Source organism: Salmonella sp. 32010601201800023SM, from assembly GCF_017572235.1.
GTDB lineage: Bacteria > Pseudomonadota > Gammaproteobacteria > Enterobacterales > Enterobacteriaceae > Salmonella > Salmonella enterica.
This window is the reverse complement of sequence record NZ_JAGEQS010000004.1, coordinates 172,633-226,316: the sequence shown is the minus strand read 5'-3', so window position 1 is coordinate 226,316 and position 53,684 is coordinate 172,633. Positions and strand designations below refer to the sequence as shown.

70 protein-coding genes and 8 tRNA genes (2 of these 78 only partly in view) are annotated in these 53,684 nt (G+C 50.0%); 44 read left to right on the top strand and 34 right to left on the bottom strand.

Going from position 1 to position 53,684, the window contains the following annotated elements:
- The 3 genes from zipA to J4617_RS14410 all read left to right on the top strand — a co-directional run.
- On the top strand, positions 1–522 hold the 3' portion of the coding sequence (zipA, locus tag J4617_RS14420; protein WP_000983131.1) for a cell division protein ZipA. Its footprint begins 465 nt before the window's first position; the window shows 522 of its 987 coding nt (coding positions 466–987); the start codon falls outside the window, past its left edge; the stop codon is at positions 520–522.
- A gap of 71 nt (positions 523–593) precedes the next feature.
- Positions 594–2,609 carry an NAD-dependent DNA ligase LigA gene (gene ligA, locus J4617_RS14415; protein WP_017465500.1) on the top strand — a complete coding sequence of 672 codons (2,016 nt, stop codon included), beginning with the start codon at positions 594–596 and terminating at the stop codon, positions 2,607–2,609.
- Between the two features lies 1 nt (position 2,610).
- Positions 2,611–2,829, top strand: coding sequence for a DUF3820 family protein (locus J4617_RS14410; RefSeq protein WP_001519708.1), 219 nt, complete (start codon positions 2,611–2,613; stop codon positions 2,827–2,829).
- Here J4617_RS14410 and J4617_RS14405 read toward each other — a convergent pair.
- Complete coding sequence (locus J4617_RS14405; protein ID WP_000765569.1) at positions 2,826–3,824, bottom strand: bile acid:sodium symporter family protein; 999 nt, start codon at positions 3,822–3,824, stop codon at positions 2,826–2,828. The two genes, J4617_RS14410 and J4617_RS14405, sit on opposite strands and share 4 nt — an antisense overlap.
- A gap of 89 nt (positions 3,825–3,913) precedes the next feature.
- On the opposite strand from J4617_RS14405, the gene J4617_RS14400 reads away from it, so the two are divergent.
- Entirely contained in the window at positions 3,914–4,840 is a 927-nt protein-coding gene (locus J4617_RS14400; protein WP_001109831.1) for a LysR family transcriptional regulator, read from the top strand.
- A 61-nt stretch (positions 4,841–4,901) separates the two neighbouring features.
- On the opposite strand, the gene J4617_RS14395 is transcribed toward J4617_RS14400, so the two are convergent.
- Complete coding sequence (locus J4617_RS14395; protein WP_000722926.1) at positions 4,902–5,663, bottom strand: outer membrane protein; 762 nt, start codon at positions 5,661–5,663, stop codon at positions 4,902–4,904.
- A 255-nt stretch (positions 5,664–5,918) separates the two neighbouring features.
- Here J4617_RS14395 and xapA point away from each other — a divergent pair, with 255 nt between their 5' ends.
- Genes xapA through J4617_RS14375 form a run of 4 tightly spaced genes read left to right on the top strand, consistent with a single transcriptional unit; the run spans position 5,919 to position 9,216 of the window.
- On the top strand, positions 5,919–6,752 hold the full coding sequence (gene xapA / locus J4617_RS14390) for a xanthosine phosphorylase (protein ID WP_017465501.1): 834 nt from the start codon (positions 5,919–5,921) through the stop codon (positions 6,750–6,752).
- Between the two features lie 54 nt (positions 6,753–6,806).
- A complete protein-coding gene (locus tag J4617_RS14385; RefSeq protein ID WP_065680795.1) occupies positions 6,807–8,063 on the top strand; it encodes a nucleoside permease in 1,257 nt (418 codons plus the stop codon).
- A gap of 58 nt (positions 8,064–8,121) precedes the next feature.
- The gene (locus tag J4617_RS14380) at positions 8,122–8,280 is read left to right on the top strand and encodes a DUF1427 family protein (RefSeq protein ID WP_000658727.1); all 159 of its coding nucleotides are present in this window, start codon (positions 8,122–8,124) and stop codon (positions 8,278–8,280) included.
- A 51-nt stretch (positions 8,281–8,331) separates the two neighbouring features.
- Positions 8,332–9,216 (top strand): LysR family transcriptional regulator, encoded by an 885-nt coding sequence (locus J4617_RS14375; protein ID WP_000438886.1) that lies wholly within the window; start codon positions 8,332–8,334, stop codon positions 9,214–9,216.
- A gap of 162 nt (positions 9,217–9,378) precedes the next feature.
- Here J4617_RS14375 and J4617_RS14370 read toward each other — a convergent pair.
- The 4 genes from J4617_RS14370 to J4617_RS14355 form a co-directional block, all read right to left on the bottom strand.
- Positions 9,379–9,454, bottom strand: a tRNA-Lys gene (locus tag J4617_RS14370).
- A gap of 4 nt (positions 9,455–9,458) precedes the next feature.
- A tRNA-Val gene (locus tag J4617_RS14365) sits at positions 9,459–9,534 on the bottom strand.
- Positions 9,535–9,575: 41 nt separating this feature from the next.
- Positions 9,576–9,651: transfer RNA gene (locus J4617_RS14360), tRNA-Val, on the bottom strand.
- 45 nt (positions 9,652–9,696) lie between these two features.
- Positions 9,697–9,772, bottom strand: a tRNA-Val gene (locus J4617_RS14355).
- Between the two features lie 258 nt (positions 9,773–10,030).
- Between J4617_RS14355 and gltX the strand changes: the two genes are divergently transcribed.
- The gene (gltX, locus tag J4617_RS14350; protein WP_000695623.1) at positions 10,031–11,446 is read left to right on the top strand and encodes a glutamate--tRNA ligase; all 1,416 of its coding nucleotides are present in this window, start codon (positions 10,031–10,033) and stop codon (positions 11,444–11,446) included.
- A 53-nt stretch (positions 11,447–11,499) separates the two neighbouring features.
- Here the strand turns inward: gltX and J4617_RS14345 are convergent, their stop codons facing one another.
- Both J4617_RS14345 and J4617_RS14340 read right to left on the bottom strand, forming a co-directional pair.
- The gene (locus J4617_RS14345) at positions 11,500–11,892 is read right to left on the bottom strand and encodes a YfeC-like transcriptional regulator (protein WP_000826514.1); all 393 of its coding nucleotides are present in this window, start codon (positions 11,890–11,892) and stop codon (positions 11,500–11,502) included.
- A 1-nt stretch (position 11,893) separates the two neighbouring features.
- On the bottom strand, positions 11,894–12,256 hold the full coding sequence (locus J4617_RS14340; RefSeq protein ID WP_000472034.1) for a YfeC-like transcriptional regulator: 363 nt from the start codon (positions 12,254–12,256) through the stop codon (positions 11,894–11,896).
- A gap of 221 nt (positions 12,257–12,477) precedes the next feature.
- Between J4617_RS14340 and J4617_RS14335 the strand changes: the two genes are divergently transcribed.
- From J4617_RS14335 to J4617_RS14325, 3 genes are all read left to right on the top strand, one after another.
- Positions 12,478–12,553, top strand: a tRNA-Ala gene (locus J4617_RS14335).
- 42 nt (positions 12,554–12,595) lie between these two features.
- Positions 12,596–12,671: transfer RNA gene (locus J4617_RS14330), tRNA-Ala, on the top strand.
- A gap of 190 nt (positions 12,672–12,861) precedes the next feature.
- On the top strand, positions 12,862–15,051 hold the full coding sequence (locus J4617_RS14325; RefSeq protein WP_208290702.1) for a sensor domain-containing phosphodiesterase: 2,190 nt from the start codon (positions 12,862–12,864) through the stop codon (positions 15,049–15,051).
- Positions 15,052–15,103: 52 nt separating this feature from the next.
- Here J4617_RS14325 and nupC read toward each other — a convergent pair whose 3' ends face one another.
- Positions 15,104–16,306, bottom strand: coding sequence for a nucleoside permease NupC (gene nupC / locus J4617_RS14320; RefSeq protein ID WP_000376347.1), 1,203 nt, complete (start codon positions 16,304–16,306; stop codon positions 15,104–15,106).
- A gap of 342 nt (positions 16,307–16,648) precedes the next feature.
- Here nupC and J4617_RS14315 point away from each other — a divergent pair, with 342 nt between their 5' ends.
- Complete coding sequence (locus J4617_RS14315) at positions 16,649–17,890, top strand: Nramp family divalent metal transporter (protein WP_000131734.1); 1,242 nt, start codon at positions 16,649–16,651, stop codon at positions 17,888–17,890.
- A 60-nt stretch (positions 17,891–17,950) separates the two neighbouring features.
- Here J4617_RS14315 and ypeC read toward each other — a convergent pair whose 3' ends face one another.
- On the bottom strand, positions 17,951–18,277 hold the full coding sequence (ypeC, locus tag J4617_RS14310; protein ID WP_000490091.1) for a DUF2502 domain-containing protein YpeC: 327 nt from the start codon (positions 18,275–18,277) through the stop codon (positions 17,951–17,953).
- A gap of 113 nt (positions 18,278–18,390) precedes the next feature.
- On the bottom strand, positions 18,391–19,389 hold the full coding sequence (mgrA, locus tag J4617_RS14305) for an L-glyceraldehyde 3-phosphate reductase (protein WP_001581436.1): 999 nt from the start codon (positions 19,387–19,389) through the stop codon (positions 18,391–18,393).
- Between the two features lie 179 nt (positions 19,390–19,568).
- On the opposite strand from mgrA, the gene J4617_RS14300 reads away from it, so the two are divergent.
- Positions 19,569–21,221, top strand: coding sequence for an alpha-keto acid decarboxylase family protein (locus tag J4617_RS14300; protein ID WP_017465503.1), 1,653 nt, complete (start codon positions 19,569–19,571; stop codon positions 21,219–21,221).
- 19 nt (positions 21,222–21,240) lie between these two features.
- Here J4617_RS14300 and J4617_RS14295 read toward each other — a convergent pair whose 3' ends face one another.
- Entirely contained in the window at positions 21,241–22,476 is a 1,236-nt protein-coding gene (locus J4617_RS14295) for an ion channel protein (RefSeq protein ID WP_017465504.1), read from the bottom strand.
- Positions 22,477–22,679: 203 nt separating this feature from the next.
- Here J4617_RS14295 and glk point away from each other — a divergent pair, with 203 nt between their 5' ends.
- Together glk and alaC are read left to right on the top strand one after the other, a co-directional pair.
- On the top strand, positions 22,680–23,645 hold the full coding sequence (gene glk, locus J4617_RS14290; protein WP_000170380.1) for a glucokinase: 966 nt from the start codon (positions 22,680–22,682) through the stop codon (positions 23,643–23,645).
- A 719-nt stretch (positions 23,646–24,364) separates the two neighbouring features.
- Positions 24,365–25,603: an alanine transaminase gene (gene alaC / locus J4617_RS14285; RefSeq protein ID WP_000763118.1), complete on the top strand. Its 1,239-nt coding sequence runs from the start codon at positions 24,365–24,367 to the stop codon at positions 25,601–25,603.
- Between the two features lie 49 nt (positions 25,604–25,652).
- Here alaC and ypdK read toward each other — a convergent pair whose 3' ends face one another.
- Both ypdK and lpxP read right to left on the bottom strand, forming a co-directional pair.
- The gene (gene ypdK / locus J4617_RS14280; RefSeq protein WP_010723117.1) at positions 25,653–25,724 is read right to left on the bottom strand and encodes a membrane protein YpdK; all 72 of its coding nucleotides are present in this window, start codon (positions 25,722–25,724) and stop codon (positions 25,653–25,655) included.
- Between the two features lie 402 nt (positions 25,725–26,126).
- On the bottom strand, positions 26,127–27,047 hold the full coding sequence (gene lpxP, locus J4617_RS14275) for a kdo(2)-lipid IV(A) palmitoleoyltransferase (protein ID WP_000484428.1): 921 nt from the start codon (positions 27,045–27,047) through the stop codon (positions 26,127–26,129).
- A gap of 521 nt (positions 27,048–27,568) precedes the next feature.
- Here lpxP and J4617_RS14270 point away from each other — a divergent pair.
- Positions 27,569–27,811 (top strand): YfdY family protein, encoded by a 243-nt coding sequence (locus J4617_RS14270; RefSeq protein WP_000639889.1) that lies wholly within the window; start codon positions 27,569–27,571, stop codon positions 27,809–27,811.
- Between the two features lie 274 nt (positions 27,812–28,085).
- Here the strand turns inward: J4617_RS14270 and pgtP are convergent, their stop codons facing one another.
- Positions 28,086–29,477 (bottom strand): phosphoglycerate transporter PgtP, encoded by a 1,392-nt coding sequence (gene pgtP / locus J4617_RS14265; RefSeq protein ID WP_017465505.1) that lies wholly within the window; start codon positions 29,475–29,477, stop codon positions 28,086–28,088.
- Positions 29,478–29,912: 435 nt separating this feature from the next.
- On the opposite strand from pgtP, the gene pgtC reads away from it, so the two are divergent.
- From pgtC to pgtE, 4 genes are all read left to right on the top strand, one after another.
- Positions 29,913–31,106, top strand: coding sequence for a phosphoglycerate transport regulator PgtC (gene pgtC / locus J4617_RS14260; protein WP_000467983.1), 1,194 nt, complete (start codon positions 29,913–29,915; stop codon positions 31,104–31,106).
- Positions 31,103–33,109, top strand: coding sequence for a two-component system sensor histidine kinase PgtB (gene pgtB / locus J4617_RS14255; RefSeq protein ID WP_000678495.1), 2,007 nt, complete (start codon positions 31,103–31,105; stop codon positions 33,107–33,109). Before pgtC ends, pgtB begins: the two co-directional genes overlap by 4 nt.
- The gene (pgtA, locus tag J4617_RS14250; protein WP_000930843.1) at positions 33,099–34,346 is read left to right on the top strand and encodes a two-component system response regulator PgtA; all 1,248 of its coding nucleotides are present in this window, start codon (positions 33,099–33,101) and stop codon (positions 34,344–34,346) included. Before pgtB ends, pgtA begins: the two co-directional genes overlap by 11 nt.
- Positions 34,347–34,613: 267 nt before the next feature.
- Positions 34,614–35,552, top strand: a complete 939-nt coding sequence (pgtE, locus tag J4617_RS14245; RefSeq protein WP_000716009.1) for an omptin family outer membrane protease PgtE — start codon at positions 34,614–34,616, stop codon at positions 35,550–35,552.
- A gap of 262 nt (positions 35,553–35,814) precedes the next feature.
- Here pgtE and J4617_RS14240 read toward each other — a convergent pair whose 3' ends face one another.
- The 17 genes from J4617_RS14240 to J4617_RS14150 form a co-directional block, all read right to left on the bottom strand.
- Positions 35,815–36,018 carry a histidine kinase gene (locus J4617_RS14240; protein ID WP_053253392.1) on the bottom strand — a complete coding sequence of 68 codons (204 nt, stop codon included), beginning with the start codon at positions 36,016–36,018 and terminating at the stop codon, positions 35,815–35,817.
- A 96-nt stretch (positions 36,019–36,114) separates the two neighbouring features.
- Positions 36,115–36,255 carry a hypothetical protein gene (locus tag J4617_RS14235; protein ID WP_155675089.1) on the bottom strand — a complete coding sequence of 47 codons (141 nt, stop codon included), beginning with the start codon at positions 36,253–36,255 and terminating at the stop codon, positions 36,115–36,117.
- Between the two features lie 68 nt (positions 36,256–36,323).
- The gene (locus J4617_RS14230; RefSeq protein ID WP_001749536.1) at positions 36,324–36,608 is read right to left on the bottom strand and encodes an ASCH domain-containing protein; all 285 of its coding nucleotides are present in this window, start codon (positions 36,606–36,608) and stop codon (positions 36,324–36,326) included.
- Positions 36,601–37,479, bottom strand: a complete 879-nt coding sequence (locus tag J4617_RS23040; RefSeq protein WP_001749537.1) for a DUF551 domain-containing protein — start codon at positions 37,477–37,479, stop codon at positions 36,601–36,603. Before J4617_RS23040 ends, J4617_RS14230 begins: the two co-directional genes overlap by 8 nt.
- Before the next feature lies 1 nt (position 37,480).
- Complete coding sequence (locus J4617_RS14215; RefSeq protein WP_001749538.1) at positions 37,481–37,702, bottom strand: hypothetical protein; 222 nt, start codon at positions 37,700–37,702, stop codon at positions 37,481–37,483.
- 1 nt (position 37,703) lies between these two features.
- Positions 37,704–37,850, bottom strand: coding sequence for a hypothetical protein (locus tag J4617_RS23035; RefSeq protein WP_233005581.1), 147 nt, complete (start codon positions 37,848–37,850; stop codon positions 37,704–37,706).
- Positions 37,851–38,077: 227 nt separating this feature from the next.
- A complete protein-coding gene (locus tag J4617_RS14205; protein WP_001749540.1) occupies positions 38,078–38,308 on the bottom strand; it encodes a hypothetical protein in 231 nt (76 codons plus the stop codon).
- A gap of 2 nt (positions 38,309–38,310) precedes the next feature.
- Positions 38,311–38,841: an ead/Ea22-like family protein gene (locus tag J4617_RS14200; protein ID WP_065680799.1), complete on the bottom strand. Its 531-nt coding sequence runs from the start codon at positions 38,839–38,841 to the stop codon at positions 38,311–38,313.
- A 216-nt stretch (positions 38,842–39,057) separates the two neighbouring features.
- Positions 39,058–39,483, bottom strand: a complete 426-nt coding sequence (locus J4617_RS14190; RefSeq protein ID WP_065680793.1) for a hypothetical protein — start codon at positions 39,481–39,483, stop codon at positions 39,058–39,060.
- Positions 39,480–39,650, bottom strand: coding sequence for a DUF2737 family protein (locus tag J4617_RS14185; protein WP_001214770.1), 171 nt, complete (start codon positions 39,648–39,650; stop codon positions 39,480–39,482). The genes J4617_RS14190 and J4617_RS14185 overlap by 4 nt, the downstream gene beginning before the upstream one ends.
- Before the next feature lie 16 nt (positions 39,651–39,666).
- Positions 39,667–39,981 (bottom strand): hypothetical protein, encoded by a 315-nt coding sequence (locus J4617_RS14180; RefSeq protein WP_058216810.1) that lies wholly within the window; start codon positions 39,979–39,981, stop codon positions 39,667–39,669.
- Positions 39,981–40,550: a hypothetical protein gene (locus J4617_RS14175; RefSeq protein ID WP_065680792.1), complete on the bottom strand. Its 570-nt coding sequence runs from the start codon at positions 40,548–40,550 to the stop codon at positions 39,981–39,983. The genes J4617_RS14180 and J4617_RS14175 overlap by 1 nt, the downstream gene beginning before the upstream one ends.
- Positions 40,550–41,371: a PD-(D/E)XK nuclease-like domain-containing protein gene (locus J4617_RS14170; RefSeq protein WP_065680791.1), complete on the bottom strand. Its 822-nt coding sequence runs from the start codon at positions 41,369–41,371 to the stop codon at positions 40,550–40,552. Before J4617_RS14170 ends, J4617_RS14175 begins: the two co-directional genes overlap by 1 nt.
- A complete protein-coding gene (locus J4617_RS14165) occupies positions 41,368–41,676 on the bottom strand; it encodes a hypothetical protein (protein ID WP_065680790.1) in 309 nt (102 codons plus the stop codon). Before J4617_RS14165 ends, J4617_RS14170 begins: the two co-directional genes overlap by 4 nt.
- An 84-nt stretch (positions 41,677–41,760) precedes the next feature.
- A complete protein-coding gene (locus tag J4617_RS14160) occupies positions 41,761–41,931 on the bottom strand; it encodes a hypothetical protein (protein WP_016239859.1) in 171 nt (56 codons plus the stop codon).
- Between the two features lie 219 nt (positions 41,932–42,150).
- Positions 42,151–42,780: a pentapeptide repeat-containing protein gene (locus J4617_RS14155; protein WP_074421695.1), complete on the bottom strand. Its 630-nt coding sequence runs from the start codon at positions 42,778–42,780 to the stop codon at positions 42,151–42,153.
- Positions 42,781–42,857: 77 nt separating this feature from the next.
- Positions 42,858–43,220, bottom strand: coding sequence for an antitermination protein (locus J4617_RS14150; RefSeq protein ID WP_080154741.1), 363 nt, complete (start codon positions 43,218–43,220; stop codon positions 42,858–42,860).
- Positions 43,221–43,587: 367 nt separating this feature from the next.
- Here J4617_RS14150 and fumD point away from each other — a divergent pair, with 367 nt between their 5' ends.
- Entirely contained in the window at positions 43,588–43,797 is a 210-nt protein-coding gene (fumD, locus tag J4617_RS14145) for a fumarate hydratase FumD (protein ID WP_000786966.1), read from the top strand.
- Between the two features lie 38 nt (positions 43,798–43,835).
- On the opposite strand, the gene J4617_RS14140 is transcribed toward fumD, so the two are convergent.
- Together J4617_RS14140 and J4617_RS14135 are read right to left on the bottom strand one after the other, a co-directional pair.
- Positions 43,836–44,879 (bottom strand): P63C domain-containing protein, encoded by a 1,044-nt coding sequence (locus J4617_RS14140; RefSeq protein WP_227490765.1) that lies wholly within the window; start codon positions 44,877–44,879, stop codon positions 43,836–43,838.
- A gap of 197 nt (positions 44,880–45,076) precedes the next feature.
- On the bottom strand, positions 45,077–45,787 hold the full coding sequence (locus J4617_RS14135) for a helix-turn-helix transcriptional regulator (RefSeq protein WP_000250475.1): 711 nt from the start codon (positions 45,785–45,787) through the stop codon (positions 45,077–45,079).
- Positions 45,788–45,864: 77 nt separating this feature from the next.
- Here J4617_RS14135 and J4617_RS14130 point away from each other — a divergent pair, with 77 nt between their 5' ends.
- From J4617_RS14130 to J4617_RS14025, 22 genes are all read left to right on the top strand, one after another.
- Positions 45,865–46,092 carry a helix-turn-helix domain-containing protein gene (locus J4617_RS14130; protein WP_001180316.1) on the top strand — a complete coding sequence of 76 codons (228 nt, stop codon included), beginning with the start codon at positions 45,865–45,867 and terminating at the stop codon, positions 46,090–46,092.
- A gap of 135 nt (positions 46,093–46,227) precedes the next feature.
- A complete protein-coding gene (locus J4617_RS14125) occupies positions 46,228–46,506 on the top strand; it encodes a lambda phage CII family protein (protein ID WP_000424167.1) in 279 nt (92 codons plus the stop codon).
- A 34-nt stretch (positions 46,507–46,540) separates the two neighbouring features.
- Positions 46,541–46,687 (top strand): DUF2740 family protein, encoded by a 147-nt coding sequence (locus J4617_RS14120; protein ID WP_139783633.1) that lies wholly within the window; start codon positions 46,541–46,543, stop codon positions 46,685–46,687.
- Positions 46,680–47,513, top strand: a complete 834-nt coding sequence (locus J4617_RS14115; RefSeq protein WP_000067077.1) for a replication protein — start codon at positions 46,680–46,682, stop codon at positions 47,511–47,513. Before J4617_RS14120 ends, J4617_RS14115 begins: the two co-directional genes overlap by 8 nt.
- Entirely contained in the window at positions 47,510–48,886 is a 1,377-nt protein-coding gene (locus J4617_RS14110; protein ID WP_080069436.1) for a replicative DNA helicase, read from the top strand. Before J4617_RS14115 ends, J4617_RS14110 begins: the two co-directional genes overlap by 4 nt.
- A complete protein-coding gene (locus tag J4617_RS14105; protein WP_080069437.1) occupies positions 48,883–49,152 on the top strand; it encodes a hypothetical protein in 270 nt (89 codons plus the stop codon). Before J4617_RS14110 ends, J4617_RS14105 begins: the two co-directional genes overlap by 4 nt.
- A gap of 72 nt (positions 49,153–49,224) precedes the next feature.
- Positions 49,225–49,431 (top strand): hypothetical protein, encoded by a 207-nt coding sequence (locus tag J4617_RS14100; protein ID WP_023228648.1) that lies wholly within the window; start codon positions 49,225–49,227, stop codon positions 49,429–49,431.
- A gap of 11 nt (positions 49,432–49,442) precedes the next feature.
- A complete protein-coding gene (locus tag J4617_RS14095) occupies positions 49,443–49,598 on the top strand; it encodes a hypothetical protein (protein ID WP_176204250.1) in 156 nt (51 codons plus the stop codon).
- A gap of 11 nt (positions 49,599–49,609) precedes the next feature.
- Entirely contained in the window at positions 49,610–49,873 is a 264-nt protein-coding gene (locus J4617_RS14090; protein WP_080069438.1) for a hypothetical protein, read from the top strand.
- Between the two features lie 2 nt (positions 49,874–49,875).
- Complete coding sequence (locus tag J4617_RS14085; RefSeq protein ID WP_080069439.1) at positions 49,876–50,127, top strand: hypothetical protein; 252 nt, start codon at positions 49,876–49,878, stop codon at positions 50,125–50,127.
- A 1-nt stretch (position 50,128) separates the two neighbouring features.
- Complete coding sequence (locus J4617_RS14080) at positions 50,129–50,575, top strand: recombination protein NinB (protein ID WP_079918899.1); 447 nt, start codon at positions 50,129–50,131, stop codon at positions 50,573–50,575.
- Positions 50,572–50,745: a protein NinD gene (gene ninD / locus J4617_RS14075; RefSeq protein ID WP_000679702.1), complete on the top strand. Its 174-nt coding sequence runs from the start codon at positions 50,572–50,574 to the stop codon at positions 50,743–50,745. Before J4617_RS14080 ends, ninD begins: the two co-directional genes overlap by 4 nt.
- Positions 50,712–50,894 carry a NinE family protein gene (locus J4617_RS14070; protein WP_000113771.1) on the top strand — a complete coding sequence of 61 codons (183 nt, stop codon included), beginning with the start codon at positions 50,712–50,714 and terminating at the stop codon, positions 50,892–50,894. The genes ninD and J4617_RS14070 overlap by 34 nt, the downstream gene beginning before the upstream one ends.
- On the top strand, positions 50,891–51,061 hold the full coding sequence (locus J4617_RS14065) for a protein NinF (RefSeq protein ID WP_000566851.1): 171 nt from the start codon (positions 50,891–50,893) through the stop codon (positions 51,059–51,061). Before J4617_RS14070 ends, J4617_RS14065 begins: the two co-directional genes overlap by 4 nt.
- Positions 51,054–51,290 carry a hypothetical protein gene (locus tag J4617_RS14060; RefSeq protein ID WP_001749499.1) on the top strand — a complete coding sequence of 79 codons (237 nt, stop codon included), beginning with the start codon at positions 51,054–51,056 and terminating at the stop codon, positions 51,288–51,290. The genes J4617_RS14065 and J4617_RS14060 overlap by 8 nt, the downstream gene beginning before the upstream one ends.
- A gap of 438 nt (positions 51,291–51,728) precedes the next feature.
- Entirely contained in the window at positions 51,729–51,911 is a 183-nt protein-coding gene (locus J4617_RS14055) for a hypothetical protein (protein WP_020898880.1), read from the top strand.
- A complete protein-coding gene (locus J4617_RS14050; protein ID WP_000027539.1) occupies positions 51,908–52,396 on the top strand; it encodes an antiterminator Q family protein in 489 nt (162 codons plus the stop codon). Before J4617_RS14055 ends, J4617_RS14050 begins: the two co-directional genes overlap by 4 nt.
- 91 nt (positions 52,397–52,487) lie before the next feature.
- A tRNA-Asn gene (locus J4617_RS14045) sits at positions 52,488–52,562 on the top strand.
- 5 nt (positions 52,563–52,567) lie between these two features.
- Positions 52,568–52,643, top strand: a tRNA-Thr gene (locus tag J4617_RS14040).
- Positions 52,644–52,888: 245 nt separating this feature from the next.
- Positions 52,889–53,092, top strand: a complete 204-nt coding sequence (locus J4617_RS14035) for a phage holin family protein (protein WP_000286100.1) — start codon at positions 52,889–52,891, stop codon at positions 53,090–53,092.
- Positions 53,070–53,570: a lysozyme gene (locus J4617_RS14030; RefSeq protein ID WP_033903588.1), complete on the top strand. Its 501-nt coding sequence runs from the start codon at positions 53,070–53,072 to the stop codon at positions 53,568–53,570. The genes J4617_RS14035 and J4617_RS14030 overlap by 23 nt, the downstream gene beginning before the upstream one ends.
- 88 nt (positions 53,571–53,658) lie before the next feature.
- Positions 53,659–53,684: the 5' end (the start) of a lysis protein gene (locus tag J4617_RS14025; protein WP_023138246.1), read on the top strand. The gene runs 412 nt beyond the window's last position; 26 of the gene's 438 nt are visible here — the first part of the coding sequence; the start codon lies at positions 53,659–53,661; its stop codon lies beyond the right edge, outside the window.

The window sequence follows — 53,684 nt, the reverse complement described above, 5'->3', positions numbered from 1 at the left end:
CAGCCCGCGCCGCCGCCATCAGCGCAAACCTTCCAGCCTGCGGAACCTGTGGTTGAGGCGGAACCGGTAGTGGAAGAAGCGCCGGTTGTGGAAAAACCGCAGCGTAAAGAGGCGGTCATCATTATGAACGTCGCGGCCCATCATGGCAGCGAGCTTAATGGTGAAGTGTTACTGAACAGTATTCAGCAGTCAGGCTTTAAATTTGGCGATATGAATATTTTCCATCGTCATTTGAGCCCGGACGGCAGCGGCCCGGCCTTGTTCAGTCTCGCGAATATGGTCAATCCGGGAACGTTCGATCCTGAAATGACGGACTTCACTACGCCTGGCGTCACTATCTTTATGCAGGTACCGTCTTACGGCGATGCGCTGCAGAACTTCAAGCTGATGCTGCAATCCGCGCAGCATATCGCTGATGAGGTCGGTGGCGTCGTGCTGGATGACCAGCGTCGGATGATGACGCCGCAGAAACTGCGCGAATATCAGGACCGCATCCGCGAGGTGATGGACGCTAACGCCTGAGGTTAACGCAGGTGTGACATTTTTAACGTAACCCCCGCCTGTCGGGGGTTTTTTATCATTGATGGTGTGATATGGAACCAATCGAACAACAACTGACAGAACTGCGAACCACGCTTCGCCATCATGAATATCTGTATCATGTGATGGATGCGCCAGAGATTCCCGACGCCGAATATGACCGCCTGATGCGGGAACTGCGAGAGCTGGAGGCGCAACGTCCGGACCTTATCACGCCGGATTCGCCCACGCAGCGCGTTGGCGCGGCGCCGCTGACGGCATTCAACCAGATTCGCCATGAAGTACCGATGCTGTCGCTCGATAACGTATTTGATGAAGAAAGCTTCCTGGCGTTTAACAAGCGAGTGCAGGATCGTCTAAAAAGCACGGAAAATGTCATCTGGTGCTGCGAGCTAAAGCTGGATGGTCTGGCGGTCAGCATTCTGTATGAAAACGGCGTGCTGGTGAGCGCTGCGACGCGTGGCGACGGCACCACCGGTGAAGATATCACTTCAAACGTGCGCACGATTCGCGCCATTCCGTTAAAGCTGCACGGCGATAACATTCCGGCGCGTCTTGAAGTTCGCGGAGAGGTATTTTTACCGCAGGCCGGGTTCGAAAAGATCAATGAAGACGCGCGCCGCACTGGCGGCAAAGTGTTTGCTAACCCGCGTAACGCGGCGGCGGGCTCGTTGCGTCAGCTCGATCCGCGTATTACGGCGAAGCGACCGCTAACATTTTTCTGCTACGGCGTCGGTATTCTGGAAGGCGGCGAGTTGCCGGATACGCATCTGGGACGTTTGCTGCAATTTAAAGCGTGGGGGTTACCGGTCAGCGATCGCGTGACGCTGTGCGATTCTCCCCAGGCGGTTCTGGATTTTTATCGCAACGTCGAAAAAGATCGCCCCACGCTCGGTTTTGATATCGACGGCGTGGTGATTAAGGTCAACTCGCTGGCTTTGCAGGAACAGCTGGGCTTTGTGGCCCGCGCGCCGCGCTGGGCGGTGGCGTTTAAATTTCCTGCTCAGGAGCAGATGACTTTTGTGCGCGATGTTGAGTTTCAGGTCGGGCGCACCGGGGCGATTACGCCGGTGGCGCGTCTGGAACCGGTTCAGGTGGCTGGTGTGCTGGTCAGCAATGCCACGTTGCATAATGCCGATGAAATTGAGCGACTTGGCTTGCGCATTGGCGATAAGGTGGTTATCCGTCGGGCAGGCGATGTGATCCCTCAGGTGGTCAACGTGGTTCTGTCCGAACGCCCTGAAGAGACGCGTCCGATTGTGTTTCCAACGCACTGTCCGGTGTGCGGATCGGACGTAGAGCGCGTCGAAGGCGAAGCCGTTACCCGTTGTACCGGCGGGCTGATTTGCGGCGCGCAGCGTAAAGAGTCGCTGAAACATTTTGTGTCGCGCCGGGCGATGGATGTAGACGGGATGGGCGATAAGATCATCGACCAACTGGTGGAAAGGGAGTATGTCCATACGCCAGCGGATCTGTTCCGTCTGACGGCGGGTAAACTGACCGGCCTGGACCGAATGGGGCCAAAGTCCGCGCAAAATGTTGTAAACGCGCTGGAAAAAGCCAAAGCGACGACCTTTGCGCGTTTTCTCTATGCGCTGGGCATCCGTGAAGTGGGTGAAGCGACGGCGGCGGGGCTGGCGGCGTATTTCGGCACGCTGGAGGCGCTGCAGGCTGCCACCATTGACGAGTTGCAGAAAGTACCCGACGTGGGGATTGTGGTCGCTACGCACGTCTTTAACTTTTTTGCCGAAGAGAGTAATCGTGACGTGATTGTGCAGCTACTGGCGGAAGGGGTTCACTGGCCCGCGCCGGTAGTCATTAATGTGCAAGAGATCGATAGCCCGTTTGCCGGTAAAACCGTGGTACTAACCGGTAGCCTGAGCCAGATGTCCCGCGATGACGCTAAAGCGCGTTTAGCGGCGCTGGGCGCGAAAGTGGCAGGCAGCGTATCGAAGAAAACCGATCTGGTGATTGCCGGTGAAGCGGCGGGCTCCAAACTGGCCAAAGCGCAGGAACTGGGTATTACCGTGATTGATGAAGCGGAAATGATCCGCTTACTGGGTGCCTGAGATGGAAAAAGAGCAGCTGGTTGAAATCGCCAACACCGTGATGCCCTTTGGCAAATATCAGGGACGTCGATTGATCGACCTTCCGGAAGAGTATTTGCTGTGGTTTGCCCGTAAAGATCAATTTCCGGCGGGTAAACTAGGGGAGTTGATGCAAATCACGCTGCTGATTAAAACCGAGGGGCTGACGCAACTGGTACAGCCCCTGAAACGCCCGCTTTAAGCTTTCGCGGCGCGGCTTTCCTGCTGCGCCTGTAACTTCTCGGTCTGGCGTTTGTAGCGCCGCGCCAGCCCTGCGCAGACCATCAGTTGGATCTGGTGGAAGATCATCAGCGGTAATACCATCATACCCAGCACTGACGTCGGAAACAGAATATTGGCCATCGGGATCCCGTTGGCCAGGCTTTTTTTCGAACCGCAGAAGACAATAGTGATTTCGTCGGCTTTATTGAAGCCGCATTTACGGGCGACAAAGACGTTAATGGCTATGACGATCGCCAGCAGTATGAGGCTGACCACGACGATAAACAGCAGCGATCCCCAGCCGACTTTGTGCCAGATGCCGTTGACCACCGCTTCGCTGAACGCCGAGTAGACCACCAACAGAATAGAGGTCTGATCCGTTTTCGCGATCCACTTTTTGTTGCGCGCGACCCAATTGCCGATCCACGGGCGAGACAGGTGTCCCAGCACAAAAGGCAGCAGCAGTTGCAGCATAATTTTGCCCACCTCTTCCAGACTGCCCTGCGCGCCATGAATATTCATTACCAGACCGACCAGCAGCGGCGACAGGAAAATGCCCAGCAGGCTGGACGCAGACGCTGAGCACACCGCGGCCGCGACGTTACCGCCCGCGAGTGAAGTAAACGCAATCGCAGACTGCACGGTGGCGGGCAAAATACACAGATACAGAAAGCCGCTGTAGAGCATAGGGTCGACATTGACAGGCGCCCACCAGGCAAACAGTACGCCGAGGACAGGAAAGAGCACAAAAGTGCTGCACATGACCCACAGATGCAACCGCCAGTGGCTGCCGCCAGCGATGATCGCTTCACGCGAAAGCTTCGCGCCATGCATAAAAAACAGCAGAGCGATGGCCGCTGTCGTAATGCCTTCAACGACAGGCACAAAGCCGCCTTCCGCCGGGAAAAAAGAGGCCAGTAGTACCACGGTGATAAGTGTCAGCGTGAAAGGGTCAAGGATACGAAAAAGTTTCATAAAAACTCCTGAAAGTCGGTGCAGCTATTTTGCGTTTTTCGCTTTGAGAAATAAAATTGATTTATTGCATCTATATATGAATCTAGTCGATGAACTATTCACTGCGTCAACTGCGTATTTTTATTACCGTCGCCCAGGCCAAAAGTTTCAGTCGGGCAGGGGACAGGATTGGACTGAGCCAGTCTGCGGTCAGTCATAGCGTAAAAGAGCTGGAGCGGCAAACCGGCGTCAGACTGCTGGATCGCACCACGCGTGAGGTGGTGCTGACCGAGGCGGGGCAACAACTGGCGACGCGTCTGGAGCGGGTGCTTGATGAACTGAACAGCATACTGCGCGATGCAGGCAGAGTAGGGACACAATTAACCGGCACCGTGCGCGTTGCCGCGAGCCAAACCATTTCTGCGCATCTTATTCCGCAATGCATTGCCCAAAGTAATTCACTTTATCCCGCTATTGATTTTGTATTGCACGATCGTCCGCAGCAGTGGGTGCTGGAGAGCATCCGCCAGGGTGAAGTGGATTTTGGCATCGTTATCGATCCCGGCGCAGCGGTGGATTTACAGTGTGAAGCCATCTTATCAGAGCCTTTTTTACTGTTGTGTCGCCAGGATCATCCGCTGGCGCATCAGGAATGGGTAAGCTGGCAGGATCTTAAACAGGCCTCGCTGGTCTTACAGGATTATGCTTCCGGCAGTCGACCGCTGATTGATGCGGCGCTGGCCCATTTTGCTATTGAGGCGGATATCGTGCAGGAGATTGGTCACCCGGCCACGCTGTTTCCAATGGTGGAAGCGGGAATCGGCATCAGCGTGCTGCCCGCGCTGGCGTTACCGCTCCCGCAGGGCAGCCACTTACAGGTTAAACGGCTGACGCCCGTAGTTGAAAGGCAGCTCATGCTGGCGCGGCGAAAAAACCGATCGCTCTCCACGGCGGCGCAGGCGTTGTGGGACGTGGTGCGTACTCAGGCCAGCGAATTAACCGCCGCGAGGGCGAAAGATCCGCTGTATCAGCTATAAATATCTATCTGTCCGTGTGTGAGGTGCGGTCTTGCCCTGCCATTTTTGACAGGGCAGTGTGTTAAAACAGGTATTTGATGGAATAAATAATGCCATCCTGCAGGAAGGATTCTCCTAACTTATTATCAGCGTAACGATATTGTACTCCTGCGGTCAGGTGAGGAGTCGCATTCCACCACAGCGCTACTGCGCCATTAATGCCATCTTTCCCGCCATTGCCCGCAGCGTAGGACGCATCGCGGTCAAACTCATACTCATTCCAGTTCGTTACGCTGAATTTCTCACTACCCAACGAGAAGCTATAGCCGGCCACCCAACCTAATACATAACCATTATCGCCTGTGTAGTAGGTCTGATCGGTATAACGTTTGGCAAAGAAGGGTTTAAACCAGTAACCGTTACCTGTGAAGTTATAGCCTAAACCATAGAGAAACATGTCATCATGGAAATTAGCGCGATGAGGTGAACCGTACGTCCCGTAGGCATGGAGATAGAGGTTTAATCCTGTATCGCCCAGATAAATACGGTTGGTATTTTTAAAGGTGTAACGCTGTTCGCTGCCTGGTTTAGCGTGGCGGCCATTGTAAAAATTTTCCCAGTCGAAGAACCCGTACATTTCTCCCCAGCTAAAATTCGCTCCGCCTTCCAGTTCCAGGTACCCAAAATCATCTTTATGGGATTTTTTACTGGTTTTTTCCGTGGTGTCTGATGTCCAGTCGAGGTAATGGAGGCCGATATCGGCGAACCCGCCTTTAAATTCCGCATGGGTGAGTGCGGGAATAATGAGTAAAGAAGAAAGCGTCAGAGTAAGAATTTTTTTCATAGCATATTTCCCTATGCCGATAATTATTAATGGGTTAATTAAAAAGAGGCAATTTATAAATATGAAAGCGGCATATTGTTAATATGAAGTGCAAGCAAAAACCAATACTGTTTTCCCACTGTATTAATACAGAAGCGATCTAAATCTATCGATATTAAATGGCTATTGATGACACGTGAAAAGTGTATTGGTCAGCAAGGGGCGATGGTCGTTATAAAAAGGAGTCAAATTAAATCCGATAGAACAAGGAAACTTATGCCTCACGCTATTTTTTCTCATAATCCTGAGTATTGTGTTGATATTATTCATGCACATAAACCGGCATTTACCCCGCGCGTCGCGTTTATTTTAGGCTCCGGGTTGGGTGCTCTGGCGGATCAAATCGAAGATGCGGTAGCCATTTCTTACGAGAAATTGCCGGGATTTCCCGTCAGTACCGTACACGGCCATGCTGGTGAACTGGTGCTCGGCCATCTGGCGGGTGTTCCGGTGGCCTGTATGAAAGGCCGCGGACATTTTTATGAAGGGCGTGGAATGGCGGTGATGACCGATGCCATTCGCACGTTGAAATTACTGGGCTGTGAAGTGTTGTTCTGCACCAATGCGGCAGGATCTCTGCGTCCGGAAGTGGGGCCGGGTAGCCTGGTTGCGCTTAGCGATCACATTAATACGATGCCCGGTACGCCGATGGTGGGGCCAAACGATGATCGTTATGGCGATCGCTTCTTCTCGCTGGCTAATGCTTATGACGCAGATTATCGCGCCATGCTTCAGTCCGTTGCGGCAGAGGAGGGATTCCCCCTCACTGAAGGCGTATTTGTTTCTTATCCGGGTCCGAACTTCGAAACGGCGGCAGAAATCCGCATGATGCAGATTATTGGCGGCGATGTGGTCGGAATGTCCGTTGTCCCTGAGGTGATTAGCGCACGTCATTGTGGTCTCAAAGTTGTTGCCGTCTCAGCGATCACCAATCTGGCGGAAGGGCTGGGCGATGTAAAACTCTCCCATGCGCAAACGCTGGCGGCGGCTGAACTTTCCCGGCAGAACTTTATCAATCTGATTTGCGGCTTTTTACGTAAGCTGGCCTAAACACAATGACTACGGCCCCGTATTGGGGCTTTATCTCACGGCAAGGAATAAAAAATGGGTATTACGTCCCGCTTAAAAGTCATGTCGTTCTTGCAATATTTTATCTGGGGGAGCTGGCTGGTTACCCTGGGCTCTTACATGATCAACACTCTGGATTTTACCGGCGCGAATGTCGGTATGGTCTACAGCTCAAAAGGACTGGCAGCGATTATCATGCCGGGCATTATGGGGATCATTGCTGATAAATGGCTGCGCGCTGAGCGAGCCTATATGCTTTGCCATCTGGTTTGCGCGGGGGCGTTATTATACGCCACCACCGTTACCGATCCCCAGACGATGTTCTGGGTGATGTTGGTTAATGCGATGGCGTATATGCCAACGATTGCATTATCCAATAGCGTTTCGTACTCCTGTCTGGCGAAAGCAGGTCAGGATCCGGTAACGTCATTTCCGCCTGTGCGCGTTTTCGGCACAATAGGTTTTATTGTTGCGATGTGGGCGGTGAGCCTGATGGGGCTGGAACTGAGCAGTGCGCAATTATACATCGCTTCTGGCGCATCGTTATTGCTGGCCCTGTATGCGCTGACGTTACCGAAAATTCCGGTAGCCGAGAAGAAGGCGAACACCACGCTTGCCAGTAAGCTCGGACTGGATGCTTTTGTTCTGTTTAAAAATCCACGCATGGCAATCTTCTTTTTGTTTGCGATGATGTTGGGGGCGGTGCTGCAAATTACCAATGTCTTCGGTAATCCGTTCCTGCATGATTTTGCCCGTAATCCTGAGTTTGCCGACAGCTTTGTGGTGAAGTATCCCTCTATCTTGCTTTCAGTTTCGCAGATGGCGGAAGTGGGCTTTATCCTCACCATTCCGTTCTTCCTTAAACGCTTTGGTATTAAAACGGTAATGCTGATGAGCATGCTGGCGTGGACGCTGCGTTTCGGCTTCTTTGCCTTTGGCGATCCATCCCCGTTTGGCTTTGTGCTATTGCTGCTGTCGATGATTGTTTATGGCTGCGCATTTGATTTCTTCAACATCTCAGGGTCAATATTTGTAGAGCAGGAGGTGGACTCAAGTATTCGCGCCAGCGCGCAGGGGTTGTTTATGACCATGGTTAACGGCGTGGGGGCGTGGATTGGGTCTCTTTTAAGCGGTATGGCCGTGGATTATTTTTCTATTGATGGCGTAAAAGATTGGCAAACCATCTGGCTGGTCTTTGCCGCCTACGCTCTGGCATTGGCCGTTATTTTTGCATTGTTCTTTAAATATCAGCACCATCCAGAAAAACTGTCGACCAAATCATTAGCACATTAATTTTATTTGACTGGCGAGAGGATGTTCGCCAGTCCATTTTTATGAACAAGGACACAGCATGAAAGAAATTATTCTCTCCTCCGGTATTGGATTTGGTATTGGCGCATTTTTTACTTTATGCCGTATACCTATTCCCGCACCAAATGTTTTACCCGGGGTATTATCTATTGTATTTATGTATATTGGGTATCTTGTCGTTAAATCTATTTTTTACTAGGTAATATGGTAAATTCCAGACGTTATCCCTTATTCCTGGAGTGCGATAGTGATGGAACGAGCCCATCGTATTGATCTAAAGCTATTACGTTATTTCCTCGCTGTTGCAGAAGAATTGCATTTTGGCCGGGCTGCTGCCCGGTTAAATATGTCACAACCTCCCTTGAGTATCCATATCAAAGAACTTGAACAGCAACTGGGTACATTGCTGTTTATTCGTCATTCCCGCAGCGTTGCATTAACCCATGCCGGGAAAGTTTTAATGGAGGAGTCACGTCGCTTGTTAGCCAATGCAAATCAGGCGCTGGCGCGAGTGGAGCAGATTGGTCGCGGTGAAGCGGGGCGCATTGAACTGGGTGTGGTTGGTACGGCGCTGTGGGGAAGAATGCGTCCTGCGATGCGTCACTTTTTGAAAGCAAATCCCAATGTTGAAGTACTTTTTCGCGAAAAGTCTCCAGGTATGCAAATGGCGTTGTTAGAGCGTCGGGAACTTGATGCAGGGATCTGGCGTATGGCTATCGAACCAGCAGTCGGTTTTACCAGCATACGTTTGCATGAATCTGCATTCATGGTTGCAGTTCCGGAAGATCACGATCTGGCATCCAGAGATTCTGTGCCGCTGTCGGCGTTGCGCAATGAATATTTTGTTACGTTGCCTTCCGTACATTCTGATTGGGGATTTTTACAACGTGTATGCCAACAGGCGGGTTTCTCGCCAATGATTATTCGGGAAGTGGTTGAGCCGCAAACGGTGTTGGCGATGATCAGTATGGGGATCGGGATTACGTTGATGGCTGATGGCTATGCGCAAATGAGCTGGCCGGGTGTGGTGTTCCGTCCGTTAGAGGAACGTATTCCGGCGGATTTGTATATTGTGTATGACCAGCAGCAGGCAACGCCAGCACTGGAGAAACTGGTGGCGGCGTTGACGGTATGATGTCTGTGCCGGATGGCGACTAACGTCTTATCCGGCCTACGCGGCGGTGTCGTCTGTAGGCCTGATAAGCGCAGCGCATCAGGCAAGACCCGAACCTGCTGCAGGTTCGAATCTTCCATATCGCAGATAGTAAAAAAGCGCCTTTAGGGCGCTTTTTTACATTGGTGGGTCGTGCAGGATTCGAACCTGCGACCAATTGATTAAAAGTCAACTGCTCTACCAACTGAGCTAACGACCCGAAGTGGTGGGTGATGACGGGATCGAACCGCCGACCCCCTCCTTGTAAGGGAGGTGCTCTCCCAGCTGAGCTAATCACCCACTTCGGTACTTCACAATAAGAAATTTAGCTGGCGAGAAAGTGGTGGGTGATGACGGGATCGAACCGCCGACCCCCTCCTTGTAAGGGAGGTGCTCTCCCAGCTGAGCTAATCACCCACTTCTCAATTTCTTATCTACACGGCGGAGACTACATAAAGTAGTTGGTGGGTGATGACGGGATCGAACCGCCGACCCCCTCCTTGTAAGGGAGGTGCTCTCCCAGCTGAGCTAATCACCCCCGCTGTGTGGAGTCGCATTATAGGGAGAGTTGAAAATGAGTCAACGCATTTTCTAAAGTTTTTGTTTGTTCGTCGTAAAATTAAACAAAACGATCGTGAATTACCCCGCACTGCATGATTTCTATACGGAAATAGCAAAGCGCAGCGTTCTGACCGGATCAACATTGAGGAATCAAGCCACAGTGATAGAATACAAGGCTATTCATCTTTCCAGGATTTGCCGGTTGTCGGCATCTTTATAAACGTAAGGCCATTTCATGAAAATCAAAACTCGCTTCGCGCCTAGCCCGACAGGTTATCTGCACGTCGGCGGCGCGCGTACTGCTCTTTATTCCTGGCTTTTCGCACGTCACCACGGCGGTGAGTTCGTGCTGCGTATTGAAGACACCGATCTTGAGCGTTCCACGCCGGAAGCCATTGAAGCCATCATGGATGGTATGAACTGGCTGAACCTGGAATGGGACGAAGGCCCATATTTCCAGACCAAACGTTTTGATCGCTATAACGCGGTGATTGACGAGATGCTGGAGGCGGGAACAGCCTATAAATGCTACTGCTCTAAAGAGCGTCTGGAGCAACTGCGTGAAGATCAGATGGCGAAAGGCGAGAAGCCGCGTTATGACGGGCGTTGCCGTCACAGCCACGAACATCATGCCGACGATGAGCCATGCGTGGTGCGCTTTGCCAACCCGCAGGACGGTTCCGTTATTTTTGATGATCAGATCCGTGGGCCGATCGAATTCAGCAATCAGGAGCTGGACGATCTGATCATTCGTCGTACCGACGGTTCGCCGACCTACAACTTCTGTGTGGTGGTGGACGACTGGGATATGGAAATTACTCATGTGATTCGTGGCGAAGACCATATCAACAATACTCCGCGCCAGATTAACATTCTGAAAGCGTTAAACGCGCCGGTGCCGATGTACGCGCATGTGTCGATGATTAACGGCGACGACGGTAAAAAGCTGTCTAAACGCCACGGTGCGGTGAGCGTGATGCAGTATCGCGATGACGGTTATCTGCCGGAAGCGTTGCTGAACTATCTGGTGCGTCTGGGCTGGTCCAGCGGCGATCAGGAAATCTTCACCCGCGAAGAGATGATCAAGCTGTTCTCCCTCGGTGCGGTGAGCAAGTCTGCGAGCGCGTTCAACACCGATAAACTGCTGTGGCTGAACCACCACTATATCAATACGCTGGCGCCGGAATATGTGGCGACGCATTTGCAGTGGCATATCGAGCAGGAAAATATCGACACCCGTAACGGCCCGCAGCTTGCTGAACTGGTGAAGTTGCTGGGTGAGCGCTGCAAAACTCTGAAAGAGATGGCGCAGAGCTGCCGCTACTTCTATGAAGACTTCAGTGAGTTTGACGCCGATGCGGCGAAAAAACACCTCCGCCCGGTGGCGCGTCAGCCGCTGGAAGTGGTGCGCGACAAGCTGTCGGCGATTACGGACTGGTCAGCAGAAAACGTCCACCACGCGATTCAGGCCACGGCGGATGAGCTGGAAGTGGGGATGGGTAAAGTGGGGATGCCGCTGCGTGTGGCTGTGACCGGTGCCGGGCAGTCGCCTGCGCTGGATGTCACCGTACATGCGATTGGTAAAACCCGCAGCATTGAGCGCATCAACAAAGCGCTGGGCTTTATCGCCGAGCGTGAAAGCCAGCAGTAACGCCAGCTGAAACAGAATAAACGGCAGGGCAGACGCCTGCCGTTTATTATTTGTTAGTCCGCCTCATTGATACCTAAACGCGTCAGAAATCCGCGAATACCTTCCCGCGATAAAAACAGCGCCAGTTTTTCCTGTTCCTGAGCAGACATATTTTCAACGGCATCAATAATTTGTCGATAAGCGTGACTGTGCGCCGCGTTCGCATATTCTGCGAAAGCTTCTTCCGCCTGATAAAACGCAGGCAGTTTGCGAAAAGCCGGAATATTGAGAATAAATTCCCGCACGCTGGCATCAATATGGATGAGCCTTGCGCGTCCGCCTTTGACGCCGGGAAATTTTTCGGTTTTCCAGTGTTGTTCTCTGATCCAGCGATTGACGGTTTGTCTGGCCACGCCGAGGCATTCAGCCAGCTCTTCAGTGGTCATTTTACTGCGTAATCTTTTCATATTATTTGCTATCGCGTATCCCTAAGCGTTGTAACAAACCGGTAATCCCTTCACGCACGAGGAGAGAGGTAAACTGTTTCTGCTCGGATGAGGTCATCTCTTTGGCGAGCGTCATGAGCAGCGCTTCAAGCGATGCGTTGCTGGCAGGCGTGAATGTGTCTGCGTGATGGTCAACTGAACGTTCAGCGCTGCGGATATATTCACGAACCTGTTCGTTTACATGAACCAGACGGGCTTTACCGCCCTGGACGCCAGGTTTGGGCGATGTTGCCCAGCCTTCTTTCCGTACCCATTTATTGATGGTTTGTCGGCTGTAACCGGTGAGATTAGCGAGTTCTTCTGGCGTCATCCGTTCCTTGAACATAACGATTCCCTGAATAGTCGTGGGGTTAATTAGTGGTTCATTTTATAGCACCATTTTAGTCGAAACCGTGACGTGTTTAACTACTGAATGCGAGTTGTGCCGCAATGTCCTTTATTTGAATGCTTTTTCAGCGATTGAATTCGGCAAGTTCATTTTGCCGTTGACACATGCCGAGGGAATTCATATGATGCCGCCCGTCAACTCGACAAGCTTTACGTAGTGGGGCTATAGCTCAGCTGGGAGAGCGCTTGCATGGCATGCAAGAGGTCAGCGGTTCGATCCCGCTTAGCTCCACCAAATTTACTCCCGATAAATTTGGCGTATACGTAAAAGCACTATGGGGCTATAGCTCAGCTGGGAGAGCGCTTGCATGGCATGCAAGAGGTCAGCGGTTCGATCCCGCTTAGCTCCACCAATATTCGAACCCTCGCTGAAAAGCGGGGGTTTTTGCTTTTTGTCACAAAATTTATGGCCTCTGATCCGCTCTTCAGGTGCGTTTGTTTGCCGCTGCTTTTGCGGTCAATATGAGCTTTTGTTAGATTGCTTCATAATGCGAATATACTTATTATTCATGCGCCTTATATAATGATGTGAGCATTAAAGCAATGCCGGATAAGTGTAACGTATTAAAAAATATAAAAATATTCTTACTGGCCTTCTGCCTGACCGTTCCGGCTATTCTGCTATCTCGTCTCATTTCTCCCCGCGCCACAATTGATTCCAGCTATATCTTTCTGGCCTGGCTACCGCTCTGCGTCATGTTTTCCGTGCTGTTTTTATTTGGCCGCCGTGGCGTCGCGCCGATGGTAGGCGGAATGATGTTGACTAATGAATGGAATTTTCATTTACCTCTGCCACAGGCGATGGTGCTGCTATTTTGCCAGACGTTTCCCGTGTTGCTGGTTTGCGCTATCGTACGCTGGCAGCTGGGCGCGCGCTGGCGCTACGGAATACCCAACCAAGGCATCTGGCTACGCGTTTTCTGGTTAGGGTTAATGACGCCGTTTGGCATAAAAATCAGTATGCATCTGGCGGGGCACTACCTGGCTTTCCCGGTGACCATCTCTACCTTCTTTGGCACCGGCACCGCTATTTTCTCGATTGTTGATTTATTGAGTCTGATTTCTGCCGCGCTTATTTTTACCCTCTTTTTCTATTATCCGCTGCGGATGATAGTCAGCCCGCACTATATTCGTATTTTCTGGCGGAGGGATATCGCTCCTTATCTCGCCAAAGAAAAACGCCTGTTTACGCTTCTCTGGTTTGCCACTCTGGCGACGCTATTAGCGGTGCTGTGTACGCCTTTCGAGACAAAGTATATTGCTGGCTATCTGGTGCCAGTCCTGTTCATTGGATTTACCATCGGCGTGGGGAAAATCAGCTATCCGCTGTTGAATTTTAGTTGGGCTCTCACTGCGCTATTCCTGCTTAGCTATAACCGCAATTTTCTGCAGGGCGTGGGCTCAGAATATTCGCTGGCATTTATCCTTTCAGTTCTCATTTCTTTTAGTATTTGTTTGTTGTACATGGCGCGGATTAATCAACGCAGCGAATGGTTGAATCGACAATGGCACTCGCAGGCATTGACCGATCCGTTGACGCAACTGCCTAACCTGCGCGCGCTGGAGCAGTTTCTTTTACAGGATGCCGGGCAAAGCGTGTGTTATCTACGCATGGAAAACCTGGAATTTCTGAGCCGTCATTACGGTATGCAGATGCGCGTGCATTGCGAACGCGAGGTGTTTCGCGTATTGCAGCCGCTGCTGCTGGAAAAGGAGAAAATTTTCCATCTGCCGGGCAGTGAATTATTGCTGGTATTGACGGGACCGGAGACGGAAGCCCGCCTGCAATATATGCTTAATGTGCTTAATAACCGCAAAATTTACTGGAACAATACCGGTCTGGACATGGAATACGGCGCATCGTGGGGAACATTCGATGGTCGCCAGGAAACCTTGCAACCGCTGTTGGGGCAGTTAAGCTGGCTGGCGGAGCAATCCTGTTCGCATCGTCGGGTGCTTGCACTGACCCAGAGTATTGAAGCCGCTTCCGGGCAGACGACGGAACGGGTGCTACGGTTGCAGAAAATCCGTCAGGCGCTGGAGCGTGGCGCGCTGGTTTTGTATGCGCAACCCATTCGCGACGCGCAGGGAAAAGGGTATGACGAGATTCTGACGCGGCTTCGGTGCGACGACGGTATCATGATGCCGAATCAGTTCATTCCGCTTATCGCCCAGTTTAACCTGAGCGTACGGTTTGATATGCAGGTGATGGAAGCGCTCCTGCAATGGTTGTCCGCGCATCCTTCGGCGGAGCAGGGGGCGCGTTTTTCGGTTAATTTGATGCCGCTGACGCTGCTGCAAAAAGAGACGGCGTCGCGCATTATGCAGCTTTTTAAACGCTATGGCGTCCCGCCTGCTTCGGTCATCATCGAAATTACTGAAGAACAGGCCTTCTCTGATTCCGAAATCAGTATGCACAATATCAACCAGCTGCGTAAGTTTGGTCTAAAAATCGCCATTGATGATTTCGGCACCGGTTATGCAAACTATGAACGGCTAAAACGCCTCAAGGCGGACATCATTAAAATCGACGGTTGTTTCGTAAAAGATATTCTGACGGACTCCCTGGATGCGATGATTGTGAAATCCATCACTGATTTAGCGAAAGCGAAATCGTTGAGCGTCGTGGCTGAGTTTGTTGAAACGCCTGCGCAGCGCGATCTGCTATTGCAGCTTGGCGTACACAGTTTGCAGGGATATCTGATTGGCCGCCCGCGCCCGTTAGGCAAATAAGCGGCATAAAAAAACCGGGGATAGCTCCCCGGTTTCTACATTAAACCCAGACTTACAGTACCAGCGCCGCGATAGAGGCGGACAGTACGCTCACCAGCGTAGAACCGTAAACCAGTTTCAGACCAAAACGGGAAACCACGTTGCCTTGCTCTTCGTTCAGGCCTTTAATCGCGCCCGCAATAATACCGATGGAAGAGAAGTTCGCGAAGGACACCAGGAAGACGGAGATAATGCCTTCAGCGCGTGGAGAGAGGGTAGAGGCGATTTTCTGCAGATCCATCATCGCCACGAATTCGTTGGAAACCAGTTTGGTCGCCATGATACTTCCTACCTGCAGCGCTTCACTGGACGGTACGCCCATTACCCATGCGACCGGGTAGAAGATGTAACCCAGAATGCCCTGGAAGGAGATGCTGTAGCCGAACCAACCGGTAACCGTTGCGAACAGCGCGTTCAGCGCCGCGATCAGCGCGATGAAACCGATCAGCATCGCCGCGACGATAATCGCCACTTTAAAACCTGCCAGAATGTACTCGCCCAGCATTTCGAAGAAACTTTGGCCTTCATGCAGGTTCGACATCTGAATATTTTCTTCGCTGGCATCAACGACATAGGGGTTGATCAGCGACAGAACGATAAAGGTGCTGAACATGTTCAGAACCAGCGCTGCGACCACATATTTAGGGTCCAGCATGGTCATATACGCGCCCACGATAGACATGGAAACGGTAGACATTGCGGTCGCCGCCATGGTGTACATGCGGTTACGGGACATTTTGCCGAGGATATCTTTATAAGCGATAAAGTTCTCAGACTGGCCGAGGATCAGCGAGCTGACGGCGTTAAAAGACTCCAGTTTGCCCATACCGTTTACTTTGGACAACAGAAAACCAATAGCGCGGATGACCACTGGCAGAACGCGGATATGCTGAAGAATACCGATCAACGCGGAAATAAAGACGATCGGGCACAATACTTTCAGGAAGAAGAACGCCAAACCTTGATCGTTCATACTGCCAAAGACGAAGTTTGTCCCTTCGTTGGCAAATCCGAGCAGTTTTTCAAACATCTCGGAGAAACCTTTTACGAAGCCAAGGCCAACATCCGAGTTCAGGAAGAACCAGGCCAGTAATACTTCGATAACAAGTAACTGAATGACGTAACGAATGCGAATTTTTTTACGGTCGCTGCTAACCAGCAGTGCGAGTACCGCAACAACGGCAAGCGCCAGGACAAAATGAAGGACGCGGTCCATATTTGCTCCAAATATGAGGCAGGTTTAATTTTCGTGCACATTCTATGCAACAGCCGTAAAGAAAACGAGATCCAACACACACTATAATAAGGACCTGTGACGAGATTCAAAATTAGTGATCTGTAATACACTTTTACTGTACTGAATATGAAAATGAAAAGTTATATCAGTGTGCTAATCTTGTAATGTTAAGCCAAACTGTTCTGATACAGGTCGTCATCGTATCGGTCTATCGTTTCACACTATCAAAGTAATCACCCGTACCCATTGAAATGCACTTGATAATCATTATCAATAAACATAGCATGAAACATAGCAAAGGCTATGTTTTTGAGGCAAAAGATGACTGACAATCGCGTAGAGAATAGCAGCGGACGGGCGGCGCGCAAGCTAAGGCTCGCATTAATGGGACCTGCGTTCATTGCCGCGATTGGTTATATCGATCCCGGTAACTTCGCGACCAATATTCAGGCCGGCGCCAGCTTTGGCTACCAGCTACTCTGGGTGGTGGTCTGGGCGAACCTGATGGCGATGCTGATTCAAATCCTCTCGGCAAAACTCGGAATCGCCACGGGCAAGAACCTGGCGGAGCAAATTCGCGACCATTATCCGCGCCCGGTAGTCTGGTTTTACTGGGTACAGGCGGAAATCATCGCGATGGCCACCGATTTAGCTGAATTTATCGGCGCAGCAATAGGTTTTAAGCTGATCCTGGGCGTCTCTTTATTACAGGGCGCGGTATTGACCGGTATCGCGACGTTTCTGATTTTAATGTTACAACGCCGCGGTCAAAAACCGCTTGAAAAAGTCATCGGCGGTTTACTGCTTTTTGTCGCCGCCGCTTACATTGTGGAACTGTTTTTCTCTCAGCCTGATATGGCGCAGCTCGGCAAAGGAATGGTTATCCCGGCGCTACCGAACCCGGAAGCCGTATTCTTAGCCGCCGGCGTGCTTGGCGCGACGATTATGCCGCACGTGATTTATCTGCACTCGTCATTAACACAGCATCTGCACGGCGGAACGCGGCAACAACGGTACTCAGCAACGAAATGGGATGTCGCTATTGCCATGACGATTGCCGGTTTTGTCAATCTGGCAATGATGGCGACCGCCGCGGCGGCGTTTCATTTTAGCGGCCACACTGGCATCGCCGACCTCGATCAGGCATACCTGACGCTGGAACCGTTACTAAGCCATGCGGCGGCAACGGTGTTTGGTCTTAGTCTGGTAGCGGCAGGGCTTTCCTCCACCGTGGTAGGGACTCTGGCGGGGCAGGTGGTGATGCAAGGGTTTGTCCGTTTTCACATTCCGCTGTGGGTACGGCGCACCATTACCATGCTGCCCTCATTTATTGTGATTTTGATGGGGCTGGACCCTACCCGAATTCTGGTGATGAGCCAGGTGCTGCTGAGTTTTGGTATTGCGCTGGCGCTGGTGCCGCTCCTGATTTTCACCAGTAACGCTACGCTAATGGGCGAGCTGGTGAACACGCGGCGGGTAAAACAGATTGGCTGGATAATTGTCGTGCTGGTCGTCGCCCTGAATATCTGGTTACTGGTTGGAACGGTGATGGGATTGTCATAAAGACAGAAAGATAGCAGGCCCGATGCGTGGGCGTCATCGGGCTATTATTCAGCAGGAGGCTTAGTGATGATGTTTGTGACCCCGGCCTCGCCCGCGATGATCGTCGCGATCGCGCCAGCCTTCCCGATAACCGCGTTCATACGCTTTACGCTTATCCCAGCCGCGATGATAGCCGTTGTCATGGCGCCACCAGCGATTTTTACGCCATTCATAATGGTTGTGCCAGTAATCACGGTCGCGCCAGCGACCACCGTCCCAGTAGTTACCGTAATCATCGCGATCGCCAATCTGTAATTTTATTGAGGGCAACAGGGTGATTTCGCCCGCATTCGCGGCAAGCGGTGTAAAAGCCAGCAAGGCTGCCGCCAGAATCAGTGACCTGAACATACTTTCTCTCCTTCACGATCGAGCCGTCGCCGGCCTGTTAATGCAATATTACAAAGCAGTAAAGATTTATTTCATCGCCTTAACTCTTAAATCATGAAGGAGAGCATTTTTTGCTAAAAACGGCCCTCCAGAATAGCGTCAATTTCTGCACATTCCGCCGCTGAAAAACGGCGATTGGCCAGCATTCCCACGGCATCTTCGATTTGCGACGGTTTGCTGGCGCCAATCAGTACCGAGGTAACGTTATCGTTACGCAGCACCCAGGCGAGCGCCATCTGAGACAATTTTTGGCCCCGTCGCGCGGCCAGTTCATTCAACCGGCGAACTTTTTCCAGTTTGTCGGCGGTAATCTGTTCTGGTTTAAGGAAACGGCTTCCGCTCGCCGCGCGGGAATCTTCCGGAATACCATTCAGATAACGGTCAGTGAGCTGCCCGCCCGCCAGCGGCGAGAAGGCAATACTGCCGACGCCTTTTTCCTGCAACAGCGCCAGCAGCCCGTCCTCTACCCAACGCTCAAAAAGCGAATATTTAGGCTGATGAATCAGGCAAGGCGTGCCGAGATCCTCCAGAATATCGATAGCTTGTCTGGCCAGATCGGCAGGATAGTTAGAGATCCCCACGTACAACGCTTTGCCGTGGCGCACAAGGTGATCTAACGCTTTCATCGTCTCTTTAAGCGGCGTTTCGGGATCGGGACGATGGTGATAAAAGATATCGACATACTCCAGCCCCATACGTTTCAGGCTTTGATCGAGGCTGGCGATAAGGTATTTCCGTGAACCCCAGTCGCCATAAGGGCCATCCCACATGGTGTAGCCCGCTTTGGTGGAGATGATCAATTCATCACGCCACGGTAAAAAATCTTCCTGCAGAATGCGGCCAAAATTGCATTCTGCGGAGCCCGGCGGCGGCCCATAATTATTGGCGAGATCAAAGTGGGTAATGCCCAGATCGAACGCGCGTTGCAGCAGCGCCCGGCTATTTTCTACCCGTGTCGCATCGCCGAAGTTGTGCCATAACCCCAGCGAAATGGCGGGAAGTTTGACGCCGCTGCGCCCGCAGCGACGATACTCCATTGTGTGATAACGATTCTCATCGGGCTGATAAATCATGACCTTTCCCCCTGTGGCGTGAATAAATAGTGTATACGGTTACACTCGCCAGGCGGTATCCGGCTTTTACTGTTTGCCGCTGTAAACATTGTTTTCCAGGCTTTCATCCCCGCCGTGCTGGACAGCCATCGGCATTCCTTAATACTCAACATAATGTCAACGTCAGAAGGAAAGCTGTCATGCAAAACCCCTATACCGTGGCCGACTATTTGCTGGACAGACTGGCAGGATGCGGCATTGGCCATCTTTTTGGCGTACCGGGCGATTATAACTTGCAGTTTCTTGACCATGTGATTGACCATCCGACCTTGCGTTGGGTGGGATGCGCCAATGAGCTGAACGCCGCTTATGCCGCGGACGGTTATGCACGCATGTCGGGCGCTGGAGCGCTACTCACCACCTTTGGCGTGGGAGAACTTAGCGCTATTAACGGTATCGCGGGCAGTTACGCGGAATATGTCCCGGTCTTGCATATCGTCGGCGCGCCCTGTAGCGCTGCGCAGCAGCGTGGCGAATTGATGCACCATACCCTCGGCGACGGCGATTTTCGTCATTTTTATCGCATGAGTCAGGCGATATCCGCTGCCAGCGCAATATTGGATGAACAGAACGCCTGCTTCGAGATTGACCGCGTATTGAGTGAAATGCTTGCCGCACGCAGGCCAGGATACATCATGTTGCCCGCCGACGTGGCGAAAAAAACGGCCATCCCGCCTACGCAGGCGCTGGCGTTGCCCGTGCATGAAGCGCAAAGCGGCGTGGAGACGGCCTTTCGTTATCACGCCCGTCAGTGCCTGATGAACAGTCGGCGCATTGCGCTATTGGCCGACTTTCTTGCCGGGCGTTTTGGTTTACGACCACTGTTGCAGCGCTGGATGGCGGAAACGCCCATCGCTCATGCGACACTACTGATGGGGAAGGGGCTTTTTGATGAACAGCACCCGAACTTCGTTGGCACCTATAGCGCTGGCGCCAGCAGCAAAGAAGTGCGTCAGGCCATAGAGGACGCCGATAGGGTTATCTGCGTCGGCACCCGTTTTGTCGATACCCTTACGGCCGGATTTACCCAACAATTACCGGCGGAACGCACGCTGGAGATTCAGCCTTACGCGTCGCGCATCGGCGAAACCTGGTTCAACCTCCCGATGGCGCAGGCGGTGTCTACGCTGCGCGAACTGTGCCTGGAATGCGCTTTTGCGCCGCCGCCGACGCGTTCCGCCGGACAGCCAGTGCGGATTGATAAGGGAGAACTGACCCAGGAAAGCTTCTGGCAAACCTTACAGCAGTATCTCAAACCCGGCGATATTATCCTTGTCGACCAGGGGACCGCCGCCTTTGGCGCTGCCGCGCTGTCGCTTCCTGACGGCGCGGAAGTTGTGGTACAGCCGCTGTGGGGGTCTATCGGCTATTCCTTGCCCGCCGCGTTTGGCGCGCAAACCGCCTGTCCCGATCGGCGGGTGATTCTGATTATCGGCGATGGCGCGGCGCAGCTCACGATTCAGGAGATGGGCTCGATGTTACGCGACGGGCAGGCGCCGGTCATCCTGCTGCTCAACAATGACGGCTATACCGTAGAGCGCGCCATTCACGGCGCGGCCCAGCGGTATAACGACATCGCGAGCTGGAACTGGACGCAGATACCACCGGCGCTAAACGCGGCGCAACAGGCGGAGTGCTGGCGGGTGACGCAGGCTATCCAACTGGCAGAGGTCCTCGAACGTCTGGCGCGCCCACAACGTCTGTCATTTATTGAAGTGATGTTGCCAAAAGCCGATCTGCCGGAATTACTGCGTACCGTGACCCGGGCGCTGGAAGCCCGCAACGGGGGATAATGGCCCCCGCTGCGCCGGATTAGGGTTCGTGACGGTTGGCGGCCAGCAACGGTTTTCCCGCCAGCAATAGCCAGGCGGGGAGCATCACAATGCAGAGCAGCGGCAGCAGATTGGTATCCGGTACGACGACTGCCGCCATAAACAGACTGAGCCAGCCGTCGCGCGTCACTACCAGCACCAAGCCAAGAATCGCGCAGGAGACGGTAATCGCCGCGGGTACGGCCTCAACATGGGCATGGAGCATGAGCCCCAGCGCCGCGCCGATAAACACAGCCGGAAAAATGCGCCCGCCGCGAAAGCCGCTCGCCGCCGCGATGACCAGCGCGGCGAGTTTGACGACGGCTAAGGTAAAATAATCTCCCGCGCCCAACGTCTGGCTAAACGCCATTTGTTGCATTTCGTCCAGGCCTTTAAACAGGGTAAGCGGCCCGCCAATGACGCCCAGAATACCCAGTATAAAACCGCCAATGCCGAGAATCAGGACCGGATTTTTCAGGCGGTGCAGCAACTCATGCAGACGCGGAAGGCACCAGACGGCGACCATCCCGGCGGCAATGGCGATCGCCGCGACGATCGCTCCGCTGGCAATGTCCACCAGCCGCATCTGCGTGTAATGGGCGATGGGTAACGAAAAATGCGGATGAAAGAACAGACTGGTGGTGAGTGACCCCGCCGCTGCCGCCATTAACGGCGCAAACAGGCGATCCCACATGGGAATATCGTTAGAGCCGCTAAGCGTTTGCGAAAAAATCAGCGCTGCGGCGACGGGCGTGCCGAACAGCGCGCCGATGGTACCCGCTGAGGCCAGAATCGTCCAGTCTAACGCCGTAATACGCGGAAACAGGCGGGAGCCGAAAGCCGCCGCCAGCGCGATATTTATTGTCATTATCGGATGCTCTGGCCCCAAACTTACCCCACCAGCAAGGCCGATGATTAAGGCGAGAAGCAGCCCGGGTAGCGCAGATGGCGAGACCGGCATACTGATTAACGGTTCGATGGCCGGATCGGGGCCAGCGTGTTCGGGACTGTAACGGATAATCAAACCCACCACGATCCCGGTTAGCGTGAGCATACCCACTATCCAGAACGGCGAATCATAAGCGATGCCGATGCTGGTGGGCAGTCGTTGCCAAAGAAATTGCTGAAAAACCGACGCGACTTTCATCGCAGCGATTAAAACCAGGCTTGACGCTACGCCAATAATCAGCGCGGGGAGCGACAGCAGCAGCATCGTTCGGGCACGCGGGTGGAACATAATCTCTTCCTTACACGGGGTCGTATACCTATTTTGCACAGCCTGCCCGACGGCATTGCTGCAATTGGTGCTGAAACAAGAAAGTAATTCTGTGATGAAGATCTATATTTATAGGCAGTCAGCCTGATGGCCGTTGTTGTTATGCCCCCATGAATTTACAGTGTGACAAAGACTTATTTTGACTTTAGCGGAGCAGTAGAAGAATGACAAAGTATGCTTTAGTAGGAGATGTAGGCGGCACGAATGCGCGTCTTGCCCTGTGTGATATCGCCAGTGGAGAAATCTCGCAGGCCAAAACGTATTCCGGCCTGGATTATCCCAGTCTTGAGGCCGTGGTGCGCGTTTATCTCGATGAGCATAGCGTCAGCGTGGAAGATGGTTGTATCGCCATAGCCTGCCCGATTACCGGTGACTGGGTAGCGATGACTAACCATACCTGGGCTTTTTCTATTGCGGAAATGAAAAAAAATCTCGGCTTTAGCCATCTGGAAATCATCAACGATTTCACCGCCGTGTCGATGGCGATCCCGATGCTGAAAAAAGAGCATTTAATTCAGTTCGGCGGCGGCGAACCGGTAGACGGCAAACCTATTGCGGTGTATGGCGCGGGAACCGGCTTGGGCGTGGCGCATCTGGTGCATGTGGATAAGCGTTGGATTAGCCTTCCGGGCGAAGGCGGGCATGTCGATTTTGCGCCTAATAGCGAAGAAGAAGCTATGATTCTGGAAATATTGCGCGCCGAAATTGGCCACGTTTCCGCCGAGCGCGTGCTGTCTGGCCCGGGGCTGGTGAATCTTTACCGGGCGATTGTTAAGTCCGACAACCGTCTGCCGGAAAATCTGCGCCCGAAAGATATTACCGAACGCGCCCTGGCGGATAGCTGTATCGATTGTCGCCGCGCGTTGTCGCTCTTTTGCGTCATCATGGGGCGATTTGGCGGCGATCTGGCGTTAACCATGGGGACATTTGGCGGCGTTTATATCGCTGGCGGTATTGTCCCGCGCTTCCTGGAATTTTTTAAAGCGTCCGGCTTCCGTGGTGGCTTTGAAGATAAAGGCCGCTTTAAAGATTATGTACACGGTATTCCGGTCTATCTGATTGTCCATGATAACCCTGGCTTGTTAGGCTCCGGCGCGCATCTGCGCCAGACATTAGGCCATATTCTATAAGTCAGATGGCGGCATAAACGCCTTATCCGGCCTACAATAGTGTGTCATCTGTAGGCCTGATAAGCGCAGCGTCATCAGGCAATTAAACATTCTCTTGTCAGTCTCAAACCGCGTGCCTCACGCGATTTTTTCATTGCCTTTCCTGTGCATGAATGCTTCAACTGACTGAATTATTTCACTTTACTTTTGCTGAGCGAAAGGTCAAACACCAGCGCTTTGAGTCATCATGTCATGGCGGTTAGTCAGGCGAAAACAGGGATTTATTTTACTATACGTATCCGGTTCGCTGCCTTATTTACGGTTTCATCGCGGCAGCTTGCCGGAAAGGATCCTCATTTTCGGGGAAATGTCCCTGAAAAATACCGCAATATGACATGATCGAATACCATTATCATTAATAAGGATTTTGGTTAAAGAGGAAAAACCACAAAATCAAAAGGGGATTATTTGAGATAAGGTTTATTGACAGGAAATTATCGTCGGCTGCGCCACGTTACGTAAATTCAATGATATCAATTTGTTAATAATATGATTTGTTTGATGCTATAACTGACACGCTTAAAAAGTAAGTTTTTACGCTTGTTCCTCTTTTTTGTCGCTAAAAATATTTTCATTAGCCTCTCGACAGGAAGAAAATTTTCAGGCTATTTTCTAAAGGAGCCACCATCGTGGCAGCGTCGCTCGGACGGTCCGGGCGCTAACGTTAATCTGAGGATATTATGGCTGACTTCCGCCCTGAACGTCGCTTTACGCGTATCGATCGCCTTCCGCCCTATGTTTTTAACATCACCGCTGAACTCAAAATGGCTGCGCGTCGGCGCGGCGAAGATATTATTGATTTCAGTATGGGTAATCCTGATGGCGCAACCCCTCCCCACATTGTCGAAAAACTTTGCACCGTCGCGCAGCGTCCGGATACGCACGGTTATTCCACGTCTCGCGGCATACCGCGTTTACGCCGCGCGATTTCTCACTGGTATCAGGAACGTTATGATGTCGATATCGATCCGGAAACCGAAGCGATTGTGACCATCGGTTCCAAAGAGGGACTGGCGCATTTAATGCTGGCGACGCTGGATCATGGCGATACGGTTCTGGTGCCGAACCCCAGTTACCCGATTCATATCTATGGCGCCGTTATCGCCGGGGCGCAGGTGCGTTCGGTTCCATTGGTAGAGGGAGTGGATTTCTTCAACGAGCTGGAGCGCGCTATTCGCGAAAGTTATCCGAAACCGAAAATGATGATTTTGGGTTTTCCGTCTAACCCTACGGCCCAGTGCGTCGAACTGGAATTTTTTGAAAAAGTGGTCGCTCTGGCTAAACGTTATGATGTGCTGGTGGTGCACGATCTGGCGTATGCCGATATCGTGTACGACGGCTGGAAAGCGCCATCCATTATGCAGGTGCCCGGCGCGCGCGACGTGGCGGTTGAATTTTTCACACTGTCGAAAAGCTATAATATGGCGGGCTGGCGTATTGGGTTTATGGTGGGCAATAAAACCCTGGTCAGCGCGCTGGCGCGCATTAAAAGTTATCACGATTATGGCACCTTTACCCCGCTTCAGGTGGCGGCTATCGCCGCTCTGGAAGGCGATCAGCAGTGCGTGCGCGATATCGCCGAGCAGTATAAACGTCGTCGCGATGTGCTGGTGAAGGGGCTGCATGAGGCGGGCTGGATGGTTGAAATGCCGAAAGCCTCAATGTACGTCTGGGCGAAAATCCCGGAGCAATATGCGGCGATGGGATCGCTTGAGTTTGCCAAGAAGCTGCTGAATGAGGCGAAGGTTTGCGTTTCTCCAGGGATAGGCTTTGGTGACTATGGCGACACCCATGTACGCTTTGCATTAATAGAGAATCGCGACCGCATTCGCCAGGCCGTCAGAGGGATTAAAGCGATGTTCCGCGCCGATGGCGTGCTGCCGTCACATCCAAAACCCGTTGAGGCGAGCACGGAGTAGAAAAGCAAACAGGAGCCCCATGGCTCCTGTTTTTCTTTGCATTGTACTTTTAAATCATCAGGGCGAAAGTACCGGCCCAAACGATGACCATAAATGAAATGCCCATAAAGAAATATTTCACGTTTCATCTCTCCGCGTACCTGTCGTACGCCTAAATGAACTTACACTTACCTGATTATAGAGAGTTGATGCCGGACAATACGAAATTGAGAATTATTCGTGTTTCGACCGCCTGCATCACCTCAGAATTCTGCGCGTCATCGCTCCAGACGGCGCTAATGTACGCCTAAAAATGAGGTGAAACAAGAGGCATTTTCTTATTTACTTTTAGTAACTTACAAGTGTCGGGAATCGGCGACAGTTTAATTTCTGACAGTGATGAATCGCTATTGAGCGACGCCGCCGACACAGTAAAAAATCGCCTGTAAACAGGAGACTTATCGCTAAAAGCAGGAATGAGTAATTTACGATATGAATATTATGGCAATGCGAAATGCCAAAATAAAAGGCCTTGCGGCCTTTTTCAGATGTAGAGTGACGCTTCCCCCAACGGGCGAGTCTTGAAACGGCGATGGATCCAGAGATATTGCTCCGGGGCGCGCATGATCTCTTTCTCAATAATTTTATTCATATAGGCAGCGGCTTGATTTTCATCTGCCGGGTAACCTTCCATTTCAGGGGTAATATACAGACGATAACCCGAGTTATCGGATTTCCTTACCATTGTAACGGTCAACATGGCGGCGCCAGACAGCCTGGACAGTACATAGGTGCCGTTGGTGGTGGCGACGTTTTCAACCGCGAAAAATGGCGCAAAGGAGCTGCCTTTAGGGCCGTAGTCCTGGTCGGGAGCAAACCAAACGGCTTCCCCTTTTTTTAGCGCGCCCACAATGCCGCGCAGATTGTTTCTGCCGATCATCGCTTTATTTGAGCGCATACGACCGCGCGTCTGCACCCACTCCATGAGCGGATTGTTATGCGGACGATAGGTCGCCATCATCGGCTGGCAGAGACCCATTACCCGGCCTCCCAATTCCAGCGACATAAAATGCACGCCAACGACCATTACGCCGCGATTTTGCGCCTGCGCACGGGTAAGGTTGTCCAGCCCGTCCACATCAAACCATTTGCGAACCCGGTTATCAGGCCAGAACCAGGCCATGCCCGTTTCAAGCAGCGCCATGCCAAGAGAGTGGAAATTCTCGGCGATCAGTTTTTCCCTTTCTTCCCGGGAGAGGGTCGGAAAACAGAGTTCAATATTTTTCTGGGCGATTGACTCACGTCGCTTCAGGAAGGGGCGCGCCAGTTTACCGGTGCGGGTGCCCAGAAAACGCAAAACCGGGTAGGGAAGCTGCACCAGTAACCAGAGGACGCCAACGCCAAACCACGTCAGCCAGTAGCGCGGGTGCAAAAACGCGCGTGAAAATTTGCTTTGAGGAAACATAAAATACCTTCTGTAGATACGAAAATAATGTATCGCAGAAGAGTCATTATCCGCAGCGGTACACTCTGAAATACGCATCATCCTTCAAGTTGCGTTCGCTTATCCGAAGCACTTACTTGAGTAAGCTCATCAGGGTAACTTGAATGATTTACGTATAGTTAGGCCATCATGTACGACAATGGTTCCCGTAAGGAGTGTAAAACTAAGTCAGTACTAAACCACGAGGGCATGAACGCCAGGCAGGCTAATGTACCACCAGTTATTTACTCGCGCCCAGAAATTCTTTATCAAGAAGCGTAAATATTTCTCCCGTAGCGAAAATAAGCTAATCATTATTTTTAATGCATTGTTTTTACAGTGATAATTTTATTTCAGACGAAGGTCATTGAAAAATGATTAAAAAAATAAAATGTGAGATAAATGTTATGGAAATGACGGGCTGATAAGGTTTATCTTAAAGGAGAAGTGAGAGGGACCGTAAGGCTATATGGAAGCCTTGCCATAGACAGGAGGTATTATAGATGATCTATTTATGGACATTTCTTGCAATAAGTATACTTGCCGTGAGTGGCTATATCGGTCAGGTGATGGGGGCTTTTTCTGCGGTTTCTTCTTTTACGGGAATGGTTATCCTTGCCGCGCTGATTTATTTACTCAATGTATGGTTGCAGGATGGCGATGACATCGTTAGCGGATTATTGCTTTTTCTCGCACCGGCATGTGGGTTAATTATTCGCTTTATGGTGGGATACGGTAAGCGTTAGTCAGTACATACCCTTCATACTTCAAGTTGCTGATGTGTTGGCTACGGATTACTCGGCCCATCGATGGGCCTCGCCCTGACGGCCGTCGCACGCGACGTTCAAATCTGTTCCCGGCAGATTTGTCGTTCACCCCAGTCACATCGTTATCTATGCTCCTGGGGACTCACTCCCTTGCCGCTTTTAAGCAACTCGAATTATTTTGGGTATACACGATGTCAGCGAATAGATAGCGCCGACAATGTCGGCGCTTCTGTTCCCCGGGAAGGCTAATCGTTTATTGCGCGTCCGCAAGCTGCAGTGAGTCCTGATTATGTAACGCATTCTGGCGCTGGCGTTCCAGTTCCAGCGCGCCACGATGGGAGAGGTAACAGAATAGAATACAGCACACGATACCGCCCATCAGAAGATAAAATCCGCCGTACCAGCCAAGTTTATCCACCATTACACCAAACAGGCTGGTGCCCAACGAGGCGCCGAAAATATAGCTCATGAACCCACGTAATCCGACGGCGGAACCTACGGCAAAGCTGGGGACTATCTCCATTGTCTGTACGGACGCGAGGAATTGCGGAACGTAAATCAGACAACCTACAATGGCGGCGAAAATCGTTACCATTAGCAAAGATTCACTTTTCCAGTATCCGATCAGACAGACAAAAATCAGCGCCATGCAAATCATGGCTAACGGCATTCTGCGGCCCTTAAACAGTTTATCTGACAGCCAGCCTGCCAGTAGCGTGGAGGGAATCGCCGCCCACTCGAAAAAGAGAAACGCGACGCTCATCTGTTCTTTTGAAAAGTGTTTTACTGTCAACAGATAGATAGGCAACCAGCTAATCATGCCAAACCGCACCATATAGACGAAGACATCGACCAGCGAAATATACCAGGCATTTTTATTGCGCAGCACATAAGTACAGAAGATTTGCCATGCGCTCATATTTTCCGGCGCTTTTGCCGTATTCTTCGTTTTCAGTATGACTTTTTCTTCCGGCATCATCTGTTCCAGGGAGGGAAGACCTTCTTCGCGCGGCGAACCTTTTCCCAAGACCAGAACAATTAAGGCAAAAATGACGGCGACGCAGGCCGGAACGATATAACTGGCGCTTTGCCAGTGTTCGTTGCCCAATATCGCAAAAGCCGCACCGACGATAGGCGCGACGATCCCGCCGCCAACGTTATGCGAGATATTCCAGAAGGCGCCTACGCGTCCGCGTTCCCGACGAGGGAACCAGTTTGCAATAGTAATAAACGAGGGGCCGACGCCCATGCCCTGAAAAAGGCCATTGAAGACCACCAGAGCGGCAAATATCCAGAATGCGCTACTGAATCCCAGCCCAACGTTAACAATCGCGCAGAGTACCAGACCGCACGCCATGAAGACTTTTGGGCTGGCTTTATCTGCCAGACTGCTCATTACGCCTTTACTGATTCCGTAAGCAATAAGCATACAGCTACTCAGTAGGCCGATTTGCGTAGCGCTGAGATCCAATTGCTCTTTTAAATAAGGCGTCGATAATGTGAAATTGTTTCTGACTATATAGTAAGCGAGATATCCCAGAAATACGCTTAACAATGCCTGTATACGATATCGACCATACGTAGTCTGGACTTTTTCCGGTGGAACTTTATGCGCCGATTGCCCTGTTTTTAATATTGTTAACATGGAGTCACCTGTATTTTATAGTGAGATGAACATCAGGAGGTTTTGTCGGTAGAGTGAAAGGAGTGACAATAAAATTCAAGTCGAAGAAATGTGTCAAAATTGACTCAATTGGGTGAATTTAAAGGTTATTTTTGACCCATCCTGAAGGGTGTGGTGAAACTTTAATTATTGGCATGGCCGTTTTATCGTTAGCATGTGCGGATATTAACAAATTTGCTGCCAGTGATCTGATACGCTTTACTGATGTTTTCGGGCGACGGACCCGTTATTATTCAAATAACGTTGTTCTGGATGCCAACAGAAATAAAAGGGTAAGTTTTGTCTCAATATTTTCTTTATGTGATATCGATATTTATGAACGGGATCACAAATCGACTTTTCTCATGCTGTAGTCGTTTCGCCAGAGTGGGCGCTTTTACGCTATGGCTGGCGGGAATGTTCGGTTCTTGCCAGGCGTACAGCCGCGAGCTGGTGATGGCAACGACCTTTTCACCCAGCGCGACCGCCTGGATTATCCAGCGCTGGCAGACGGAGCCGGGTTCCGTCATGATTCGTACGCTCAACCGTACCAGCGGTTCTTTAGAGCAATTACTTGATACGGCGAATGCGGAAAATGTCGATCTGATCCTGACGTCATCCCCCATGCTGTTGCAACACCTTCAGGAGCACCAAAAGCTGGCGCTATTGGATAGCGCGCCTGCCGCCAGCCAGAAGCTGGTGCCGCGTTCTATCCGCTCAACTTCAGTGGCGGTAGCGGTATCCGGATTTGGGCTATTGATCAATCGTTCAGCGCTCGCTGCGCGCCATCTTCCGCCGCCTGCCGACTGGCAGGATATGGGCCTGCCCAGTTACCAGGGCGCTCTATTAATGAGCAGTCCGTCACGCTCAGACACCAATCATTTGATGGTGGAGTCGCTGTTGCAGCAAAAAGGCTGGACGGCAGGGTGGGCGACGCTGCTGGCAATCTCGGGTAATCTGGTCACGATTTCCTCTCGCAGTTTCGGCGTAGCGGATAAAATCAAAAGCGGGCTTGGCGTTGCCGGGCCGGTCATTGATAACTATGCTAATTTGCTACTTAACGATCCTAATCTTGCTTTTACCTATTTCCCGTATTCTGCGGTGTCGCCCACTTACGTCGCGGTGTTGAAAAACAGCCGTCATGCAGACGAAGCGCGTGCTTTTATTCATTACTTATTAAGTCCGAAAGGGCAAAGGATACTGGCTGACGCGAATACCGGTAAGTATCCCGTCGCACCGCTTAGCGCCGATAATCCTCGCGCCGCGCAACAACAGCGTTTGATGGCCCAGCCGCCGTTGAACTATCGTCTGATCCTGAAGCGTCAGCAACTGGTACAACGCATGTTTGATACCGCGATCAGTTTTCGTCTCGCGCAGCTTAAAGATGCATGGCGAGCGTTGCACAGCGCAGAAACGCGGCTTAAACGCCCCTTACCTGAAATCAGAGCCTTATTGACCAGCGTCCCGGTGGATGCGGCAAGCAGCGAAGATGAAACCTGGCTGGCGCAGTTTGATAATAAAAGCTTTGCCGAACAAAAAATGATGGAGTGGCAGATCTGGTTTCTGAACAATCAGCGGCTGGCGATTCACAAACTGGAAGAGCTGAAATGAAGGGGAGATTATTGCAACGGCTTCGTCAGCTCAGTATCAGCAACAGTTTACGGGGTGCATTTTTAACGGGCGCATTACTGACGCTGATTGTCAGTATGGTCAGCCTTTATTCCTGGCATGAGCAAAGTTCGCAGGTTCGCTATTCGCTTGATGAATATTTTCCTCGCATCCACTCCGCTTTTTTAATTGAGGGGAACCTGAATCTGGCCGTGGATCAACTCAATGAATTTTTGTTGGCGCCGAACACGACGGTACGTTTGCAGTTACGTACGCAGATTATTCAGCATCTGGATAAAATTGAGCGTCTCAGTCAGGGGCTTCAGCTTGCTGAGCGCCGGCAACTGGCCGTCATTTTACAGGATAGCCGGACCTTGCTGGCGGAGCTGGACAACGCCCTCTACAACATGTTTTTGGTGCGGGAGAAAGTCAGCGAGCTTTCCGCTCGCATCGACTGGCTCCATGATGATTTCACCACGGAGCTAAATTCGCTGGTACAGGATTTTACCTGGCAGCAAGGGACGCTGCTCGATCAAATTGAGGCGAATCAGGGCGATGCAGCGCAGTATTTGCAACGTTCGCGCGAGGTGCAGAACGAGCAGCAGCAGGTATATACCCTGGCGCGAATTGAAAATCAGATTGTTGATGACCTGCGCGACAGATTGAATGAGCTCAAGTCCGGCAATAATGACGGGATGCTGGTGGAGACCCATATTCGCTATCTGGAAAACCTAAAAAAAACGGCGGATGAGAATATTCGTGCGCTGGATGACTGGCCCAGTACGATCACGCTACGGCAAACCATCGACGAACTATTGGAAATCGGGATGGTAAAAAATAAGATGCCCGATACCATGCGCGATTATGTTGCGGCGCAAAAAGCCTTACTGGACGCCAGCCGCGCCAGAGAGGCTACGCTAGGGCGCTTTCGCACGCTGCTTGAGGCGCAGTTAGGTAGTAGTCACCAGCAAATGCAGACGTTCAATCAACGCCTGGAACAGATTGTTCGCGTTAGCGGCGGGCTTATTTTAGTGGCGACGCTCCTGGCGTTGCTGCTGGCTTGGGGACTCAACCACTATTTTATCCGTTCCCGGCTGGTAAAGCGTTTTACCGCGCTTAATCAGGCTGTGGTACAGATAGGGCTGGGGAGAACCGACTCGACTATCCCGGTTTACGGGCGCGATGAGCTAGGACGGATAGCCCGTTTGCTACGTCATACGCTGGGCCAGCTCAATATGCAACGCAGGCAGCTTGAACAAGAGGTCGCCGAGCGCAAAGAGATAGAAGCCGACCTGCGCGCCATGCAGGATGAGTTGATTCAGACGGCGAAACTGGCGGTAGTCGGCCAGACCATGACCACGCTGGCGCATGAAATTAACCAGCCGCTGAATGCGCTTTCAATGTATTTATTTACGGCGGGACGCGCGATTGAACAAGGTCAGAGCGGACAGGCGAGAAATACGCTCACCAAAGCGGAAGGGCTCATTAACCGGATTGACGCCATTATCCGTTCGCTGCGGCAGTTTACCCGCCGGGCGGAGCTGGAAACGCCATTGTATCCCGTTGATCTGCGCCAAACCTTCGTGGCGGCATGGGAGTTATTAGCCATGCGCCACCAATCCCGGCAGGGAGCGCTTTCACTGCCAACCGACACCGTATGGGTTAGCGGCGATGAAGTGCGTATTCAGCAGGTTCTGGTGAATGTGCTGGCGAATGCGCTTGACGCCTGTTCGCATGATGCGGCGATCGCGGTGACGTGGCAGACGCAGGGAGAGGTGCTGGAGGTTTATATTGCAGATAACGGCCCTGGCTGGCCTGTGGCGCTGTTGCCCTCTTTACTCAAGCCGTTTACCACCAGTAAAGCTGTCGGGTTGGGTATTGGGCTGTCGATTAGCGTGTCGCTGATGGCACAAATGAAGGGCGACCTGCGTCTGGCGTCGACGCTGACGCGTAACGCTTGCGTGGTGCTGCAATTCTCGGTAACGGATGTCGATGATGTTGAATGATGAATGTTCTATTTTGCTGATTGATGATGACGTTGATGTACTTGACGCCTATACCCAAATGCTTGAGCAGGCAGGCTACCGCGTGCGTGGCTTTACCCATCCTTTCGAGGCCAAAGAGTGGGTAAAAGCGGATTGGGAGGGGATCGTTTTGAGCGATGTGTGTATGCCGGGGTGTTCCGGTATCGATCTTATGACGCTGTTTCATCAGGATGACGATCAACTGCCAATCTTATTGATTACCGGACATGGCGATGTACCGATGGCGGTTGATGCGGTGAAAAAGGGCGCCTGGGATTTTCTGCAAAAACCCGTCGATCCGGGCAAGCTGTTGATATTAATTGAAGACGCGCTACGCCAGCGCCGGTCGGTCATTGCACGGCGGCAATATTGCCAGCAGACGTTACAGGTTGAACTGATTGGGCGCAGCGAGTGGATGAATCAGTTTCGACAACGGTTACAACAACTGGCGGAAACGGACATTGCCGTATGGTTTTACGGTGAGCATGGCACTGGACGTATGACTGGCGCCCGTTATCTCCATCAACTGGGGCGTAACGCGAAAGGGCCGTTTGTACGCTATGAACTTACGCCGGAGAATGCCGGGCAGTTGGAGACATTCATCGACCAGGCACAAGGAGGTACGCTGGTGTTGAGCCATCCCGAATATCTGACACGCGAACAGCAGCACCATCTGGCGCGTTTACAAAGCCTGGAGCATCGGCCTTTTCGTTTGGTGGGCGTTGGCAGCGCTTCGCTGGTGGAGCAGGCGGCAGCTAACCAGATTGCGGCCGAGCTTTACTACTGTTTCGCCATGACCCAAATCGCCTGCCAGTCTCTTTCTCAGCGACCGGATGATATCGAGCCGTTATTTCGCCATTATCTTCGAAAAGCCTGCCTGCGGCTCAATCATCCAGTGCCGGAAATAGCGGGGGAATTACTGAAAGGAATAATGCGACGCGCCTGGCCAAGCAATGTGCGCGAACTGGCTAATGCGGCGGAGCTTTTCGCTGTTGGCGTGCTGCCGCTGGCGGAAACGGTCAACCCGCAGTTGCTTCTGCAGGAGCCGACCCCGCTTGACCGGCGCGTTGAAGAGTATGAGCGACAAATTATTACCGAAGCATTAAACATTCATCAGGGACGAATTAATGAAGTGGCGGAGTACCTGCAAATTCCCCGTAAAAAACTTTATCTGCGCATGAAAAAATATGGTCTAAGTAAAGAGCATTATAAATTCTGATATTACAGTTACTTTCAATCTGGCTGACAACAACAGCAACGATGTCGTTAGCCAGATAACGTCACATCACCGTAATGGTAAATCATTCCATCATGATTATAGATTGCTTATTATTCACCTGAGCATCAAATTCTATTTCTTAACTTCAATATAAGGTAAAAATGCGTCAAGTTCTCTGGCGTAATAAATGTACTCTTGTCCGACGATTTGACAAGATGAAAACTTCATCACCTCTCCAGATTACATCTGAATATGAGGACAAGAGAAATGAAAAAACATGCTATTGCAGTAATGATGATCGCCGTATTTTCTGAGTCGGTTTATGCGGAGTCTACCTTATTTATTCCGGACGTCTCTCCTGATAGCGTCACGACATCCCTTTCCGTGGGAGTGTTAAATGGTAAATCCAGGGAGCTGGTTTATGATACCGACACCGGGCGGAAGATTAGTCAACTGGACTGGAAAATAAAAAATGTCGCCACGTTGCAGGGGGATTTATCATGGGAACCCTATTCGTTCATGACGCTGGACGCCCGCGGCTGGACATCTTTGGCGTCGGGATCGGGTCATATGGTTGACCATGACTGGATGAGCAGTGAGCAGCCTGGCTGGACCGATCGTTCAATTCATCCGGACACCAGCGCCAACTATGCTAATGAATACGATTTGAATGTGAAAGGTTGGTTATTGCAGGGCGATAACTACAAGGCGGGCGTGACAGCGGGCTATCAGGAAACCCGTTTTAGCTGGACGGCAAGAGGCGGGTCTTATATTTATGATAATGGTCGGTATATTGGTAACTTTCCTCATGGCGTGCGCGGTATAGGTTATAGCCAGCGTTTCGAAATGCCCTATATCGGGCTGGCGGGTGATTATCGTATTAATGACTTTGAGTGTAATGTACTGTTTAAATACAGCGACTGGGTAAATGCGCATGATAATGACGAACACTACATGCGCAAACTTACCTTCCGTGAAAAAACGGAAAATTCACGATATTATGGCGCTTCTATTGACGCCGGATATTATATTACCAGTAATGCAAAAATCTTTGCTGAGTTCGCTTACAGTAAATATGAAGAAGGTAAGGGCGGTACGCAAATCATAGATAAAACCAGCGGTGATACGGCGTATTTCGGTGGCGATGCCGCAGGTATAGCTAATAATAACTATACGGTTACCGCGGGGTTGCAGTACCGCTTCTAGACCACATCAGCATGTCATCGGTCATAACCGGCCGATGACGACTTTTTGCTGAACGTGTGGCATGTCCGGTGATATTGCATAGGGGCAATATAAAGCAACATGAAAGGGGAACCGCTCGAAAGACTATGCAGCAAGAAGAGAATTCCCTGGGTATCAATGGTGTCCCCTGCAGACGCCTAATGAATGTCGTAAGTGCAGGGGATTTATGATGAATTACAGGATTGAAGAATTTTATGCCCGCATTTATGCCCACAAAGGCAATTCATGATGCATTTTGGAGATGGGAGAAGTGGCTGCGTTTCCAGTTTTGGTAGTCGGCATAAACCCATCTGGATGCGCTACCGATTTTGTGAGGGACAGGCAACCGGCCTTTCTTAATTTCTGAGTAAATGAAGGTCTTGCCCATGCCAGAATCCTCCATCATGAACTTCAAGTCAACAAGCGAGTCATCGCGTAATTCGCGCATAGGTTTTATCTCCGGTTTGGGAATCGAACTTGGAGGGAAGGGATATCTTGAGAAATGCACAGGCCTCATCGAGTGTGAGGCTGTGTGATTCCATAGTTACTTTCCTAATACTGAAGCGAGAAGAGCAATCTCTACAAGAAGCTCAATAAATCCAAAAATTGCTATACCTGCGTAAACCGCGCCATCAATATCCCCGCGGCGACAAAGATAGGTGGCACTGATCACAAGAATCATCATTCACTCCATAAAACAAAACCCGCCGTAGCGGGTTCATATGAAAAAAATCCCCGCGAGTGCGAGGTTTGTTATTCATTGCCGATATTCACCTTTATTGCGAAAACTTCCACGGGTTCACTGCCGAAATGCGGGTGCGTGATTTGTTTAATCTCATACCCACGGTACTTACACTCTATTCTCCTGCTCTTATCGTCCCGTTTAGGGTAACCCTTCGTTATAATCAAACGGTCGAATTCACGACCAACAAGGCGCGCCCACCAATAATCATTTACCAGGCGATACTCTTCCGTTTTCTCCCCGCGAATCATGGCATCGAAGTATTCACCTTTAACGGCAAGTTGCAGGTTAGCCACGGTTAACCTCCTGCGGCGGCTCTGGTAGCGGCATCCAGTGGCTTACACCGATAATTTCCATACCCTCCCAATAGTCAAAGAACCCATCATCGTCGTATGTAGCAACGAACATCCCCTGACCAAGACATTTTCCGGTAAAAATTGCGATGGGTTTAGATTCATCATTATCTGGCATTCGCTCACTACAGCTTATCCAACTACCCGGACTTACCGGAGAGTTGCCATTCACATCGAAATTTGGCTTTGCGTCCTGAACCAGAAGGATATAGCCATTCTTTGCTGTGTACAGTTCTGATACCTCGGTGACAGTACCGAAATAGCGATGACCAGCATCAAAATCGCAGGTACTGACGTCTACCGATACTTCCATGCCTTCGATTAATTCTGGCAACTCGTAAGTTTGGCTTACAGGTTCAGCACCATGAAGCATGGCGTCGCTCCGCTCTATGCCATCCAGCGCGATTCGCAGTGCCTGAATTGTGGTAGAGCTATCGTTTGGGGCTATTCCATATCGCTCGAATACAGCGATATGACCGCGCATAATCTCAGGCGTAAGCTCTTTGTAAGCGTAAGCAAGAGACTCTGATGCATTATCCGGCACAACCGACGCAGGCGCGGCAGCATAAACAGGAATAACGTCCGCTTGCTCTTTATTGCTTTCATCCGTTAAAGCCCAGAATAATTTCCCGGCCGGATGTTTGAAAATATAAGCAACTGGTTCTGCACTATCAGCTTCGCGCAGCTTCTGTAGCTCTGCTGCCATCGCTCTCACGACTTCAACTGGTGCCCTTGCAGCAAACTCCATGTTGGTGATCAGCTCATTAAGATATTTCTCGCTGGGATACCGTTTCTTATCGGTTATAGTGGTCATATCACTCTCCTTTACCCGCTGCTTTCGTCTGTTCTTTAGCAAGCCGCTCCGCTTCTCTGAAATCCCAATCCACTCGATGTGCTATATCAATTGCAGAACGCACGGTCCGTTCAATTAGCGTGTCCAGATTATCAATTGTCATTGCCATATCTGGATTGCGAGATAAAATCTCCGCCCTCTGAATCTGCCAGTTGTTGCAGGTTTCAAGTAATGAGTTAGCCATATCACTTTCCTTTTCCCTGAAGCAGGGCAGCGCGGAAGGCGTTCCAGCCGTCGACATAGTCGTAAGTATTATTGCTGTCCGGCTCTATTTCCTCCGGCACTACCGGCACTGGCGGGGCGGTGTATAGCGGAATAACCGCATCACCCATTGGTTCTGATAAACAGGTAAGGTGAATCTCACCCATATTAGCGTAAGCAAGCGTTTCCTCTGCTGCGTAAAGAACAGGCTCGGCGGTAAGCGAGCCAGTGCGATACGCGCCAGTTCGCGCAGGTTTTCGCTATACGGTGACGTGTTATCACGACTGATTACGTGGTTCGCTGTATCAATTAAAATCTGTTTTTGCTGCTCTCTGGTAATAGTGGTCATGGGTTAGTCCTATGGCGTCCAGTAAGTGAGTTCTTCGGCAACATGCCAGTTGGCGTCAGCCTGGTCCTCAAATGGCGGGTCTGTTTTGAGGTGTTCTTCAACTGTGATTGCGGCATTCTCCCGACAGAATGCTTTCCACGCTTTACGGCCACCTTTCCAGCTTTGCCCCTGATGCCATCCCAAAGCCTTTGTTTCGGTACGCCATGCACGATTAGCTAACTGCATTTGTGTCTTAGCCATGCTCACCCCTTAACCTTGATCCCAGCGGTGCGTATTTCGTGTATCGCATTGTCATTACCAGCACACCAACCCTCGGCATAATCCCGGCTGAATCCGCTCATGTGCATGACTACTCCAACGCTGAGTTTTGACAGGTTGACCTTCCGCGCCTCCAGTTCCGCTATGCGCTTTTTTGCTGCTTCAAGCTCAAAGCGCAGCTTACCTACCGTAAGCGCAATATCCTCGTTCTCCTGGTCGCGGCGTTTGATGTATTGCTGGTTTCTTTCCCGTTCATCCAGCAGTGCCAGCACAGTAGCCGGATTGGCTGCAGCGATGAATTCAGCATTGGCCTGCTGTTCCATTTGGAAATCTTCATCGAAACCGCTTTCAGGATGCGCTCCTTCAATTCTGCAAATGGGAAGATATCCAACAACTTCACGATGAATTAGCGCATCACCAGCATCAAATCTCTCCTCTCCATATTCGAGCGACCACACACCACACGTTGCTTTCTCTGCCTTTTCACGCAGTGCCTGATAGTCAATCTTGCTCACTGGTTGCCTCCTTTGCTCGCTGATTCCACTCTGCTCTAACCTCTGAATAAAAAATCGCGCAGTCATTTCCAGGCGCCGCATATTTGCTACCAGATTGAGCGCGACACGTACCGCATCGAACGAAATAGAATCGACCGCCAGAGCCATATTCAGGGTGATCTGCTTCGCTGGCAACGTGCGCCGCGCCGCCACAGAATGGACATGGTAGTAGGTTGGTCATGAATGCACTCCCTTGCGAAGTTGGTCTGCACAATGCAGCAGGGCGTCCGTCGCTTCTTTCACCGTAACGATGTCGCCATCGTCCAGCCCGACAACCGTAGCGTCCTTAACGAACGCCGAGCAAAGGTCATTAAACGCCTGCGCACGCACTTCATCCAGGAAAGCGTCGGTGGCTGGGGTATCAGTGAAATCGTCCTCCCACGTATCGCCAACGTCCTCGCACTCGCGACGACAATATTCGTTGAATTCGACATCTGATTTTTTCAGTGCCGCATTCTCCGCCGCCAGCGCCGCGCACTTGGCCTCCGCTTCAGCAAATTTACGCACCAGATATTCAGCGTTTGTTTCGTTAACCTTTAAATCTCGTGGGATGCATTTACCTTTCAGAAAACCATCCATCTCAATTAGTGTCACTTCTTTCATTTCTTCCCACTCCGCAACATTGCATTCAGATATTTGTTTTCATTCACTGATGGAAAACTTTTTCTCGCCAGCATTTCTTCGCGTGGAATATCGTTAATGGGCTTGAAGCGGTGTCGAATAATCATTTCCGATGGAAGGATTCCGGGGTCGTAGGACAAACCTCTCATGATGAATTCCTCTTTGTTAATTTATTCGTATTCCAGATCTTTCTTCGTTGAGTTTTTTTATCTTGTATCGCATTGCCCTTACTGAATAAATTGAGCGGCAGGTTGCGATTGCTATTTCTTCTGCGGAGAATTTGTCGAAGAGTGATACTTCTGCGCGAGTCCAGCGCCTACCACGTAAGCGACTAACCATTTCAGCACCTATTCTGGTAGCCTTAGTCATTACCGCTTTTTCTGTTCGCTCCAGCTTTTCGGCGATAACTTCAACTGGCATGGTTGCCGCTACTTCGCGCAAGAAATCCTCTTCCCATTTTTCCCATGGGGTGCATTTCATCAGACGCTCTCTAAATCCTGTTTGCGTAGGCGGTAAATTTCGTCGAGTTTTTGAATTAGCGTTGAATCATTACCGATAACGCCTTTGGCACGGTTATAGGCATTTTCAAGCTTTGCGGAATCCATATTTAGTGCATTCGCCGAAAACCATGCCAACGCGGATTCAGGTGATGCCTGTTGCTTAACTTCCAGCTTTCTAACCCTGTGCTCCTGTCGCTTGCCGCGTGATACTGAAAGCATCATTGAGAAGTCGGACTCAACATCGCTCATGGCGTAAATTTTGATACCACCTACAGCTATGCCACCGAACTTTACTGACGGATCTCCAATTAGCGTCAGAGAGCGACCAACCCATGAATGACCATCGGCACCCCAACCCCCAATTAACACTCTCCGCATTGATTTAGACGGCTTGTAAGGTCGTCCCTCAAAACCTTCAAGGTCGATGAATACCGGTTGCTCTGAGTTACCTGCGCGAACTGCTTTAATAACCGCTGTGATGCTCTGCGTCTGAACATCCTCGAAGTTAATTTGATCTGACTTTGGAATGATTGTGCGTGAAAGGTCCATTAGATAATTACCTCATCATCATATTCATCATCCAGCAAATATGCCGGAACGTTAATTTCATTGGATGGAAGTACAATTCCTTCGTACTTCAGTTCGTCGTTTTCTTTGCATGCAACGAGCTTGTCTAATGCTGCGAACATTTCGCGATAGCCAAGCTCCAGTGATTCATCACCGATGTAATACATGCAGTTCCGATGGGGTGGAGAGTTTTCGATAGCGAAAAATGCGAACTGGTTGTACTCAATGCCGGTTGCCAGTTTGAGAACGTAGAGATAAAAGGCTGCCTGAATGTGGTATTTGTACTGACCAAAAGCATTGCTAAATCCACGCTCAGAAGCGTCTCTACAGCTCTTAACGTCGAGAGGGTAGGCGAGAGTGTCCGATAGCCTGTCGAAACGACATTTGAGCATCAAGCCAGTTTCAGGGCACTCTGCAAACATTGACACCTCAGAGTTACCTTTGGTGTTCATGTAATCCATGAAATCTTCATTCAGCCGTGAAGATTCAAACATCCTGTTAACAGTTTCTACTTCACTGCCAACTAAAATATATTCTGGTTTTGTGCATTCTGCTGCTGCCTTGTATTCCTTCGAACTACGAGACGTTACTTCTGGCATCAGCAAGTAATCATTTCTAAATAAGTCAGGTTCCAGTAATGCTGCATGAATAGCACTTCCAATATGTGCTGATTTACTTCCGGTAAATTTGTTGAAGAATAGGTTTGCCGGGCTAACGCTAATCGCCTTAACTGACGTTGAACCTATCGCCTCGTCAGCATGGTAATCCTCGTTAGGCATCCCGTAATAAATGCCGGGTTTCATGCGGCTTCTCCATAAACATGTCTGCGTTTGAATATTGCGAATGCATATTCAGCCTTAACTCTTTTGGTTATTGCATCCCAGAACCATTCAGCGGCTTTTTCCTGATAGTTACAGTCATCATCTTCCAGCCAGTCGATAGCGTCCTTAGTGTGTTCATCTGGTTTATATGAGCGAAGCATTTCGCTTATTGGGTCGCAACGTTTGCAGAGGCGATCAACTTCACTGTTAATTCGTTCATAATCATCATCGGTAAAACTTGCGATGATTTGCGATATTTCACGCTTATCATTCAGAGTCAGAATCATCATCGTTCTCCTGTTCTTTGTGATGATTGATAATTTTGTTCATCTGACGAATGAATTCTTCGTCTGACCAGTTATCTGTAAAACTCATGGACGGCCTTGTTGTTTCAAAATATCCCAAAGTTTTTCGAGAAAGCTTTTCATTCTTGGTTGTTTAAAGTCTGCTCCGGTTAAAATATTTTTTCGTGAATGCTGCACCGATAAAATCGGGTTGAAAGGGCGAACCGATGCCGCCCCTGCAATAGCGAACTGTTGCATAGGATGCTCCTTTTATTTGGTTGCATAACGAAAACGCCTCGAATGAAGCGTTGTTGGTATGCGAAAAAAGCCGCCCTGACTGCGAGCGGCAAGACTATCAAGGGATGATTTTTCGATTAACCAGAACGAGTCGTCGTCCTCGTTTGGTTACGAGCGATATTGCTCACATAGCAGACTCGTAAATCTGCTATAGGTGCTTATTCGCTGCCAAAAATACGCTTACTCAGTAACTTTATATGCATATTCTTGACTTGTTAACCAATCCGGGCGTTCACCTTTACCAATATAGAAATCGATAATGTCCAGAAGACGTGGATAAAATTTAAGAGCTTTACGACCATCCATCTCAGCAATTTCCTGCTTACTATATTTTCTCCATTCCTCAACTGTGTGGTTCTGGCATCCTGCTCGTACATATTCACCGTTCGTTATACTTATGAAGTATTTCTCACCCAGAATTACGAAAGTGAGATCAGGCAGGTTGGCACCGTACAGGTTGGCATCGCACAGGTTGGCACCGCACAGGTCGGCACCGTACAGGTTGGCATCGCACAGGTTGGCACCGTACAGGTTGGCATCGCACAGGTTGGCATCGCACAGGTCTGCACCGCGCAGGTCTGCACCGCACAGGTTGGCACCGCGCAGGTTGGCACCGCGCAGGTTGGCACCGCACAGGTCGGCACCGTACAGGTCTGCACCGCGCAGGTCTGCACCGCGCAGGTCTGCACCGCGCAGGTTGGCACCGAGCAGGTTGGCACCGCACAGGTCGGCTCTAGATCCGCTCTCACGCATTGAGGTAATCCACACTTTGTGTTCTTCAAGAATCTTCGATAAATCTGCTGAATTCATGTTGTTATTCCTTAAATTTGGCAATAAAAAAGGCCGCATTGCGACCTGATTAGATGAAAGGCTTGCTGCCTGAATAATTATCTAGCGGTAATTTGCCCACACTTACGATGACCAGCCGCGTAAAGTGCTACGTCTGGCAAACATACACCGGTTTCTGGTGGCTTATTACCAAACTCATTTGCGTACACAATGGCAGCCCGCTCCAGATTGCGTCTGTATTCTTCCAGTTGCCAGAATGCATCTTTCGCCATGAACTGAAGTGATTTTGCGTCTTCAATACGTTTTGGCGTTTCGTGTTTTCCTTTGGCCTGAATCTGTACACGGCTAAGGGTAGGGCGGTGCATTACTTCTGAACTGGCTGTAGTCTCATTCTGAAGCGCTGCACGGCGCTCGCGACGACGACCTGCTGCTGAGCCATTGAAAGTTGTTCTGCGTGTCATATAGACCTCCTGATGAACTTTGGTGGTGAATACAGCCGGTCGACTAACTCCGGTAGCGTACTCATTGCCAAGCGCCTCAGCCGAGAGGGTTAGCTTCTGCATTCACCCCAAAGCTCACTTTGGTCGTTCCGGCTTTTCAGCCGCGTAGATTCATCACTGAATCGTTGTATGTTCACCGTCCTGGTGAGTAGTGCGTCCTGCTGATGTTTTTATATTGAACCAATAGTACATAATATGCAAGAACTATTGGTACATTTTTATTGTAAATGCTTTGTTCTTTTAGTACGTTTTTGAAAAATAAATGAATTTATTTTTATAAATCCTCTATGTCATACTGTTCTGAACAAAAAACGAGCGAGGAATCTGTGTGAAAAACGAGGAACTGGCGCAGTTGCGCTATCAGGAAATGTGCAGGATTGTCGGTGATGTCGTTTTTGCTATGGTTGCTGAGGGTCATGAGACTAAGCGAGTGGCTATAGCTGACGTGATACGAACTGAGTTAGCGAAGGGTCTGGACAAGTGGGATATTGACCAGATTCAGGTTATGGAGTTGGCGGTGAAGCTGCTGGAAGAGTAGGGCAAAGAAAACCCGGCGCAATGGCCGGGCGTGATCGCTTACTCATCTTCATCTAGCAACTCAAATTGAGTCCCGGGCGATGGAAAGGCTCTTTTGAATGCTCTGTCAAACTCAGCTTTATTTCTTGAGCTTGAAAGGATGCCAACTACCTGCCAAAGGTGCGCCCTAAACATCGGAACTCCGATGCTATCGGTTAGGAACTGAAACATCTTATATCTTCTACCGCCATTCGCATAAACGACAGGGTTTTTTTCATCTAGCATCTCAAGGATGGCGCCTTTACTTGATGCTAATGGTTCGTAGATATACTTCCTCGTAAACTTACCGAAAAACTGAGGGTGCCGACCTGCTTTTTTCTGCGTAAGTCCGTAAAGTCGATAAAGGCCATCCGTGAACTGCTTCGGAAATTCCTTCTCATATTCTCTGACCTGCTCTTTGATGAACTCTTGAAAGAGAATTCGATATTCATCTTGTCTCTTTTCATCGATATGCCCAGTAGCTTCGTCTACCAGCGCTACAATACCAACCTCTGCAAGACCGCGCATGATAATGTCTGCCTGAACAGAAATAGGTATCTGAGATGACTGAAGGGCATCACCCTGATCTCTCATCTTCAAATAAACATTGCATATCTTTGGGAGCAAAGATGCTTCAATGCCGTAAGCTGGCGCCGCTCCTTTATTTATTTTGAAAAGACGGCGCCGGGATAGACCTTCTGATAATTCATTATTAATGAATGGCTTAATGTTTTTAGCTGACAAGAAAACAGGAAGATAGGCGCCATCTGGATTCTCTTTCATTCTCTTCCAGTGGGAGCCTCCACGCTTCCCGCCGAAGGCTTTAGTGATAGCTCTCTCTGACAGAACCCTAGTCCCATCCTCAAGCACGGCACATTGTATCTTTAAGTCTCCAATGACAATGTCGCCAGATCTTTTGGCAATTTCCACCTCACCATCGCCACCCCACCTAGCTGTTGCGGCTTTTCTTGCAATAGCCGACCTTTCTTCTGGAGAAAGAGCATTAGCCCTTGCCACACCACCTTTGGACTTTCCCGTTGGTTCTTTGCTTTCTTTATCAGACATTATGCAAGCACTCTTTGTTGTGAAATGTGCTTGCATAATATCAAGTATATAAATTAATAAGCAAGCATATATTCTATCTTGAGTGCTTGCATTTTTTTGTAAAAAGGCCGCATTTCTGCGACCTGTTTCACACAACCACTATCCCCCAAACATCCCTTCAGTCCATCATCACCCGAATATCTCATCAGGCCATTGGCTTAATTATTACGCAACCATTCCCTTGCTTCTATGTCATCAATGTGTCGTGATTGCTTTAAAATTCCAGCCACATATTCCACTTTGGATACTTCATAATATGGCAATGTAATTGGACGGTGATCTTGATTGATGCTTGTAAACTGATACTCTCCGTCTCGATCGTAACCAAGTACCTTAATCATGTTATGACCTTCGATAGTTCTTACGAAAACCTCATCACCAGGACATACTTTCGTGTTTGGCTCTATAAGAACGTATTCACCAGATTTGATGCGTGGCCACATGCTGTCGCCTTTTACACGCAAACCAAAGGCTTCTGGGTCATCACTATATATTTTTAACCATCCATCACGTTCTTCAGTCATTTCTATAGCGCCATCAACGCCAAGAATAGCTTCTCCAACCACTCGAACAAGTCCCTTTCTCAACTGACCAACAAAAGTTAAAGATTGTGGATCTGTAGTTGTATTTTGCCTTACAGAACCATGCTGAAGCCAAACAACATCAACTTTTAAAAAATTTGCCAGAGCGTTCATTTTTTCCTGGCGCGGCAAAGACTCAGCATTAAACCATTTGCTGACACCTTTTGACGATACATCAAGGGCTCTAGCAATGGCTATTCCCCTACCATGTTCGTCTAACCCAGCTTCTTTACAGGCCTGCGCTAGCCGCTGGGCAAATTCCTGACGCACTTTTTCATTTTGAACCATGAGTTCGATAGTAAAGTAGTTGCAAAAACTTTCAGTTCAATCATAATGTGTACTGAAAGTACAAAAAGGAGTAGCCAATGCAAAATCTTGATGAGCCGATTAAAGGTATCGGCATCCCGGAAGTTGCTAGGGCTTGCGGAGTTAGCGAGAGAGCAGTTTATAAATGGCTCAAAAATGGCTTCCTCCCTAAGACTGAATTTTTTGGGAAAACAAGATACGCCTCAAAAATTGAAGAAATTTCTGGGGGGAAGTTTCAGGCAGTTGATTTGCTTGAAATAAGTAAAAAAAATCTTTTATCAGCATAAGCTTTAATACCTCTTTTCACAACGGACATTCGTCCTACGTCGCTGAAAAGCGAACTCCAGATAACAAATCAACCACAGGTTTATGCGCCAGTGCGCATAGCCACAACTAACTATTAACTACAGGAATGTTCACATATGGAACTCACAAGCACTCGCAAGAAAGCCAACGCAATTACCAGCAGCATCCTTAACCGGATAGCTATTCGTGGTCAGCGGAAAGTCGCTGATGCGTTAGGCATTAACGAATCTCAAATTTCACGATGGAAAGGCGATTTCATTCCAAAGATGGGGATGTTATTGGCGGTTCTGGAGTGGGGTGTTGAGGATGAAGAGTTGGCAGAATTGGCAAAGAAAGTTGCGCATCTGCTGACAAAAGAAAAGCCCCAAGACTGCGGGAACAGTTTTGAGGCCTGATGTAGAAAGACTGGATCAATCCACAGGAGTAATTATGCCAAAACAACTCAGTCCTGACCAGGACAAATTACACAAAAACATACTACGTGATCGGTTCTTATCCAGCTTCAAACAGCCTGGTCGATTTCGGACTGAGTTGGAGAAAGTGAAGCTAATACTGAAGAGGAAAGGTCATGAGTAATCTTGCAACAGTTACACCGATAAAACCTCATCTGGAGGTTGTGGAGCATCGCGTGGCAGAACTCGACGATGGCTACACCCGGACTGCAAATACACTGCTGGAAGCTGTCATGCTTTCTGGGCTTACTCAACATCAGCTACTGATTGTTATGGCTGTGTGGCGCAAGACATACGGTTATAACAAAAAAATAGATTGGATCGGAAATGAACAGTTCGCTGAACTCACTGGCATGGCACCAACCAAATGTTCTACCGCCAAAAACGAGCTTATCAGAATGGGGGTTCTCACTCAGGTGGGGCGTCAGGTTGGTATGAATAAAAATATTTCCGAGTGGAAGACGAAGGTTAACGGATTCGGTAAAACATTTACCAGATCGGTAAAACTAACCTTCACCAAATCGGTAAAAACCAATTTACCGAATCAGTCAAACACAAAAGACAATATACAAAAGACAATAAATACAAATACCCCCTTACCCCCTAACGGGGGCGGCAATGGGCAGGTTAAACCTGAACGTCGCAAGGCAGAACGAATCGACTATGAATCCTTCCTGAACGCCTACAACACCGAAGTTGGTGACAGACTTCCACATGCTGTTTCGGTCAACGAGAAACGGAAACGCCGCCTGAAGAAAATCATCCCGCAACTGAAAACGCCAAACGTGGACGGTTTCAGGGCGTATGTCAGGGCGTTTGTGCATCAGGCCAAGCCGTTTTACTTCGGAGACAACGACACAGGCTGGACGGCTGATTTTGATTACCTGCTGAGGGAAGATTCGTTAACGGGAGTTCGGGAAGGGAAGTTTGCAGACAGGGGGATTGCATGAGACAGGATATCGAAGCGAGCGTTATCGGTGGCTTGCTGATTGGTGGATTAACACCAACCGCGAGTGACGTTCTGGCAACGCTGGAGCCTGAAGCATTCTCAATTCCGCTCTACCGGAAAGCTTTTGAAGTTATTCGAAAGCAGGCCAGAAACAGGAACCTGATTGATGGACTGATGGTGTCCGAGGAGTGCGGGGATGAATACGCAACGGCGGTGATGATGACTGCGCGGTCATGTCCCAGCGCTGCAAACCTGAAAGGTTATGCCGGAATGGTTGCAGACAGTTATCAACGGCGTCAGGTTTTACAGCTACTGGATGAGATGCGAGAGCCAATCAGTAACGGCACGCTGGATGCTTCAGGTAGAGCGATGGACGATCTTGTTAAGCGTCTTTCAGCCATCAGGAAGCCACGCAACGAGGTTAAACCTGTGCGACTGGGGGAAATTATCAATGATTACACTGACACGCTTGACAGGCGTCTGAGGAACGGAGAAGAGTCGGATACCCTGAAGACCGGAATCGAAGAGCTTGACGCTATCACCGGAGGAATGAACGCAGAAGACCTTGTGATTATTGCTGCTCGTCCTGGTATGGGTAAAACCGAACTGGCGCTGAAGATAGCCGAAGGCGTGGCAAGTCGTGTTATTCCTGGTTCTGGCGTCCGGCGCGGTGTGTTGATTTTCTCGATGGAAATGAGCGCATTGCAGATTGCTGAGCGAAGCATTGCCAACGCCGGGAGGATGTCGGTTAGCGTGCTGCGAAATCCTGCATCGATGGATGACGAAGGCTGGGCGCGCGTTGCTAACGGCATGAGTCAGCTTGCAGACTTGGATGTATGGGTAGTCGATGCCTCGCGGTTATCGGTCGAAGAAATACGCTCAATCGCAGAACGGCACAAACAGGAAAACCCAAACCTGTCACTCATCATGGCGGATTATCTTGGCCTGATTGAGAAGCCGAAGGCAGATCGCAACGACCTCGCAATTGCTCACATCTCCGGAAGCCTGAAGGCGATGGCGAAAGACCTGAAAACGCCTGTTATCTCCCTAAGTCAGCTCTCCCGCGATGTTGAGAAGCGGCCAAACAAACGCCCGACAAACGCAGATTTGCGCGATTCAGGAAGCATTGAACAGGATGCAGACTCAATCATCATGCTCTATCGGGAAGCGGTATATGACGAGAACAGTAGCACCGCGCCATTTGCTGAAATCATCGTGACGAAAAACCGTTTTGGCTCGCTTGGTACGGTTTACCAGCGGTTCTGCAACGGACACTTTGTTGCATGTGACCAGGACGAAGCCAGACAGATTTGCACGGCATCAAATGCACCTGCTGGACGCAGAAAGCGATATACACAAGGGGCTGACGTATGAATAAAAAACAATTAGCCATTCTCGAAAAGGCATGGGATGCACAAATATCATGCGCTTTGAAAGAACAGGCACTTCCAATAATCCAGACCAAATCGAAAATAGCCAGGCAGTTATGCGATGACGGATTCCTAAACGAAGTTGAGATTACGCACCAGATGGCAACGTTCAAAGGGTATGAGATAAATCATCATGGTATAGCAGCGTATTGCTCCCATCTTCCTGATGACGCTGACATTGATGAAATGGAAAGGGAGATGAAGCAATGACCATCTACATCACTGAGCTAATAACAGGCCTGCTGGTAATCGCAGGCCTTTTTATTTGGGGAAGAGGGAAGCATGGTTAATTGGATGCTAGCCGCCATCAAATGCATTGGCGTTGGATGGATTCTTCTGACGTTTTTTATTGTTCTGCGTAGCTACATTAGCCTTGTTAATGGCGGTAAAGACCCATTCTCTACGTTGTTTGGTGCTGCGTTTGTCTGGGTACTTATCGGAATTGTACCTGTAGCGATAGCAAAAATGGCGTGGCGTTTTATCAACTAAAAGTGAGAGTAATGATGAAAATATCCGAGATTAACTATTCAGTGATTTTTGAAGCGCTTAAAGCGTATTACGAAGTGGAAGAAGATGACTCAGTATGGGAAATATTTAATCAGGCAGATGACCAGATTGAAGAAATCGCTAATGCACTGAAAGTGTTAGGCGAGTGATGGAGAAGAATATGGACGAATCAAGAAAGCAGTTTTTGGAATGGTGGAGACACCCTGAGCAAGAAGAGCTTCGGAAAAGTTGCGCTGAGGGATGGGGAGAGAAAATCTGGTCTGCTTCACGTTCTGCTATTGCGATTGAGTTGCCAGCAAAAAATGATATTTCCAGCGATGACTACTCCATTCCTGACCTGGTTGATTGGGGTGATGGAAGAAACGCTGGTATTCAGGAATGCGCAGAAGCCATCCGCGCCGCTGGAATCAAAGTGAAGGAGTGAGTATGAGCAAAGTATCACGAGGAATGAAAATATCGCTTATTTTCATCCTTAATCCGCATCGTATCTTTTTGGCTTCAGCAGTATGGCTGTCAGATTTTGTTTATTGGTTAGCAGATAAATTGGATGATTTTGCGAGATGGCTTGAGAATTTTGCGAATGCGAGGTTTGAGTCATGGCCGCTTATCGGAGAGAGGATGTCTGACGAATTAAACCGGTATTACGCGGATAAGCGCAAGGAGAAGAGCAGGAGGTAAAGTGAAGCAATTATTCCTGCTTCGCAATGAAGCAATCAGAAATAACGCCATAGACGCCATTCTCTCACTACCCATCGACGACAAGTCACCCCACGAAGTCCACGTCAAGGAACCTAAGCGAACCAAAGCGCAGAACGACCGTATGTGGCCGATGCTTCAGGACGTCTCCCGTCAGGTGCTTTGGCATGGTCAACGACTGTCTCCGGAAGACTGGAAAGACATCTTCACCGCGCTGTGGCTCAAGACTAAAAAGCTGGAGCAAAGAAGCGTACCAGGTATTGATGGCGGTGTTGTTCTTCTTGGGGTACGTACCAGCAAGATGAGGAAGGCGAGCATGACAGAGCTTATCGAAATTATGTTCTGGTTCGGCTCAGAACGTAACGTGAGATGGAGTGATGATTCCAGGCGAGAGTACGAGTGGTCAAAACGAACAGGGAGAGTTGCATGAAACACTGCTACCGCTGCGGAGAAAGCAAAGACGATTATCGATTCCGGCCAAATCAACCTTATTGGCACCAATGGTGTATCAGATGTGAGCGGTCGCCAGTAGGTAATTTCCCGCTGCCAGAGACGAAGGAGGACGTATGGCACGACAGCGACGAAGTATCACCGACATAATCTGCGAAAACTGCAAATACCTTCCAACGAAACGCTCCAGAAATAAACGCAAGCCAATCCCAAAAGAATCTGACGTAAAAACCTTCAACTACACGGCTCACCTGTGGGATATCCGGTGGCTTAGAGAACGCGCGAGGAAAACAAGGTGATTGACCCAAATCGAAGTTACGAACAGGAAAGTATAGCGAGAGCCTTATGCGCAGGATGTAACAAGCAACTGGCACCTGATGAAATTTACGCCTGTGCAGAATGCGTTAACGAATGGCTGGTATATCGCGATCCACATTCAGATATGACAGGAGATAAGGATGGCTAACACAAATATGTATTCACCAAACGAGCAGGATTATATCCGCAGGGTTGCCGGAAAAGTCCCTGCTGACGTTATGGCATCCACCATAGGAAGAACCAGAAACAGCCTGGTTAACTGGGCTAATCGACATGGAATAAGCCTGAGAGTTCCTTACGGAATACTTAAAAAGCACTGGCCTGAATATGCTGAAAAAATGACAAAAGGTGGAAGAAATGGCGCTAAAGAGAGATAAGTTTGATGACGTTTTCTCCCAACTGGTGAGGGAGCGAACGGACTGGACATGCGATTACTGCGGACGATCATTCCACCTCGAAAGACAAAAACTCCACTGCTCCCACTTCAAATCCCGACGACACAAAGCCACCAGATACCATCCCTATAACGCCTTCGCCCACTGCGTTGGCTGTCACCGAAAACTTGAAGAAGACCCATACGAATTCACCGCGCATGCGGAGATTGTCTATGGGGAGATGACAATAGAGCGTGTAGCGCGTCTGGCGTGCGTTCCTGTGCGCTTAAAGACATGGCAGATGGATGAGCTATACCAGCACATGAAGAGCGAACTGAAGCGGTTACAGGAGCTAAGGGCGCAGGGTGTTACAGGGCACATCGATTTCACATTGCCAGACTGGTATCAGGACGGAATTCAACTCCGCATGGGGGAATCTCAATGTGCAGCATAACCAGCATTAACCAGGCGAAACAGCAGCGTGAACGTGACGAGGCTGAATTGCGCAGCGTCAGAGAGATGACTGAGCAACACCAGAAGGCAATGGATTATCTGCATGAGCGAGAGCGTGAACTGGTGAACCGGCTTGGATTGAACAAGACATCGGGAGGCGATGCTGCATGAGTATACGAGAATTTAACCTCACTAAAGAGCAGCATGACTGGCTTAATGGGTGGCTTGAGCTATGGGGGGCATGGGTTTATTCAGGAAGACTCGAAAAACGCATGAGCAGCGTTATAGCGCAGTTTATGGAGAGGGTAGAACCATCAAGAGTGATGACAAGGCCAATGTGCAATGATGATGACGGAATGTTGATTTCTCAGGTCGTAGATTCCGTTATGCGCATCGACACAAAGGCCTTTGGCATTCTGCTTAGCTATTACGCACATGGTTCCTCTAAGTACGCCATATCATCCTACTATCACAAGACTGCAAGCCCCCGCAAAATGTCAGGCCGCGGCGGAGAAAGGATGCGCAAGCCATCTCTTATTACCTGTCGGAGAGAAGTAGATGACGTACTCAAGGCATCCCTGTTCATGCTTTATCAACCGATGCTAAATGCCTTCAATAGTCGTAAACGTGTGGATAAAATTAAACATGTTGCATAGATTGTGTTGACATCTATGAGCAAATGAGCAATCATAAGTGAATAAGCTGCCGTTAGTGACTCTTAAGTTGCAACGGTGGCTTTTTTTATTTGGGTCAGTCGTATAAAGGTCATTACGGAAGGCTGTTAACCTTCTTATCGTGGTTCGAGTCCACGCTGTCCCGCCAAACATGCTGGTTTAGCTCCAATGGTAGAGCAGTCGCCTTGTAAGCGAATGGGTAGCGGTTCAAGTCCGTTAACCAGCACCATAACTGAGCCGTAGCCACTGGCTATCCTGAATTCGTCAGTGATAGTTATGCTGCGGCCTTCTACACATGACCTTCGTGAAAGCGGGTGGCAGGAGGTTACGCTAACAACCTCCTGCCGTTTTGCCCGTGCATATCGGTCACGAACAAATCTGATTACTAAACACAGTAGCCTGGATTTGTTCTATCAGTAATCGACCTTATTCCTAATTAAATAGAGCAAATCCCCTCAATAAAAGGGGTAGAGCATGTACCGTATGGACAAAATCAGAGAATGGTTCAGTTACAGCTTCGGAGGACTGACTGCGATGGGTGGCATTCTCTCCCTGAATGACTGGGCTGTAATCATTGGTATTCTTTGTACTGTCGGCACATTTGGCATCAACTGGTACTACAAACGCAAAGAGCGTGAGGACAGATTGAATGGCAATGTCACCGGCACTACGAAATAGCGTAATAGCGGCGATAAGTGGCGGGGCTATTGCTATAGCATCTGTGTTGATCACAGGTCCGAGTGGTAACGATGGTCTGGAAGGTGTCAGATACAAACCATATAAGGACGTAGTAGGTGTATTAACTGTGTGTTATGGCCACACTGGAAAAGACATTATACCCGGTAAAACGTATACCGAGGCAGAATGCAAAGACCTCCTGAATAAAGACCTCGCTACTGTCGCCAGACAAATTAACCCGTACATCAAAGTCGATATACCGGAAACAACGCGCGGCGCCCTTTACTCGTTCGTCTACAACGTGGGAGCTGGCAATTTCAGAACATCGACGCTTCTTCGCAAAATAAACCAGGGCGATATCAAAGGTGCATGTGATCAGCTACGTCGATGGACATACGCTGGCGGTAAGCAATGGAAAGGCCTGATGACTCGTCGTGAGATTGAGCGTGAAGTCTGTTTGTGGTGGGGGCAGCAATGAGCATGATTTGCTTTTTCATGGCAGCGTTGCTCGCATTCAATGGCAACGATGCGTGGCCGTGGTTTCTTGCCGTTGGGGTGTTGATGTCATGAGCCGGTTAACCGCAATCATCTG

Bases quoted from the DNA above. Each gene is read 5' to 3' on its own strand.
- alaC (WP_000763118.1), top strand. From the start codon at position 24,365: ATGGCTGACTTCCGCCCTGAACGTCGCTTTACGCGTATCGATCGCCTT.
- J4617_RS23040 (WP_001749537.1), bottom strand. From the start codon at position 37,479: ATGACCACTATAACCGATAAGAAACGGTATCCCAGCGAGAAATATCTT.
- J4617_RS14030 (WP_033903588.1), top strand. From the start codon at position 53,070: ATGTCACCGGCACTACGAAATAGCGTAATAGCGGCGATAAGTGGCGGG.
- J4617_RS14235 (WP_155675089.1), bottom strand. From the start codon at position 36,255: ATGATGATTCTTGTGATCAGTGCCACCTATCTTTGTCGCCGCGGGGAT.
- J4617_RS14105 (WP_080069437.1), top strand. From the start codon at position 48,883: ATGAATAAAAAACAATTAGCCATTCTCGAAAAGGCATGGGATGCACAA.
- J4617_RS14215 (WP_001749538.1), bottom strand. From the start codon at position 37,702: ATGGCTAACTCATTACTTGAAACCTGCAACAACTGGCAGATTCAGAGG.
- J4617_RS14375 (WP_000438886.1), top strand. From the start codon at position 8,332: ATGGAACGAGCCCATCGTATTGATCTAAAGCTATTACGTTATTTCCTC.
- J4617_RS14270 (WP_000639889.1), top strand. From the start codon at position 27,569: ATGATCTATTTATGGACATTTCTTGCAATAAGTATACTTGCCGTGAGT.
- ligA (WP_017465500.1), top strand. From the start codon at position 594: ATGGAACCAATCGAACAACAACTGACAGAACTGCGAACCACGCTTCGC.
- J4617_RS14240 (WP_053253392.1), bottom strand. From the start codon at position 36,018: ATGCGCGAATTACGCGATGACTCGCTTGTTGACTTGAAGTTCATGATG.
- glk (WP_000170380.1), top strand. From the start codon at position 22,680: ATGACAAAGTATGCTTTAGTAGGAGATGTAGGCGGCACGAATGCGCGT.
- J4617_RS14150 (WP_080154741.1), bottom strand. From the start codon at position 43,220: ATGACACGCAGAACAACTTTCAATGGCTCAGCAGCAGGTCGTCGTCGC.
- J4617_RS14340 (WP_000472034.1), bottom strand. From the start codon at position 12,256: ATGTTCAAGGAACGGATGACGCCAGAAGAACTCGCTAATCTCACCGGT.
- gltX (WP_000695623.1), top strand. From the start codon at position 10,031: ATGAAAATCAAAACTCGCTTCGCGCCTAGCCCGACAGGTTATCTGCAC.
- J4617_RS14155 (WP_074421695.1), bottom strand. From the start codon at position 42,780: ATGAATTCAGCAGATTTATCGAAGATTCTTGAAGAACACAAAGTGTGG.
- J4617_RS14095 (WP_176204250.1), top strand. From the start codon at position 49,443: ATGATGAAAATATCCGAGATTAACTATTCAGTGATTTTTGAAGCGCTT.
- J4617_RS14070 (WP_000113771.1), top strand. From the start codon at position 50,712: ATGGCACGACAGCGACGAAGTATCACCGACATAATCTGCGAAAACTGC.
- pgtP (WP_017465505.1), bottom strand. From the start codon at position 29,477: ATGTTAACAATATTAAAAACAGGGCAATCGGCGCATAAAGTTCCACCG.
- J4617_RS14315 (WP_000131734.1), top strand. From the start codon at position 16,649: ATGACTGACAATCGCGTAGAGAATAGCAGCGGACGGGCGGCGCGCAAG.
- J4617_RS14060 (WP_001749499.1), top strand. From the start codon at position 51,054: ATGGCTAACACAAATATGTATTCACCAAACGAGCAGGATTATATCCGC.
- pgtE (WP_000716009.1), top strand. From the start codon at position 34,614: ATGAAAAAACATGCTATTGCAGTAATGATGATCGCCGTATTTTCTGAG.
- J4617_RS14120 (WP_139783633.1), top strand. From the start codon at position 46,541: ATGCCAAAACAACTCAGTCCTGACCAGGACAAATTACACAAAAACATA.
- J4617_RS14115 (WP_000067077.1), top strand. From the start codon at position 46,680: ATGAGTAATCTTGCAACAGTTACACCGATAAAACCTCATCTGGAGGTT.
- J4617_RS14410 (WP_001519708.1), top strand. From the start codon at position 2,611: ATGGAAAAAGAGCAGCTGGTTGAAATCGCCAACACCGTGATGCCCTTT.
- J4617_RS14050 (WP_000027539.1), top strand. From the start codon at position 51,908: ATGAGTATACGAGAATTTAACCTCACTAAAGAGCAGCATGACTGGCTT.
- J4617_RS14110 (WP_080069436.1), top strand. From the start codon at position 47,510: ATGAGACAGGATATCGAAGCGAGCGTTATCGGTGGCTTGCTGATTGGT.
- J4617_RS14170 (WP_065680791.1), bottom strand. From the start codon at position 41,371: ATGAAACCCGGCATTTATTACGGGATGCCTAACGAGGATTACCATGCT.
- ypeC (WP_000490091.1), bottom strand. From the start codon at position 18,277: ATGTTCAGGTCACTGATTCTGGCGGCAGCCTTGCTGGCTTTTACACCG.
- J4617_RS14175 (WP_065680792.1), bottom strand. From the start codon at position 40,550: ATGGACCTTTCACGCACAATCATTCCAAAGTCAGATCAAATTAACTTC.
- J4617_RS14085 (WP_080069439.1), top strand. From the start codon at position 49,876: ATGAGCAAAGTATCACGAGGAATGAAAATATCGCTTATTTTCATCCTT.
- mgrA (WP_001581436.1), bottom strand. From the start codon at position 19,389: ATGATTTATCAGCCCGATGAGAATCGTTATCACACAATGGAGTATCGT.
- J4617_RS14165 (WP_065680790.1), bottom strand. From the start codon at position 41,676: ATGATTCTGACTCTGAATGATAAGCGTGAAATATCGCAAATCATCGCA.
- J4617_RS14190 (WP_065680793.1), bottom strand. From the start codon at position 39,483: ATGAAAGAAGTGACACTAATTGAGATGGATGGTTTTCTGAAAGGTAAA.
- ninD (WP_000679702.1), top strand. From the start codon at position 50,572: ATGAAACACTGCTACCGCTGCGGAGAAAGCAAAGACGATTATCGATTC.
- xapA (WP_017465501.1), top strand. From the start codon at position 5,919: ATGCCTCACGCTATTTTTTCTCATAATCCTGAGTATTGTGTTGATATT.
- J4617_RS14090 (WP_080069438.1), top strand. From the start codon at position 49,610: ATGGACGAATCAAGAAAGCAGTTTTTGGAATGGTGGAGACACCCTGAG.
- lpxP (WP_000484428.1), bottom strand. From the start codon at position 27,047: ATGTTTCCTCAAAGCAAATTTTCACGCGCGTTTTTGCACCCGCGCTAC.
- J4617_RS14135 (WP_000250475.1), bottom strand. From the start codon at position 45,787: ATGGTTCAAAATGAAAAAGTGCGTCAGGAATTTGCCCAGCGGCTAGCG.
- J4617_RS14325 (WP_208290702.1), top strand. From the start codon at position 12,862: ATGCCGGATAAGTGTAACGTATTAAAAAATATAAAAATATTCTTACTG.
- J4617_RS14345 (WP_000826514.1), bottom strand. From the start codon at position 11,892: ATGAAAAGATTACGCAGTAAAATGACCACTGAAGAGCTGGCTGAATGC.
- J4617_RS14395 (WP_000722926.1), bottom strand. From the start codon at position 5,663: ATGAAAAAAATTCTTACTCTGACGCTTTCTTCTTTACTCATTATTCCC.
- pgtC (WP_000467983.1), top strand. From the start codon at position 29,913: ATGTTCGGTTCTTGCCAGGCGTACAGCCGCGAGCTGGTGATGGCAACG.
- J4617_RS14380 (WP_000658727.1), top strand. From the start codon at position 8,122: ATGAAAGAAATTATTCTCTCCTCCGGTATTGGATTTGGTATTGGCGCA.
- J4617_RS14035 (WP_000286100.1), top strand. From the start codon at position 52,889: ATGTACCGTATGGACAAAATCAGAGAATGGTTCAGTTACAGCTTCGGA.
- nupC (WP_000376347.1), bottom strand. From the start codon at position 16,306: ATGGACCGCGTCCTTCATTTTGTCCTGGCGCTTGCCGTTGTTGCGGTA.
- J4617_RS14180 (WP_058216810.1), bottom strand. From the start codon at position 39,981: ATGAAATGCACCCCATGGGAAAAATGGGAAGAGGATTTCTTGCGCGAA.
- J4617_RS14295 (WP_017465504.1), bottom strand. From the start codon at position 22,476: ATGTTCCACCCGCGTGCCCGAACGATGCTGCTGCTGTCGCTCCCCGCG.
- J4617_RS14125 (WP_000424167.1), top strand. From the start codon at position 46,228: ATGGAACTCACAAGCACTCGCAAGAAAGCCAACGCAATTACCAGCAGC.
- J4617_RS14405 (WP_000765569.1), bottom strand. From the start codon at position 3,824: ATGAAACTTTTTCGTATCCTTGACCCTTTCACGCTGACACTTATCACC.
- pgtB (WP_000678495.1), top strand. From the start codon at position 31,103: ATGAAGGGGAGATTATTGCAACGGCTTCGTCAGCTCAGTATCAGCAAC.
- J4617_RS14185 (WP_001214770.1), bottom strand. From the start codon at position 39,650: ATGAGAGGTTTGTCCTACGACCCCGGAATCCTTCCATCGGAAATGATT.
- J4617_RS23035 (WP_233005581.1), bottom strand. From the start codon at position 37,850: ATGGGTGATGCGGTTATTCCGCTATACACCGCCCCGCCAGTGCCGGTA.
- J4617_RS14055 (WP_020898880.1), top strand. From the start codon at position 51,729: ATGTGCAGCATAACCAGCATTAACCAGGCGAAACAGCAGCGTGAACGT.
- J4617_RS14400 (WP_001109831.1), top strand. From the start codon at position 3,914: ATGAACTATTCACTGCGTCAACTGCGTATTTTTATTACCGTCGCCCAG.
- J4617_RS14160 (WP_016239859.1), bottom strand. From the start codon at position 41,931: ATGCAACAGTTCGCTATTGCAGGGGCGGCATCGGTTCGCCCTTTCAAC.
- J4617_RS14300 (WP_017465503.1), top strand. From the start codon at position 19,569: ATGCAAAACCCCTATACCGTGGCCGACTATTTGCTGGACAGACTGGCA.
- J4617_RS14130 (WP_001180316.1), top strand. From the start codon at position 45,865: ATGCAAAATCTTGATGAGCCGATTAAAGGTATCGGCATCCCGGAAGTT.
- J4617_RS14100 (WP_023228648.1), top strand. From the start codon at position 49,225: ATGGTTAATTGGATGCTAGCCGCCATCAAATGCATTGGCGTTGGATGG.
- J4617_RS14205 (WP_001749540.1), bottom strand. From the start codon at position 38,308: ATGGCTAAGACACAAATGCAGTTAGCTAATCGTGCATGGCGTACCGAA.
- pgtA (WP_000930843.1), top strand. From the start codon at position 33,099: ATGTTGAATGATGAATGTTCTATTTTGCTGATTGATGATGACGTTGAT.
- J4617_RS14140 (WP_227490765.1), bottom strand. From the start codon at position 44,879: ATGTCTGATAAAGAAAGCAAAGAACCAACGGGAAAGTCCAAAGGTGGT.
- J4617_RS14385 (WP_065680795.1), top strand. From the start codon at position 6,807: ATGGGTATTACGTCCCGCTTAAAAGTCATGTCGTTCTTGCAATATTTT.